This window comes from Stenotrophomonas sp. FR024 (genome assembly GCF_047500745.2).
GTDB classification, from domain to species: domain Bacteria; phylum Pseudomonadota; class Gammaproteobacteria; order Xanthomonadales; family Xanthomonadaceae; genus Stenotrophomonas; species Stenotrophomonas maltophilia_A.
On record NZ_JAXAXM020000009.1, the window covers coordinates 58,052 to 114,328 of the forward strand.

51 protein-coding genes and 1 riboswitch (2 of these 52 only partly in view) are annotated in these 56,277 nt (G+C 66.5%); of the genes, 30 read left to right on the plus strand and 21 right to left on the minus strand.

Features of this window, described 5'->3' with window-relative positions:
- Window positions 1-243, minus strand: the 5' portion of a protein-coding gene (locus ACMZ91_RS11730) for a hypothetical protein (RefSeq protein WP_005407925.1). The gene continues 21 nt to the left of window position 1, outside the view; the window shows 243 of its 264 coding nt (coding positions 1-243); it begins with the start codon at window positions 241-243; the stop codon falls past the left edge of the window.
- 156 nt (window positions 244-399) lie between these two features.
- Here ACMZ91_RS11730 and ACMZ91_RS11735 point away from each other — a divergent pair, with 156 nt between their 5' ends.
- The 3 genes from ACMZ91_RS11735 to ACMZ91_RS11745 are packed head-to-tail and all read left to right on the plus strand — an operon-like array spanning window position 400 to window position 2,842.
- Window positions 400-1,464, plus strand: a complete 1,065-nt coding sequence (locus ACMZ91_RS11735; RefSeq protein ID WP_032128737.1) for a class I SAM-dependent methyltransferase — start codon at window positions 400-402, stop codon at window positions 1,462-1,464.
- Window positions 1,461-2,162, plus strand: a complete 702-nt coding sequence (locus tag ACMZ91_RS11740) for a pseudouridine synthase (protein WP_049463458.1) — start codon at window positions 1,461-1,463, stop codon at window positions 2,160-2,162. The genes ACMZ91_RS11735 and ACMZ91_RS11740 overlap by 4 nt, the downstream gene beginning before the upstream one ends.
- On the plus strand, window positions 2,159-2,842 hold the full coding sequence (locus tag ACMZ91_RS11745) for an HAD family hydrolase (RefSeq protein ID WP_049463457.1): 684 nt from the start codon (window positions 2,159-2,161) through the stop codon (window positions 2,840-2,842). Before ACMZ91_RS11740 ends, ACMZ91_RS11745 begins: the two co-directional genes overlap by 4 nt.
- A gap of 207 nt (window positions 2,843-3,049) precedes the next feature.
- Here the strand turns inward: ACMZ91_RS11745 and fabB are convergent, their stop codons facing one another.
- Together fabB and fabA are read right to left on the minus strand one after the other, a co-directional pair.
- The gene (fabB, locus tag ACMZ91_RS11750; RefSeq protein ID WP_049424825.1) at window positions 3,050-4,258 is read right to left on the minus strand and encodes a beta-ketoacyl-ACP synthase I; all 1,209 of its coding nucleotides are present in this window, start codon (window positions 4,256-4,258) and stop codon (window positions 3,050-3,052) included.
- Window positions 4,258-4,773, minus strand: coding sequence for a 3-hydroxyacyl-[acyl-carrier-protein] dehydratase FabA (gene fabA / locus ACMZ91_RS11755; RefSeq protein ID WP_049463456.1), 516 nt, complete (start codon window positions 4,771-4,773; stop codon window positions 4,258-4,260). The genes fabB and fabA overlap by 1 nt, the downstream gene beginning before the upstream one ends.
- A 191-nt stretch (window positions 4,774-4,964) precedes the next feature.
- On the opposite strand from fabA, the gene dinB reads away from it, so the two are divergent.
- Entirely contained in the window at window positions 4,965-6,059 is a 1,095-nt protein-coding gene (dinB, locus tag ACMZ91_RS11760; RefSeq protein ID WP_049463455.1) for a DNA polymerase IV, read from the plus strand.
- Window positions 6,060-6,350: 291 nt separating this feature from the next.
- On the opposite strand, the gene ACMZ91_RS11765 is transcribed toward dinB, so the two are convergent.
- A complete protein-coding gene (locus tag ACMZ91_RS11765) occupies window positions 6,351-7,262 on the minus strand; it encodes an MBL fold metallo-hydrolase (protein ID WP_049462430.1) in 912 nt (303 codons plus the stop codon).
- Window positions 7,263-7,347: 85 nt separating this feature from the next.
- Window positions 7,348-7,986 carry an NAD(P)-dependent oxidoreductase gene (locus ACMZ91_RS11770; protein ID WP_049462428.1) on the minus strand — a complete coding sequence of 213 codons (639 nt, stop codon included), beginning with the start codon at window positions 7,984-7,986 and terminating at the stop codon, window positions 7,348-7,350.
- Between the two features lie 108 nt (window positions 7,987-8,094).
- Here ACMZ91_RS11770 and ACMZ91_RS11775 point away from each other — a divergent pair, with 108 nt between their 5' ends.
- The 3 genes from ACMZ91_RS11775 (at window position 8,095) to gph (ending at window position 10,545) form a co-directional block, all read left to right on the plus strand.
- On the plus strand, window positions 8,095-9,024 hold the full coding sequence (locus tag ACMZ91_RS11775) for a LysR family transcriptional regulator (protein WP_032128732.1): 930 nt from the start codon (window positions 8,095-8,097) through the stop codon (window positions 9,022-9,024).
- Window positions 9,021-9,812 carry a class I SAM-dependent methyltransferase gene (locus ACMZ91_RS11780; protein WP_032128731.1) on the plus strand — a complete coding sequence of 264 codons (792 nt, stop codon included), beginning with the start codon at window positions 9,021-9,023 and terminating at the stop codon, window positions 9,810-9,812. Before ACMZ91_RS11775 ends, ACMZ91_RS11780 begins: the two co-directional genes overlap by 4 nt.
- Window positions 9,813-9,876: 64 nt before the next feature.
- Window positions 9,877-10,545 (plus strand): phosphoglycolate phosphatase, encoded by a 669-nt coding sequence (gene gph / locus ACMZ91_RS11785; RefSeq protein ID WP_049462426.1) that lies wholly within the window; start codon window positions 9,877-9,879, stop codon window positions 10,543-10,545.
- Between the two features lie 128 nt (window positions 10,546-10,673).
- Here the strand turns inward: gph and btuB are convergent, their stop codons facing one another.
- Window positions 10,674-12,518 (minus strand): TonB-dependent vitamin B12 receptor, encoded by a 1,845-nt coding sequence (gene btuB / locus ACMZ91_RS11790; protein ID WP_049462423.1) that lies wholly within the window; start codon window positions 12,516-12,518, stop codon window positions 10,674-10,676.
- Between the two features lie 115 nt (window positions 12,519-12,633).
- Window positions 12,634-12,856: riboswitch (cobalamin riboswitch) on the minus strand.
- Window positions 12,857-12,998: 142 nt separating this feature from the next.
- Here btuB and ACMZ91_RS11795 point away from each other — a divergent pair.
- Window positions 12,999-13,577: a histidine phosphatase family protein gene (locus ACMZ91_RS11795; protein WP_049462421.1), complete on the plus strand. Its 579-nt coding sequence runs from the start codon at window positions 12,999-13,001 to the stop codon at window positions 13,575-13,577.
- A 91-nt stretch (window positions 13,578-13,668) separates the two neighbouring features.
- Here the strand turns inward: ACMZ91_RS11795 and ACMZ91_RS11800 are convergent, their stop codons facing one another.
- Together ACMZ91_RS11800 and msrC are read right to left on the minus strand one after the other, a co-directional pair.
- Window positions 13,669-14,031 carry a TfoX/Sxy family protein gene (locus ACMZ91_RS11800; protein ID WP_032128727.1) on the minus strand — a complete coding sequence of 121 codons (363 nt, stop codon included), beginning with the start codon at window positions 14,029-14,031 and terminating at the stop codon, window positions 13,669-13,671.
- Window positions 14,028-14,510: a free L-methionine (R)-S-oxide reductase MsrC gene (msrC, locus tag ACMZ91_RS11805; protein ID WP_005407940.1), complete on the minus strand. Its 483-nt coding sequence runs from the start codon at window positions 14,508-14,510 to the stop codon at window positions 14,028-14,030. Before msrC ends, ACMZ91_RS11800 begins: the two co-directional genes overlap by 4 nt.
- Before the next feature lie 68 nt (window positions 14,511-14,578).
- Between msrC and bioD the strand changes: the two genes are divergently transcribed.
- Window positions 14,579-15,262, plus strand: coding sequence for a dethiobiotin synthase (gene bioD, locus ACMZ91_RS11810; RefSeq protein WP_049463380.1), 684 nt, complete (start codon window positions 14,579-14,581; stop codon window positions 15,260-15,262).
- Window positions 15,263-15,337: 75 nt separating this feature from the next.
- Here bioD and ACMZ91_RS11815 read toward each other — a convergent pair whose 3' ends face one another.
- From ACMZ91_RS11815 to msrB, 5 genes are all read right to left on the minus strand, one after another.
- The gene (locus ACMZ91_RS11815) at window positions 15,338-15,535 is read right to left on the minus strand and encodes a hypothetical protein (RefSeq protein ID WP_049461855.1); all 198 of its coding nucleotides are present in this window, start codon (window positions 15,533-15,535) and stop codon (window positions 15,338-15,340) included.
- A 39-nt stretch (window positions 15,536-15,574) separates the two neighbouring features.
- A complete protein-coding gene (locus ACMZ91_RS11820) occupies window positions 15,575-17,023 on the minus strand; it encodes an aminotransferase-like domain-containing protein (RefSeq protein ID WP_071227724.1) in 1,449 nt (482 codons plus the stop codon).
- 204 nt (window positions 17,024-17,227) lie between these two features.
- The gene (gene msrA, locus ACMZ91_RS11825) at window positions 17,228-17,965 is read right to left on the minus strand and encodes a peptide-methionine (S)-S-oxide reductase MsrA (protein ID WP_049424850.1); all 738 of its coding nucleotides are present in this window, start codon (window positions 17,963-17,965) and stop codon (window positions 17,228-17,230) included.
- 14 nt (window positions 17,966-17,979) lie between these two features.
- Window positions 17,980-19,749: a cytochrome c biogenesis protein DipZ gene (locus ACMZ91_RS11830; protein ID WP_049461659.1), complete on the minus strand. Its 1,770-nt coding sequence runs from the start codon at window positions 19,747-19,749 to the stop codon at window positions 17,980-17,982.
- Window positions 19,750-19,751: 2 nt separating this feature from the next.
- Window positions 19,752-20,324, minus strand: a complete 573-nt coding sequence (gene msrB / locus ACMZ91_RS11835) for a peptide-methionine (R)-S-oxide reductase MsrB (RefSeq protein WP_049424854.1) — start codon at window positions 20,322-20,324, stop codon at window positions 19,752-19,754.
- Window positions 20,325-20,468: 144 nt separating this feature from the next.
- Here msrB and ACMZ91_RS11840 point away from each other — a divergent pair, with 144 nt between their 5' ends.
- Window positions 20,469-21,188, plus strand: coding sequence for a response regulator transcription factor (locus ACMZ91_RS11840; protein ID WP_012509950.1), 720 nt, complete (start codon window positions 20,469-20,471; stop codon window positions 21,186-21,188).
- Window positions 21,185-22,654, plus strand: a complete 1,470-nt coding sequence (locus ACMZ91_RS11845) for a sensor histidine kinase (RefSeq protein ID WP_049461658.1) — start codon at window positions 21,185-21,187, stop codon at window positions 22,652-22,654. The genes ACMZ91_RS11840 and ACMZ91_RS11845 overlap by 4 nt, the downstream gene beginning before the upstream one ends.
- Here ACMZ91_RS11845 and ACMZ91_RS11850 read toward each other — a convergent pair.
- Together ACMZ91_RS11850 and ACMZ91_RS11855 are read right to left on the minus strand one after the other, a co-directional pair.
- A complete protein-coding gene (locus tag ACMZ91_RS11850) occupies window positions 22,651-23,997 on the minus strand; it encodes an ATP-binding protein (protein ID WP_049461657.1) in 1,347 nt (448 codons plus the stop codon). The genes ACMZ91_RS11845 and ACMZ91_RS11850 overlap by 4 nt on opposite strands.
- Window positions 23,994-24,683, minus strand: coding sequence for a winged helix-turn-helix domain-containing protein (locus tag ACMZ91_RS11855; protein WP_049461656.1), 690 nt, complete (start codon window positions 24,681-24,683; stop codon window positions 23,994-23,996). Before ACMZ91_RS11855 ends, ACMZ91_RS11850 begins: the two co-directional genes overlap by 4 nt.
- 350 nt (window positions 24,684-25,033) lie before the next feature.
- On the opposite strand from ACMZ91_RS11855, the gene asnB reads away from it, so the two are divergent.
- On the plus strand, window positions 25,034-26,935 hold the full coding sequence (gene asnB, locus ACMZ91_RS11860) for an asparagine synthase (glutamine-hydrolyzing) (RefSeq protein ID WP_049461655.1): 1,902 nt from the start codon (window positions 25,034-25,036) through the stop codon (window positions 26,933-26,935).
- Between the two features lie 373 nt (window positions 26,936-27,308).
- Here asnB and ACMZ91_RS11865 read toward each other — a convergent pair whose 3' ends face one another.
- Both ACMZ91_RS11865 and queD read right to left on the minus strand, forming a co-directional pair.
- Window positions 27,309-27,656, minus strand: coding sequence for a phasin family protein (locus ACMZ91_RS11865; RefSeq protein WP_014035870.1), 348 nt, complete (start codon window positions 27,654-27,656; stop codon window positions 27,309-27,311).
- Window positions 27,657-27,772: 116 nt separating this feature from the next.
- Complete coding sequence (gene queD / locus ACMZ91_RS11870; protein WP_005407953.1) at window positions 27,773-28,135, minus strand: 6-carboxytetrahydropterin synthase QueD; 363 nt, start codon at window positions 28,133-28,135, stop codon at window positions 27,773-27,775.
- Window positions 28,136-28,327: 192 nt separating this feature from the next.
- Between queD and ACMZ91_RS11875 the strand changes: the two genes are divergently transcribed.
- Both ACMZ91_RS11875 and ACMZ91_RS11880 read left to right on the plus strand, forming a co-directional pair.
- Window positions 28,328-30,967, plus strand: coding sequence for a TonB-dependent receptor plug domain-containing protein (locus ACMZ91_RS11875; RefSeq protein WP_049461654.1), 2,640 nt, complete (start codon window positions 28,328-28,330; stop codon window positions 30,965-30,967).
- A gap of 74 nt (window positions 30,968-31,041) precedes the next feature.
- Entirely contained in the window at window positions 31,042-33,636 is a 2,595-nt protein-coding gene (locus tag ACMZ91_RS11880) for a M14 family zinc carboxypeptidase (RefSeq protein WP_414578647.1), read from the plus strand.
- Window positions 33,637-34,176: 540 nt separating this feature from the next.
- Here the strand turns inward: ACMZ91_RS11880 and ACMZ91_RS11885 are convergent.
- Window positions 34,177-35,592 (minus strand): DEAD/DEAH box helicase, encoded by a 1,416-nt coding sequence (locus ACMZ91_RS11885; protein WP_049461652.1) that lies wholly within the window; start codon window positions 35,590-35,592, stop codon window positions 34,177-34,179.
- A gap of 949 nt (window positions 35,593-36,541) precedes the next feature.
- Here ACMZ91_RS11885 and ACMZ91_RS11890 point away from each other — a divergent pair.
- Window positions 36,542-37,531 (plus strand): fumarylacetoacetate hydrolase family protein, encoded by a 990-nt coding sequence (locus tag ACMZ91_RS11890; protein ID WP_032127967.1) that lies wholly within the window; start codon window positions 36,542-36,544, stop codon window positions 37,529-37,531.
- 14 nt (window positions 37,532-37,545) lie between these two features.
- Complete coding sequence (maiA, locus tag ACMZ91_RS11895) at window positions 37,546-38,214, plus strand: maleylacetoacetate isomerase (protein WP_049461325.1); 669 nt, start codon at window positions 37,546-37,548, stop codon at window positions 38,212-38,214.
- 45 nt (window positions 38,215-38,259) lie between these two features.
- Here the strand turns inward: maiA and ACMZ91_RS11900 are convergent, their stop codons facing one another.
- The 3 genes from ACMZ91_RS11900 to ACMZ91_RS11910 form a co-directional block, all read right to left on the minus strand.
- Window positions 38,260-39,720 carry a UdgX family uracil-DNA binding protein gene (locus ACMZ91_RS11900; protein ID WP_071227723.1) on the minus strand — a complete coding sequence of 487 codons (1,461 nt, stop codon included), beginning with the start codon at window positions 39,718-39,720 and terminating at the stop codon, window positions 38,260-38,262.
- Entirely contained in the window at window positions 39,701-40,978 is a 1,278-nt protein-coding gene (locus ACMZ91_RS11905) for a putative DNA modification/repair radical SAM protein (protein ID WP_049461330.1), read from the minus strand. Before ACMZ91_RS11905 ends, ACMZ91_RS11900 begins: the two co-directional genes overlap by 20 nt.
- 130 nt (window positions 40,979-41,108) lie before the next feature.
- On the minus strand, window positions 41,109-42,236 hold the full coding sequence (locus tag ACMZ91_RS11910) for a PilT/PilU family type 4a pilus ATPase (RefSeq protein WP_032127971.1): 1,128 nt from the start codon (window positions 42,234-42,236) through the stop codon (window positions 41,109-41,111).
- A 121-nt stretch (window positions 42,237-42,357) separates the two neighbouring features.
- Between ACMZ91_RS11910 and ACMZ91_RS11915 the strand changes: the two genes are divergently transcribed.
- The 14 genes from ACMZ91_RS11915 to ACMZ91_RS11980 form a co-directional block, all read left to right on the plus strand.
- Window positions 42,358-42,723, plus strand: coding sequence for a DUF4398 domain-containing protein (locus ACMZ91_RS11915; RefSeq protein ID WP_049398394.1), 366 nt, complete (start codon window positions 42,358-42,360; stop codon window positions 42,721-42,723).
- Window positions 42,720-43,604: an OmpA family protein gene (locus ACMZ91_RS11920; protein ID WP_080356499.1), complete on the plus strand. Its 885-nt coding sequence runs from the start codon at window positions 42,720-42,722 to the stop codon at window positions 43,602-43,604. The genes ACMZ91_RS11915 and ACMZ91_RS11920 overlap by 4 nt, the downstream gene beginning before the upstream one ends.
- Before the next feature lie 324 nt (window positions 43,605-43,928).
- Window positions 43,929-44,165 (plus strand): HP1242/YdcH family protein, encoded by a 237-nt coding sequence (locus tag ACMZ91_RS11925; protein WP_004154075.1) that lies wholly within the window; start codon window positions 43,929-43,931, stop codon window positions 44,163-44,165.
- Between the two features lie 299 nt (window positions 44,166-44,464).
- On the plus strand, window positions 44,465-45,835 hold the full coding sequence (locus ACMZ91_RS11930) for a pyridoxal-phosphate dependent enzyme (RefSeq protein WP_049461332.1): 1,371 nt from the start codon (window positions 44,465-44,467) through the stop codon (window positions 45,833-45,835).
- 123 nt (window positions 45,836-45,958) lie between these two features.
- Window positions 45,959-47,146 (plus strand): cystathionine gamma-synthase, encoded by a 1,188-nt coding sequence (locus tag ACMZ91_RS11935; protein ID WP_049461333.1) that lies wholly within the window; start codon window positions 45,959-45,961, stop codon window positions 47,144-47,146.
- 53 nt (window positions 47,147-47,199) lie between these two features.
- Window positions 47,200-48,015 carry an ABC transporter permease gene (locus ACMZ91_RS11940; protein ID WP_049461335.1) on the plus strand — a complete coding sequence of 272 codons (816 nt, stop codon included), beginning with the start codon at window positions 47,200-47,202 and terminating at the stop codon, window positions 48,013-48,015.
- Window positions 48,005-49,432, plus strand: a complete 1,428-nt coding sequence (locus ACMZ91_RS11945) for an ABC transporter ATP-binding protein (protein ID WP_049461337.1) — start codon at window positions 48,005-48,007, stop codon at window positions 49,430-49,432. Before ACMZ91_RS11940 ends, ACMZ91_RS11945 begins: the two co-directional genes overlap by 11 nt.
- Window positions 49,429-51,948, plus strand: coding sequence for a glycosyltransferase (locus tag ACMZ91_RS11950; protein WP_049461339.1), 2,520 nt, complete (start codon window positions 49,429-49,431; stop codon window positions 51,946-51,948). Before ACMZ91_RS11945 ends, ACMZ91_RS11950 begins: the two co-directional genes overlap by 4 nt.
- Entirely contained in the window at window positions 51,945-53,144 is a 1,200-nt protein-coding gene (locus ACMZ91_RS11955) for a glycosyltransferase family 4 protein (protein WP_049461342.1), read from the plus strand. Before ACMZ91_RS11950 ends, ACMZ91_RS11955 begins: the two co-directional genes overlap by 4 nt.
- Before the next feature lie 21 nt (window positions 53,145-53,165).
- Window positions 53,166-54,104 (plus strand): UDP-glucuronic acid decarboxylase family protein, encoded by a 939-nt coding sequence (locus ACMZ91_RS11960; RefSeq protein ID WP_049461344.1) that lies wholly within the window; start codon window positions 53,166-53,168, stop codon window positions 54,102-54,104.
- Between the two features lie 5 nt (window positions 54,105-54,109).
- Window positions 54,110-55,057, plus strand: coding sequence for a glycosyltransferase (locus ACMZ91_RS11965; protein WP_049461346.1), 948 nt, complete (start codon window positions 54,110-54,112; stop codon window positions 55,055-55,057).
- Complete coding sequence (locus ACMZ91_RS11970) at window positions 55,041-55,439, plus strand: GtrA family protein (RefSeq protein WP_049461348.1); 399 nt, start codon at window positions 55,041-55,043, stop codon at window positions 55,437-55,439. The genes ACMZ91_RS11965 and ACMZ91_RS11970 overlap by 17 nt, the downstream gene beginning before the upstream one ends.
- Window positions 55,436-56,035 carry a hypothetical protein gene (locus tag ACMZ91_RS11975; RefSeq protein ID WP_049461350.1) on the plus strand — a complete coding sequence of 200 codons (600 nt, stop codon included), beginning with the start codon at window positions 55,436-55,438 and terminating at the stop codon, window positions 56,033-56,035. Before ACMZ91_RS11970 ends, ACMZ91_RS11975 begins: the two co-directional genes overlap by 4 nt.
- Window positions 56,022-56,277, plus strand: the beginning of a protein-coding gene (locus ACMZ91_RS11980) for a putative glycosyltransferase family protein (protein WP_049461352.1). Its footprint extends 1,778 nt past the window's final position; only the first 256 of its 2,034 coding nucleotides appear in the window; the start codon lies at window positions 56,022-56,024; the stop codon falls past the right edge of the window. Before ACMZ91_RS11975 ends, ACMZ91_RS11980 begins: the two co-directional genes overlap by 14 nt.

Sequence of the window (56,277 nt, forward strand, 5' to 3'; positions counted from 1 at the left end):
CGTCGCCTCGAACCGGCGCGCATAGGCGCGTTCTTCCGCCACCCTCGCCACCTCGTCGTCGGCCAGGTCCGGTGCGCCGTACACCGCATAGGCCACGCTTCCGTCGGCACCATGGCCGACCTGGTGCAGCCGGTAGCGCGAGTGGCCACCGCCGGTGTCCTCGGGGTAATGCACGGGCGGATGGCTGCCTTCCAGGTCCATTTCACTGTTGTCGACCACGCCACCGACGAACAAGGCTCGCATGCAGGTTCTCCTGGGTTTCCGGGGGAGCCTCTACCCTGAACGTTTCAATGTTGCTGGCAGATCAAGGCCCCGTTCGGGTTTCGCAAAGCGGCCGCCGGGGCCGGCCCGGCCAAGCCGGTACAATGGACGGCCCTCACGCTTGAAGTACCCGCGCCGATGGCCTCCAGCGACGACGCCCCCCTGCAGACCCTGTTCCTGCCGTTCTCCCAAGGCGCCCTGCGCTGGCCGGAGGGCCCGGTGGCCTTCCTGCGTGCCCGCGACGGCTGGCCGCTGCGCGAAGTGGCCGGCAACCGCGAAGTGCATTGCGAGCAGAGCTTTGCCCCGTTCGCGCAGCCGCTGCAGCAGGCCGCCGGCTGGACCGTCAGCGGCCAGCTGGATGATGTGGCCGGCAAGGGCCGCTACCCGCTGGTGCTGGTGCTGCCGCCGCGCCAGCGCGAGGAGGCCCGTGCCCTGTTCGCGCGCGCGCTGGCGCTGGTCGCCGACGGCGGCCGCATCGTCGCCTGCCAGTCCAACAACGAAGGTGCACGTTCGGGCGAGGGTGACCTCAAGCAACTGACCGGCCTCGGCGGCAGCCTGACCAAGAACCACTGTCGCGTGTACTGGACCGCCCCGATGCAGGGCCAGCACGACGCCGACCTGGCCAAGCGCTGGTCGGCACTGGATGCGGTGCGGCCGATCGTCGGCGGCCGTTTCCTCAGCCGCCCGGGCGTGTTCGCCTGGGATCGCATCGACCCGGCGTCGGCGCTGTTGGCCGAGCACCTGCCGGCCGACCTGGCCGGGCGTGCCGCCGACCTCGGCGCGGGCTATGGCTACCTGTCGCGCGAGCTGCTGGAACGCTGCCCGAAGATCACCGCGCTGGATCTGTACGAAGCCGAGCAGCGTGCGTTGGCCCTGGCCGAACTGAACCTGGCGCCGCCGCCGCGCGCGCTGCCGCTGCGCTTCCTGTGGCAGGACGTCACCGCGGGTATCGAACCGGGCTACGACGTCATCATCAGCAACCCGCCGTTCCACACGCCGTCGCGCGCCGATCGCCCGGACATCGGCCAGCGCTTCATCGCCGTGGCCGCGCAGGCGCTGCGCCCGGGCGGACGCCTGTACGTGGTGGCCAACCGCCACCTGCCGTACGAGTACACGCTCAACGAGAGCTTTGGCGCGGTGCGCGTGATCGCCGAGCGTGATGGCTTCAAGCTGGTGGAAGCGGTGAAGGGGAAGGGCAAGTGAAGCTGGTCAAGCTCATCGCCAACCTGGGCTATGGCAGCCGCAAGCAGGTGCAGTGGATGTTCCGCGAAGGCCGCGTCACCGACGCCGACGGCGAGGTGCTGTATGCCGACGACCAGGTGCCGCACGAGGCGATCCGGGTCGACGGCGAGCCGCTGGACCCGCCGGTGGGGCTGTCGATCGCGCTGCACAAGCCGGCCGGCTACACCTGTTCGACCAAGGACACCGGCCGCTTGATCTACGACCTGCTGCCGCCGCGCTTCCGTGACCGCGATCCGGTGCTGTCCACCGTGGGCCGCCTCGACCGCGAGACCAGCGGCCTGCTGCTGCTGACCGAGGATGGTGGCCTGCTGCACCGGATCATCTCGCCGAAGTCGAAGCTGCCCAAGGTCTACGAAGTGGAACTGAGCGACGACCTGCGCGGCGACGAAGTGGCGTTGTTCGCCAGCGGTACGCTGATGCTGGAGTCCGAGAAGACCCCCCTGCTGCCGGCTGAACTGGAAGTGCTGGATGCGCGTCGCGCACGCCTGGTACTGCATGAAGGCCGCTACCATCAGGTACGCCGCATGTTCGCCGCCACCGGCAACCACGTGCAGACCCTGCACCGCAGCCGCGTCGGCGGGCTGGACCTGCAGGGACTGGACGAGGGGCAATGGCGGCAGCTCACCTCCACCGATCTGGATACGCTGTTCGCTCCATGACCACCATCGCTGCGCTGCCGTTCCTGCCCGACGCCGTCATCTTTGACATGGACGGCCTGATGATCGACAGCGAGCGGGTCTCGCTGGCCTGCTGGAGCGAGGCCGCCGACGAGTTCGGACTGGGCCTGGACGAGGCGGTGTTCCTGCGCATGGTCGGCCTCGGTGACCGTGACACGCACGCGCTGCTGCGTGCGCAGGGCATCGAGGACAGCGTGATCGAAGCGGTGGCCGCACGCTGCCATGAGCTGTACGAAGCACGCACACAGACCGGCCTGCCGCTGCGTCCGGGCATTCTGGAGCTGCTGGAGCTGCTGAAAGCGCACGCGGTACCGCGCGCGGTGGCAACCACCACGCGGCAGCCGCGGGCCAACCGCAAGCTGGCCGCTGCCGGCCTGCTGCCGTATTTCGATGCCGTGATCACCAGTGGTGATGTGGCGCGGCCGAAGCCGGCGCCGGATATCTACCTGCTGGCCGCGCAGCGGCTGGGCCAGGTGCCCGAGCGCTGCCTGGCGCTGGAAGACTCACCGGCCGGCACGCGTGCAGCGCTGGCTGCCGGCATGACCGTGATCCAGGTGCCGGACCTGGTGCATCCGGATGAAGAGCTGCGCGCACTGGGTCACCGCATCGTCGGCTCGCTGGTGGACGCGCACGCGCTGCTGCTGCCGCTGCTGCCGAGGTAACGGTGGGCGCCGACCGTGGGTCGGCACACCCAATGCCCCGGCAGGTGCCAACCTTGGTTGGCACGCCCAAACGCCCTGGTAGGTGCCGACTTTGGTTGGCACGCCCAAACGCCCCGGTAGGTGCCAACCTTGGTTGGCACGCTTTTCAATGCAGTCGAGCAAGCTCGACTCTACGGGTGCCGACCGTTGGTCGGCACACCTGCCCCATCACACCCGCCCGAACACCAGTGCAGCGTTGGTGCCACCGAAGCCAAAGCTGTTGGACATCACCGTATCCAGCTTCTGCTCGCGGCTCTCGCGCAGGATCGGGAAGCTTTCCACCTTCGGGTCCAGTTCGCCGATGTTGGCCGAACCGGCAACGAAGCCATCGCGCATCATCAGCAGGCAGTAGATCGCCTCATGCACGCTGGCCGCACCCAGCGAATGGCCGGACAGCGCCTTGGTCGAGGACAGCGGTGGCACCGCATCGCCGAACACTTCGCGGATCGCGTTGAGCTCGGTGACGTCGCCCAGCGGCGTGGAAGTGCCGTGGGTGTTGAGATAGTCCAGCGGACGATCGACGTCCTGCAGCGCCATCTTCATGCAGCGCACCGCGCCTTCACCGGACGGCGCGACCATGTCGGCGCCATCGGACGTCACGCCATAGCCGATCAGCTCGGCATGGATGTGCGCACCGCGCGCAACCGCGTGGTCGTAGTCCTCCAGCACCAGCATGCCGCCGCCACCGGCGATGACGAAGCCGTCGCGGTCCTTGTCGTATGGACGCGAGGCGCTGGCCGGGGTCTCGTTGAAGCTGGTCGACAGCGCACCCATCGCATCGAACATCACGCTCATCGACCAGTGCAGGTCTTCACCGCCACCGGCGAACATGATGTCCTGCGCGCCATGGCGGATCATGTCCGCGGCGGCGCCGATGCAGTGCGCCGAGGTCGCGCAGGCGGCCGACAGCGAGTAGCTGACACCCTTGATCTGGTAGGCCGTGGCCAGGCAGGCCGAGACCGTCGAGCACATCGTGCGCGGCACCATGTACGGGCCGACCTTGCGCACACCGCGTTCGCGCAGCAGGTCGACTGCGCCGATCTGCCATTCGCTGGAGCCGCCGCCGGAACCGGCGATCAGGCCGGTGCGCAGGTTGCTGACCTGCTCGGGGCTGAGCCCGGCATCGGCGATCGCATCGCGCATGGACAGGTAGGCGAAGGCCGCCGCATCGCTCATGAAGCGCTTCTGCTTGCGGTCGATCAGCGCCTCCAGGTCGAGGTCGACGCGACCGCCTACCTGGCTGCGCAGGCCCGCTTCGGCGTGGTCGGCCAGGGCGGTGATGCCCGAGCGCCCTTCGCGCAGCGCAGCCGAAACGGTATCCAGATCATTGCCGAGGCAGGACGTGATGCCCATGCCGGTGATGACGACGCGACGCATCAGAAGCTCCCGGTTTCAGTGAACAGGCCGACGCGCAGGTCGCGCGCGCTGTAGATTTCGCGGTCATCCACGTACATGCGGGCGTCCGACTGGGCCATCACCAGCTTGCGGTTGATGACACGGCTGATGTCGATCTCGTAGCGCACCAGTTTGGCCTCCGGCAGTACCTGGCCGGTGAACTTCACCTCGCCGCAGCCCAGTGCGCGGCCCTTGCCGGGGGCGCCCAGCCAGGTCAGGAAGAAGCCGGTCAGCTGCCACATGGCATCCAGGCCGAGGCAGCCGGGCATCACCGGGTCGCCGGTGAAGTGGCAGCCGAAGAACCACAGGTCCGGGCGGATATCCAGTTCGGCGCGTACCATGCCCTTGCCATGCGGTCCGCCGTCCTCGCGGATGTCGGTGATGCGGTCGAACATCAGCATCGGATCGTTGGGCAAACGGCCGGCGGCGGTGCCGAACAGTTCACCGCGTGCGCTGGCCAGCAGCTGTTCGCGGTTGAACGCGTGGAGACGGGTCATGAAGCACAATCCTGGAAGCGGGGAAACAGGGAAACAAGCGCTCGAGGATGCCCGTGGAAACTGCGCCGATCAAACATTTCAACCGTACGCAACCGTAGTGTTTTCAAGGGAATACGCGCATCCTGTTGATGTGCAACGACCATACTTCGGCGTGTGGCCCACCCGGCCCGGCCCCGCCTTTCCCACCTGACATGACCCGACTGCGCAAGATCATCCACGTTGACATGGACGCGTTCTACGCGTCGGTGGAGCAGCGCGACGATCCGTCACTGCGCGGCAAGCCGGTGGTCGTGGCATGGCGGGGTGCCCGCTCGGTGGTGTGTGCGGCGTCCTACGAGGCGCGCGTGTTCGGCGTGCGTTCGGCGATGCCCGCCGTGCGTGCCGAGCGCCTGTGCCCGGACGCGATCTTCGTGCCGCCGGACTTCGCGCGTTACAAGGCGGTGTCACAGCAGGTACGCGCGATCTTCCTGCGCCATACCGACCTGGTCGAGCCGCTGTCGCTGGACGAGGCCTATCTGGACGTGACCGAGCCGAAGAGTGGCATTGAACTGGCCACCGACATCGCCCGCACCATCCGCGCGCAGATCCGCGAGGAAACGAACCTGACTGCTTCAGCCGGGATCGCGCCGAACAAGTTCCTGGCCAAGATCGCCTCGGACTGGCGCAAGCCCGACGGCCAGTTCGTGATTCCACCGCAGCGGGTGGACGCCTTCCTGCTGCCACTGCCGGTGAACCGCGTGCCCGGCGTCGGCAAGGTGATGGAAGGCAAGCTGGCCGCGCGCGGCATCGTCACCTGCGGCGACCTGCGGCAGTGGGCACTGATCGACCTGGAAGAGGCGTTCGGCAGTTTCGGCCGCAGCCTGTACAACCGCGCACGCGGCATCGACGAGCGGCCGGTGGAGCCGGACCAACAGGTGCAGTCGATTTCCTCCGAAGACACCTTCGCCGAAGACCTGCCGTTGGAAGACCTGGGGGAGGCGATCGTGCAGTTGGCAGAGAAAACCTGGAATGCCACGCGCAAGACCGAACGCGTCGGCCACACCGTGGTGCTGAAACTGAAGACCGCGCAGTTCCGCATCCTCACCCGCAGCTTCACCCCGGAGCGCCCGCCGGAATCGATGGAAGAACTGCGCGACATCGCCCTGGCCCTGCGCGCCCGCGTCGACCTGCCGGCGGAGACCCGCTACCGGCTGGTGGGTGTCGGACTCGGTGGCTTCCGCGAAAAGGAGCCGGTGGTGCAGGGGGAACTGTTCGAGCACGGGCCGAACGAGTCCCCACGTAGCTGATCTTCGTGTCGACCAAGGTCGACACCTACCAAGAGCAGGTCATGCCATCCAGACAGGTTGCGGAGACATGCCATCCAGGCAGATCGCAGAGAACTGTCGAAGGCGGGGTGGGTCCGGTTGCGGGGGCGTGAGCGCCATGGATGGCGCGACCGAGCCTCCATGGACGGATTCACGGCGTCCCCCGCAACCGGACCCACCTCGCCATCCCACGGATAGCCAGCTGTTGCTTCGGCTGTTGCCGTTGCATTGAGCAGGTGCAGGGCGCAGCCCTGCAAAAGAAAACTCCCTACCTCATGGCCACTGCATCTCGCCCTTGGCCACCTTCGCACTCAGCTCCAGCGACTCCACGCCCGCCAGCTTCGGGTACCGCGCCTGCATTGCTTTCACCAGCGCCGCACTGTCCTTCGCCTTTGCCGCCTCAACATCGAACGCGCGGATGTAGTCCGAGGTGAAGCGCAGCGCACTGGCATCCAACGCCGCACCCGGCGCGTAATGCCCCGGCACCACCACCTTCGGCTTCAGTGCCTGCAGCCGCTGCAGGGTCTGCAGCCAGTCGGTGTGCGACTTCGGCGTCTGCGTGTCGGCCATCCACACGTGTTCACCGGCCACCACCGGAATGCCACCGACGATCGCGCGCAGCGACGGCACCCACAGCACCGTGCGGTCCGGCGTGGGTCCATCCAGGCCGATCAGCGGCAGGCGCTGGCCTTCCAGTTGCAGGGCATCGCCGTCCAGCACCTGCGGCACCACGATGCGCGCCGGCACGTCGGCGCCCATCTTCGGTCCCCAGTAGGCCAGCTTGCCGGCCTGGGTCTGCTGGATGTGGGCGACGGTCTGCGCAGTGGCGACGACGCGCGCCTGCGGGAACGCGTCCTGCAGCGTGGCCAGGCCGAAGTAGTAGTCCGGATCGCCGTGGCTGATGTAGATGGTGGTCAGCTGCTTGCCGCTGGTGCGGATCAGCTCGACCAGCTTGCGCGCGTCGCTGGCACCAAACTGCGCATTGACCAGGATCGCGTCGTGGCGGCCTTCGATCAGCACCGAGGACACCGAGAACATCGCCTGCGGGCCGGGATGGAAGGTCTGCAGGTGCAGCTGGGATTTCGTGGCCGTGGCCGGCGCCGCGGCGGCCGGCGCGGCGAGCAGTGGCGCACTGGTGAAGCTGGCGGCCAGGGCGAGGGGGAGCAGCAGGGCAGCGGTACGCATGGGGCATTCCTTGTGGCGGACGGCGAGCCGGGCGTGGGCCTGGCTCACAGGTGGGTAGCGCCGGGCCATGCCCGGCGGCCTGGCATCAGTACGCCGCAGTGATGATCTGCTTCGGGTACTGGTGCGCTTCCAGCTCGGCGACGAACGCCGCGCCGTAGTCGGCGTAGCTGATGCGGCTGTGGCCGCTGGCATCAGCCAGGAAGGCCTTGGGCTGTACGCGGTACTGGCCGCGCTCTTCGCCCGGGCCGATTTCGGCGGCCGGCGAGAAGAAGGTCCAGTCCAGGTCATCCACCGCCTGCAGGCGGTTGAACGCCTCACGGTGGGCCAGTGCGTACGGCTTGTAGGCCTCCGGGAAGGTGGGGGTATCGACCAGCTGCACGCCGGGTGCGACTTCGAGGCTGCCGGCGCCACCGACCACCACCAGGCGGGGCACGCCGGCCTTGCGTGCGGCGGCGGCCAGCTGCGCGGCGACCTCGCCGACGCGGCCGATGTCATCGCCCGGGCGCGGGCCGTAGGCACTGGCCAGCACGTCGTGGCCGGTGATGGCGGCAACCAGCGCGTCCTGGTCATCCAGCGAGGCGATCACCGGATGGGCACCGGCCAGCTCGGCCGGGAGGTCCTGCGCGCTGCGTACGATGACAGTGAGTTCGTGGCCGCGGGCCAGCGCGTGGCGGGCGATCTGGCGGCCGATGTTGCCGGTGGAACCAACGAGGGCGATCTTCATGGCAGGACTCCGTGGGGCGGTGTGGGGTGGGAATGGGGCCACTCTAGGCTGCTGCAGTTGATCGAAAAACAGCGTATAACGCGCTTGTTTGTTGCATGGATCGAGCATATGGACCGATTGACCGCCATGACCGTCTTCGTCGAGGTGGCCGAGCGCGGCAGCCTCACCGCCGCCGCCGAGGTGCTGGACATGTCGCGGGCGATGGTCAGCCGCTACCTGGCCGAGGTCGAGGGCTGGCTGGGCGCACGGCTGCTGCACCGGACCACGCGCCGGGTCAGCCTGACCGGTCCTGGAGAGGCGGCACTGGCGCGCTTCCGGCAGATGCTGGCGATCGGTGAAGAACTGCAGGGCGAACTGGCCAGCGATGATCCCGAGCCGCATGGCACGTTGCGGGTGACCGCCAGCGTCTCGTTCGGGCAGAGCCATCTGGCACGGGCGGTGGCTGGCTTCGTCGCGCGCCATCCGGCGGCGCGCATCGAGCTGCTGCTGGTCGACCGCACGGTGAACCTGGTGGAAGAGCGCGTGGATCTGGCGGTGCGCATCGCCCGCCAGATCGACCCGAGCCTGATCGCGCGGCGGCTGGCCACCTGCCGTTCGGTGCTGTGCGCGACGCCGTCCTACCTGCAGGCGCGTGGCACACCGACCGCTCCCGAGCACCTGGCCGCGCACAACTGCCTGACCCACCACTACGTCGGCAAGAGCCTGTGGCAGCTGCACCGCGACGGTCGTTCGCTGTCGGTGGCGGTGGGTGGCAACATCAGCGCCAACGAGGCCTCGCTGCTGCTGGAGGCGGTGCGCGCCGGTGCCGGCATCGCCATGCTGCCGACCTACCAGGTGGCGCCGCTGCTGCGCAGTGGCGAGCTGATCGAACTGCTGCCCGAATTCAGCCTGGACGAACTCGGCATTCATGCCGTGTACGCGTCACGGCGCCAGCAGCCCGCTATCATGCGGCGATTCCTGGATTTCCTGGGCGAGTGTTTCGCCAGCCCGGCCTTCCAGGATCTGGATTGGCGCCCACCGGGCAAGGAGAACACATGAACCATGGACAGGCCTTGATCGACCACAACCGTGCTGCCTGGGACCGCCAGGCCAGCGAAGTGCGCGAATGGTCGCGCCCGGTGGAAAGTTCAACGATTGCCGCCGCGCGCGAAGGCCGCTGGCAGGTGCACCTGACGCCCCGCGCGTTGCCACTGGACTGGATGGGTGATGTGCGCGGCCGTCGCATCCTGTGCCTGGCCTCAGGCGGTGGCCAGCAGGCACCGGTGCTGGCCGCTGCGGGCGCTGACGTCACCGTGTTCGATCTCTCCGACGGGCAGCTGGAACAGGACCGCAGGGTCGCCGCGCGCGATGGCCTGCAGCTGCGCACCGTGCAGGGCGACATGCGCGATCTGCACGTGTTTGCCAACGACAGTTTCGATGTGGTGTTCCACCCGATCTCGAACCTGTACGTGCCTGATGTGCGCCCGGTGTGGACCGAATGCCGCCGCGTGCTGGCACGCGATGGCATGCTGATGGCCAGCTTCTACAACCCGGTGCTGTTCGTCGGCGCGCGCGATCCGCAGCTGGATGCACAGGGCCTGATCCGGCCACAGTACGCCATTCCCTATTCGGACCTGGAAGACCTGGCGCCGGCCGAGCGCGAGGCGAAGCTGGCACGGGGTGACGCGCTGACCTTCGGCCACAGCCTGACCGAACTGATCGGTGGGCAGCTCGATGCCGGCTTCATCATCGATCGCTTCATGGAAGACTGGCAGCCGCAGCCGCGATTCCTGATCGATCGCTATCTGCCCACCTTCCTGGCGACCCGCGCGCGCCGGATCGGCTGAGGCGGATCGGCGCAAAAACCTGCGGCGTACAATGGACGGCCCCACGTCATGCAGGTGCCGTCCCTTGTCGTATCCCTATCCGCTGGTCGTGTTCGACCTTGATGGCACGCTGGTCGACAGCGCAGCTGATATCGCCGAAGCACTGAACCGCACGCTGGAGGACATCGGTGTGGCACGCGTGCCGGAAACCACGGTGCTCGGTTGGATCGGCGACGGTGTGCGCCGCCTGGTCGAACAGGCCGTGCATGCGGCCGGCCGCGAGGTGGACCTGGCCGAAGTGATGCCGGTGTTCATGGTGCACTACCGTGAGTGCCTGCTGCGCAGCCCGCGTCTGTTCGATGGCGTGGCTGAAGCACTGGCGCAACTGCGTGCGCGCAACGTGCCGCTGGCGATCTGCACCAACAAGCCCGAAGCGCTGGTGCCACCGCTGCTGCAGCATCTGGGCATCGGTGATGCGTTCGCGCTGGTGCTGGGGGGCGACTCCCTGCCGCAGCGCAAGCCCAGTGGTGAACCGCTGCGGCATATCGCCGCGCACTTCGGGCTGCCTGTAGAGGCGTGCCTGATGGTCGGTGATTCGTTGACCGACTACCGTGCCGCCGAAGATGCAGGCATGCCGATCGCGCTGGTGCGTTACGGCTATCCGCGCGGCCTGGACCTGGCCACCGCGCATGCGGTGGCGGTGATCGACGACCTGCGTGAACTGCCGGGGTTGCAGGGCTGGTGCAACGGATAACGCCGGTCGCCGGGCGGTAACCGGGCCGACGCAATGGGTAGTGCCGGCCGCTGGCCGGCAACCCGCGATGCGCTGTCGAAGGTCATGATGTTGCCGGCCGGCGGCCGGCACTACCATGACCGTCGCGGTCACTTCGGCTGGTAACGCACGCTCAGCTGGTACTCGCGGCCCGGCTGGTTGAACCACGCCACGGTTTCATACGTGCGGTCGAATACGTTGGCGGCGCGCGCCAGCAGCGACCACGACGGCGTCAGCGCGTACTCGGCGCGCAGGTCCAGCGTGCCGTAGCCACCGACCTTCACCGCGTTGGCCGCATCGTCATAGCGCTTGCCCGCACCCTGCACGGTCAGGCCGGCGCGGAAATCGCCGAAGCGGCGGTCGACGTCCAGGCGCGCGGTCTGCTGCGCACGGCGCGGCAGCCAGTTGTCGAACTGGGTGCTGCCATGGGTGCGGTTGCGCGGGTCGGTGTAGCTCAGCTGCGCGTTGATGTCGAAACCGGCCAACAGCACGCCACCGGTCAGCTCGGCACCGCGGATGCGCGCCTTCTCCACCTGCTGCATCTTCATCGTGGACGCATCGTAGGTGATCAGGTCATCGATGCGGGTCTCGTACACATCCAGGCCCCAATGCCAGCCCTGGCCCTGCTGCGAAACACCGAGATTGGCGCTCTTGGACTTCTCCGGGTTCAACGTCGGCACCCCGCTCCACGGGTCGTACAGGTCGCTGAAGGTCGGCGCCTTGAACGCAGTGCCGTAGCTGGCATTGACGCGCAGGCCGTGCTCCAGTTCCATCGCCCAGCCCACGCTGCCGGTGGCATGGTTGCCGAACTGCTGGTTGTCGTCGTTGCGTGCGCTGGCCTGCAGCTGGTGGCGGCCGAAGCGGCCCTGATACTGCACGAACACGCCGGTGTTGCGACGGCTGTCGACGAGGTAGCCCGCGCTGCTGCCATCCAGGTTGTCTTCGCTCCAGTCCACGCCGGTGCTCAACAGCTGGCCTTCGGCCAAGGTGAAGTCACCCTGCAGCGAGGCGCTGTCGCGGTGGGTCTGCGCGCTGCCGCGTGCGCCGAAGTCGCCGAAGTTGTCCGACTCGTTGTCACTGCGGCCGACGTTGGCTGTGAAAGCCAGGCGTTCAGACGGGGTGTAGCGCACCTTGCCGGCCAGCACCTGCTGGCGGGTCTCCGAGTAGTTGTAGTAGCCGTCGTAGTGGTTCTTGCCGTCGGCGCGCAGTGCGCTGCCTTCCACGGTCCACTGGTCGTTGAAGCTGTAGCCGCCGCGCAGGCTCTTGGACAGGTTGCGGTAGCCGTCGCGGTCGTGCTCGTCGGCAAAGCAGCCCGCGGTGAACACCGAGGCGGAGCCGCGGCAGGCATCGATGCCGTCGGAATGCTGGTAGGCGATGTCGGCGCCGAACCAGCCGCGTTCGGTGCCACCGCCGATGCCGCCGCTGGCTTCGCGCAGGCCGTTGCTGCCACCGCCGAGCTGGAAGTGCGGAGCGAAATCGCCCTGGTTGCGGCGGGTGAAGATCTGGATCACGCCACCAATGGCGTCGGCACCGTACAGGCTGGACTGCGGGCCGCGCACGATTTCCACGCGCTCGATCTGCGCCAGCGGCAGGTCCTGGTACATGGCCAGGCCGAGGTCGGCACTGTTGATGCGCACACCATCCACCAGCACCACGGTGTGGCCCGAGTTGGTGCCGCGCAGGAACAGCGAGCTCTGCTTGCCGAGGCCGCCGGAGTTGGTCAGGTTGATGCCGGCGCGGCCGCGCAGCAGCTCCTGCAGCGAGGTGGCCTGGCTGGATTCGATCTGCGCGCGGTCGATCACCTGGGCCGGCGCGATGCTGTCCTGCAGGGCGATCGGGGTGCGGGTGGCGGTGACCAGGATCTGGTCGAGCGCGGTGGTGTCATCGGCGGCCTGGGCCAGCGCGGGCAGGGCGGCCAGCACGGCCAGGGACAGCATTCGGGACTGCAGCTTCATGGGGGACTCCAGGTGCCACGCACGCCCGCGTGGCGAAGGGGAGGAGCCGCGAAGGCAGGCATGCGCCGACGCCGCAGCGCAGGCTGCGGTCATCCAGCGCCATGCCCACCGCATCGCGACCTGAGGCTTCCTGGCCGGTCTCCGGGCTTGCCGCCGGGTGGCGCGAGGCCACCGTCCAGGCGCCTTCCCATGCCTGCGGCACAGTGGCGTTGTTGCCTGGAACTGACGTGCTTACCGTTGCGGGGGCAGCGCCGGCCTGGCGTGGAATCACGCGTCACCGGCTTCCCGTTTCAACCTGCCGGCCGTGGCCGCAGGTCACCTGGAAGTGCGCGCAGTCTACGGCATCGCAGGCGGCCCGTAGCGTCGAGCGTGCTCGACTGCCTTTGCTGTGCCCTTAGAATGGTCCCTCGATCCCGTGGTGCCGTTGCCGATGTCCGCCCGTTTTCCGCTGTTCCCGCGTTGCCTGTACAGGACGCACGCATGATCCTCGACCTGGTCCGCCATGCCGGCAACGGTCGCGATGAGTTCCTCGATGGCCGCAGCGATCCACCGCAGCTGGCCCGCCTGCCGCAGGAACTGGTCGACGCCTACGCTGCGCAGCCCTGGGAGCGGGTGATCAGTTCGCCGCGGCTGCGCTCGCTGCACACGGCGATGGCCCTGGCCACGCCGCGCGGGCTGGACGTGGAAGCGGACGAGGAATGGGAAGAGCTGGATTTCGGCGATTGGGACGGGCAGTCGCTGTTCGACCTGCCGGAGGACGCATTGGCGGCCTTCCATGCCGACCCGCATGCATTCCCGCCGCCGAACGGCGAAAGCTGGGGCCACTTCGAGCGGCGCATCGCGCGCGCGCTGGATCGCCTGCTTGATGATGACGATCCGGTGCCGACGCTGGTGGTCAGCCACGGCGGCCCGCTGCGCATGGTGCTGTCGCAGGTCTGCGGCCTGCCGATGTCGCTGTGCTGGGCCCTGCGTATTGACCACGGCACACGCCTGCGGGTGTGGCTGGAGCGCGGCGAGGTCGGGCTGGTGGGCGAACTGCAGGAGCTGCAGCAGCCCTGACCGCACTCGCCGGGCATGACCCGGCGCTACCGATCCCGCATCGCAGTGGTGGTGCCGGCCGCTGGCCGGCATCCCCAGGAACGCGGAGGCCTCAATCCTCGTCCGCGCGCTCGGCCACGCTGTCCTCAGCGTCGTCGTCAGCATCGAAGCGCTGCTCATGCACCGGGCCCGAAGCGGGGCCGGCCGCCTTCAGCGGATGCGCAGCGATGCGCGCTTCGTAATCCTGCACCAGTGCCTCACGCTGCGGCTCGCTCAGTTCCTGCCAATGGCAGTCCAGCAGCGCGCCTTCCAGTGAATAGAGCAGGTTCAGGCTGGGCTTGAAGCCGGCGCGCTTGACCTTGACGAAGGCGCCGACCGCGCCGATCGCAACCAGATCCTCGCGGCTGCGCAGGCCGACCTGACGCAGCCACGCCGCACTCTTCGGGCCGATGTTGCGCAGCTTCGGTGCGCTCATCCCAGCGCCTCGACGAACACGCGGGCGATGGCTTCCAGGCCAGCCTGGTCGTCGGCATCGAAGCGGCCGACTTTCGGGCTGTCGATGTCGAACACGCCGATCAGTTCATCGCCGCGCAGCAACGGCACCACCAGTTCCGAGCGCGAGGCCGAATCGCAGGCGATGTGGCCGGGGAAGGCATCGACGTCCTCCACGCGCTGGGTCACGCGCTGGCTGGCGGCGGCACCGCACACGCCCTTGTCCAGCGGGATGCGCACGCAGGCCGGCAGGCCCTGGAATGGCCCGACCACCAGTTCCTTGCCGTCGTACAGGTAGAAGCCCACCCAGTTCAGGTCGGGCAGAGCGTGATAGACCAGCGCGGAGAGGTTGGCCGCGTTGGCGATGCGGTCGGACTCGGCGTAGACCAGGCCGCGGGCCTGTTCCAGCAGCTGGGCGTATTGTTCCGGCTTGCTGCCGGTGAGCGAGGCATTGGCGAACATGCCCGCAGTCTAGCAAGCGCGCCGGGCCGGCGATAATGCAGGCTCTGTTGCCCCGCTGGAGCTTATCGATGCCGTTGCCCGCCACGCTGCCGCCTGCCCTGTTCGTCACCGGCACCGATACCGAGATCGGCAAGACCGCGGCCAGCACCGCGCTGCTGCATGCACTGCGCCGGCGCGGCCTGCGCGCGGTTGGCATGAAGCCGGTGGCCAGCGGCAGCGAAGACCTGGGGCAGGGCCTGCGCAACGAGGACGCGCTGGCGCTGCAGGCGGCCAGTTGGCCGGTGCCGGTCTATGCCGACCTGAATCCGTACGCGCTGCGGCAACCGCTGGCGCCGGAGCTGGCCGCTGCCGAGGATGGCGTGCAGGTGGAACTGGCGCCGATCGTGGCAGCGTTCGCGCGCCTGCGTGCTCAGGCCGATGTCGTGGTGGTGGAGGGCGTTGGCGGTTGGCTGGCGCCGGTCTCGGCCACGCTCGACCAGCTCGACCTGGTGCGTGCATTGCATCTGCCGGTAGTACTTGTGGTCGGCATGCGGCTGGGCTGCGTCAACCACGCACGGCTGACTGCGCAGTCGCTGCAGGCCAGCGGCGTGGAGTGCCTGGGCTGGATCGGCAACCACATCGACCCGGTGATGCAGCGCCAGGATGAGAACATCGCGACGTTGCAGCAGCGCCTGCCGATGCCGTGCTGGGGGCGGCTGCCGTATCTGCCGGGAGAGGATGGCGAAGCGCTGTCGGCGTACCTGCTCGAGTGATCCTGGGTAGTGCCGGCCGCTGGCCGGCAACTGCATCCACCCGGCGATCCCGAGGTTGCCGGCCAGCGGCCGGCACTACCGTGTTGCAGCTGCCAGCTCCTTCGCGATCGCACCGAGCCGCTCCACCGCGCCGATGAAGCGCGCATCCAGCATCTGGCAGCACGACAGCCGCAGGCAGTGGCGATAGCGCGCGCCGCGCGAGTACACGCGGCGCTGGGCGTGCACCTGCTTGAGTGATCCTAGGTAGTGCCGGCCGCTGGCCGGCAACTGCATCCACCTGGCGATCCCGAGGTTGCCGGCCAGCGGCCGGCGTTACCGTGCTGCAGCCGCCAGCTCCCGCGCGATCGCACCCAGCCGCTCCACCGCACCGATGAAGCGCGCATCCAAGGTCTGGCAGCACGACAGCCGCAGGCAGTGGCGGTAACGCGCACCACGCGAATACACCTGGCCGGGCATGAACACGATGTCCTCTACCAGCGCACGTTCGAACAGCTCACGCGTATCCACGCCCGGCAGTTCGAGCCACAGCAGGAAGCCGCCTTGCGGCTCGGTGGCACGGGTGCCGGCCGGGAAGTGTTCGGCCACCAGCTGGCGCAGCCGTCCCACCTGTTCGCGGTACAGCCGGCGCATGCGGTGCAGGTGATGCTCGTAGCTTCCGGCTTCCAGATACGCCGCCACCGCATCGCCGAGCAGTTGAGGCTCGCCACCGGTGGACTGGAATTTCAGCAGCGCGATGCGCTCGGCGAAGCGGCCGCCATCCAGCCAGCCGATACGGTAATCCGGTGCCAGTGTCTTGGAGAACCCACCGACCACCATCACCCAGCCATCGCGATCGAAGGCCTTCAGCAAGGGCGCCGGCGGTTCGCAGAACTGCAGCTCGGCATACACCGCATCTTCGATCAGCGGTAGCTGGCGCGCGTTGACCAGTTCGGCCAGGCGTTGCTTGGCGGGTGTCGGCATGGTACAGCCCAGCGGATTGTGTACGGTCGGCATCACCACCAGTGCGGCCAGCGACGTGTGCTCCAGCATCGCTTCCAGTGCATCGACATCCAGGCCGTGCTGCGGGTGGGTGGGCAGCTCGATGGCCTGCAGGCCGAGGTTGGCCAGCAACGGGTACAGGTTGAAGTAGGACGGCGCCTCGATGCCCACCGCATCACCGGGCTGGGTGACCGCGCGCAGTGCCAGCTGCAGGGCCTCCATCGCGCCGTGGGTCAGCAGCAGCCGCTCGCTATGGGTGTGCAGGCCCATGCGTGGACCGCGACGCACGATCTGCGCCAGCAGCCTGGGGGAGCCGTTCGGGCGCGCGTAGGATTCCACTGTCTGCTGGCCGTGCCGCAGCACCTGCGCGGTATGCCGGGCCAGCTGCGCGCCCGGATAGAACTGGCGCCCGCGCGGACCGGCGAAGGCCAGGTCGATCACTCCGGAGCGACGTTGTGCCTCCAGCACGCGCGCCATCAGCACCTGCTGCAGTGGTGCGGTGGGTGCGGACGGGGTATCACGCAGCGAACGCTCTGGCACCGACAATCGCGGCGCCACCTCGAAGCCGGCCTTTGGCCGCGGAATGACCAGGCCGGCGTCCTCCAGCTGGCGATAGGCCGCGATCACCGTGTTCAGGCTGAGCCTTCGCTGCAGGGCCATCTGCCGCAGTGAAGGCAGGCGGCTGCCGACCGGGAGACGTCCGCCGTGGATGGCTTCGGCCAGTTCATCGGACAGCCGTTGGTAGCGGGGTGGGATCATCGCGCTCTGGTTATCTGTATCCATCGAACTTCCCGCCATCTGGTTCTGTACCCATGATGATGGCGAGCCTAGCATGTCGTTGTCGGACGGGCCTGATCGGGGCACGGCCGATACTTCCCAAGCGCACGGCTGGATGGCCGTGCGTCTTTTTTTGGAGGTGGTACCGGCCGCTGGCCGGCGATCCCCAGATCCGCAGGAGCCGGCCAGCGGTCGGCACTACCCGGGTCGTTACCGCATCGGCACCAGTGCCGCGTCGCGCCGGTACAGCGCCGGGAACTGCTTGCCCAGTGCAGCCAGCTTCGGTGCGTCGTAGTAGCGGATGTAGGCCGCCTGCGGGTAGTTGGTCATGTAGTTCTGGTGGTAGCTCTCGGCCGGGTAGAAGTGCTGGCCGCTGACCAGCTGGGTGACGATCGGTGCGCGGTAGCTGCCGGCCTGGCCGAGCTGGGCGATGTAGGCGCGGCTGGCCGCCTGCTGGCGTGCGTCATCACTGAAGATCGCCGAGCGGTACTGGCTGCCGTGGTCCGGCCCCTGTCGATTGAGCTGGGTCGGATCGTGCACCACCGAGAAGAACACCTGCATCAGCTGGCCATAGCTGACCTGGCGCGGGTCGTAGTCGATCTTCACCGCCTCGGCATGACCGGTCTGGCCACCGCTGACGCGCTCATAGCGCGCATTGGCCGCGCTGCCACCGATGTAGCCGGACACCGCATTGCTCACGCCTTTGACGTGCTGGAACACGCCCTGCACGCCCCAGAAGCAACCGCCGGCGAACACCACGCTGGCATGGGTGGCGTCATCGCGGAACGCGGCGTCGCCGCTGGGCGCCGGTAGTGCCTTGGCCTGCGCGCTGGCTTCCAGCGGTGCCGCGACTGCGCCGTGGTCGACCAGCAGCACGCCAGCGATCAATGCAGTAGCTACCAAGCCGGCGACACCGGCGGCGATACCTTGTTCAAAAGAGAGTTTCATCGTGTGCTCCCGTTTCAACCGAAGGTGAAGGCATAGGCCTGCACGCCCGCATCGAGGAATTCGATCTCGAAGCGATGCGGGCCGACCGCGCCGCGCTGGCGCACCAGCTGGTACAAGCGGTGTTCGTTGACCACGCCGCTGCCATCGGCGCCGACATCGCTGCCGGCATCGGCGATGGGCAGCGGCTTGCCATCCAGCCAGACGCGGAAGCGCACTGGCTTGCCGTCCTCGCTCGGTGCCAGCACCAAGTGCAGGTCGCGCGCATGGAACTGGAATGCAATGCGGCCACCGGCCTGCTGCAGCTGCGCAGCTTCGTCGGTAACGGTCCAGCGCCCCGACAGTCCCCACCGGTTCAACGCCAGGGTGGCCGGCAGGTTGTAGTCGAACGCGGTGTCGCTGCGCTGCCCGCCGGGCGAGGCGAACTGCTCGGCGCGGGCGTGGCCCAGGTAGGTTTCCGGCGAACGCAGGTTGCCCATGTCGGCCTGCACGGCCACGCCCTTCAGGTCGGCGGCAGCGGGATCGGCCGGTGGTGGCAGGTTGGTCTGCCCGGCTTCGGTCAGCAGGCGACGGATCATCTGTTCCGAGCGCGCATACTTGCCCTCGCCGAACTGATGGCCGCGGATGTTGCCCTGCGCGTCGACGAAGTACTGTGCCGGCCAGTAGCGGTTGTTGAAGGCGCGCCAGATCGTGTACTGGTTGTCGAGCGCCACCGGGTACTCGACCTTCAGCTGCTGCACCGCCTTCATCACGTTGCGTGGGTCACGCTCGAACGCGAACTCCGGCGTGTGTACGCCGACCACCACCAGACCGTGGTCGCGGTAGCGGCGCTCCCATTCGTGCACGAACGGCATCGCGCGCAGGCAGTTGATGCAGGAGTACGTCCAGAAATCGACCAGCACCACCTTGCCGCGCAGCTGCTGTGCACTCAGCGGCGGGCTGTTGAGCCAGCCGGTGGCACCATCCAGCGCGGGCAGGGCGCCTTCCACCGGCAGCGGTGCATCGGCACCTGCATTGGCGCCGGCCATCATCATCATCGGCGGTGCCGCCGGCTGCGCGCCGGGCACTGCGTCCAGCAGGCTTTGCTCGATGCGCGCGGTGCTGACCGTGGACAGGCGGGTCAGCAGGCCGGTATCCCAGCCGAGGCCGATCGCCACGACGGCCAGCAGCGCGGCTACACCCAGCACCTTGCGCAGGACATCGCCGAGGCCGAGCCGCGCCTGCAGCGCACGGAACACGCGGCCGCCGACCCACACCGCCAGCGCCAGCGCGGTGATCGCACCCGATGCATAGGCAAGCAGCAGGGTGCTGGTACCGACGCTGGCGCCATGCAGGGCAGCACCGGTCAGCACCAGGCCGAGGATCGGCCCGGCGCACGGTGCCCACAGCAGGCCGGTGGCGATGCCGATCAACAGCGAGGTCCATGCGCCGCCATGCCCAGCAGCATCAGCGGCATCGGCACGCGCGCTCAGGCGTGCACCCACACGCTGGAACGGCGCCAGCAGATGGTCGGCCAGCCGCGGCCAGAGCAGGGCGACCGCGAACAACGCCATCAGCAGCAGGGCGATCCAGCGTCCAACCTGGTTGGCCTGCGCCACCCATTGGCTGCCCACCGCAGCCAGGCTGGCGACCACGGTGAAGGTGAGCGCCATGCCCAGCAGCAACGGCAGCGTGCTGCGCAGGAACGGGCGATCGGCACGCGCGAACACGAACGGCAGCACCGGCAGGATGCAGGGACTGAGCAGGGTCAGCGCGCCCCCCAGATAGGCAAGCAGCAACAGCAGCATCGTCAGGCTCCGGAAGCAGGGGAAGAACCGACCGGCACCCGCCAGCCGTCGGCAGTGCCATCAGTGGCACCGGGAACGAACACCATCGCCGCACCGTTCATGCAGTAGCGCAGCCCGGTCGGGCGTGGCCCATCGTTGAACACATGGCCGAGATGGCCGCCGCAGCGGCGGCAATGCACCTCCACCCGCAGCATCCCGAAGGTGACGTCGCGGTCTTCGCCGATGGCGTTGTGCAGCGGTGCCCAGAAGCTGGGCCAGCCGGTGCCGCTCTCGAACTTGGTGGACGAGGAGAACAGCGGCAGTGCACAGCCGGCGCAGGCGAAGGTGCCCTGCCGATGTTCCTTGTTGAGCGGGCTGCTGTACGGGCGCTCGGTGGCCTGCTGGCGCAGCACCGCGTACTGCGCCGGGGTCAGCTGCTGGCGCCACTGAGCATCGCTGCGCATGACCTCGAACTGTCGCGACGGACGCGCTTCGGCGGCGGCCGGGGCGGCGCGGCTGCAGGCCCCCAGGCCGAGCAGGCCGGCGGCGGTGGCAACACCGCCCAGGCCGAGTAGATGGCGGCGGGAGAGGGACATGGCGGACTCCGGGAAGGGGCGACGGGGCCATGCTGCGCCCGCCCGGGTCAACGAATCCTCACGCAGGATTCAATTTTTCGTGAGGTATCGGCGGCCGTCCCGCGCCACAATGCAGCCAGCTTCCCCACTGGCTCCGAGCTGCCGATGTCGACCAAACGCGTGCTGATCGTCGAAGACGATGCCCACATCGCTGACCTGCTGCGCATGCACCTGGGCGATGAAGGCTATGACGTGGCCCACGCCGCCAGCGGTGACGGTGGCCTGCGCCTGCTGGAACAGGACGGCCCATGGGATGCGCTGGTGCTGGACGTGATGCTGCCCGGTGTCGACGGCCTGCAGGTGTGCCAGCGTGCACGCGCGATGGCGCGCTACGTGCCGATCATTATCATCAGCGCGCGCGGCAGTGAGACCCAGCGCATTGTCGGCCTGGAGCTGGGCGCGGACGACTACCTGGCAAAACCCTTCTCGATGCCGGAACTGGTGGCACGGGTGCGCGCCCTGCTGCGCCGCGCCGAGGCGATGGCACAGAGCGCACGCATCGATGCGGGCGCGATCGAGCTGGGCGGGCTGCAGCTGGATCCGGTCGCGCGCACCGCTTCGGTGGATGGCAATGCGCTGGAACTGACCCCGCGCGAGTTCGACCTGCTGCTGTTCTTCGCCCGCCACCCGGACCAGGTGTTCGCACGCATGGAACTGCTCAACCAGGTCTGGGGTTACCAGCACGATGGTTACGAGCATACGGTCAATACCCACATCAACCGCCTGCGCAGCAAGATCGAGCCGGACCCGGCCAACCCGCGGCGGCTGCTGACGGTGTGGGGCCGCGGCTACAAGCTGGTCGACCCGGCCGGGGCGGCGGCATGATCAAGCCCAATCTGTGGCAGAAGCTGGCGGCGGTGATCGCCGCGCTGATGCTGATGTGCTGCATGGCGTTGCTGGCACTGCAGATGCGCGCCAACACCCGCCATGAGCAGGAAGTGGTGCAGCGGCTGTCGCTGGGCCTGGCCGAACACATCGCCCAACGCAGCGAACTGATGGACACCAGCGGCATGCGCGATGCTGCGGTGCGTGCGCTGTTCGGCCAGCTGATGGCGGTCAATCCCAGCGTCGAGGTCTACCTGCTGGACGACCAAGGCCGCATTCTCGGCCACGACGCGCCCAGCGGCCATCTGGTGCGCAACAAGGTGGACGTGGCACCGCTACGCCGCCTGCTGTCGGGTGCGCCACTGCCGATCCTCGGCGATGACCCGCGCAGCGCCGATGGCCGCAAGGTGTTCAGTGCTGCACCGTTGATCGTGCAGGGCCGCCAGGCCGGTTATGTGTACGTGGTGCTGGTGGGCGAACACCGGCAGATGCTGGCCGACGACCTCGCGGCCGGCAGCCAGTGGAACACCACATGGTGGTCGGTGATGCTGGTCGGAAGCCTCGGCCTGCTGGCCGGGCTGGTGGCGTTCTACTGGGTGACGCGTCCGCTGCGGCGGCTGACCCGGCGCATCCAAGCCTTCGATATCGATGCGCCGACACCGTTGCCGCCGCCCGAACCGCTGCGCCCGGGCGAGCGCGACGAGCTGGTAATTCTCGAACATGCACATGCGCAGATGGCGCAGCGGCTGGGGGAGCAGTGGCAGCAGCTGCGCCAGCAGGACCTGCAGCGGCGCGAGCTGGTTGCCAACATCTCGCACGACCTGCGTACGCCGTTGTCGTCGCTGCATGGCTACCTGGAAACGCTGGCGCTGAAGGACGCCACGCTGTCACCGGACGAGCGCCGCCGCTACCTCGGTATCGCGCTGGCACAGAGCGCCAAGGTTGGCCGGCTGGCGCGCGCGCTGTTCGAGCTGGCGCGGCTGGAGCACGGTGAAGTGCGTCTGGAGTGGGAAGTGTTCGCGCTGCCGGAGCTGCTGCAGGACGTACTGCAGAAGTTCGAGCTGGCCGCGCAGGCGCGCAACCAGCGCCTGCACGCGGAATTTCCGCCCGGCCTGCCGCTGGTACGTGCCGACCTGGGCCTGGTCGAGCGGGTGCTGACCAACCTGCTCGACAATGCATTGCGGCACGCGCCGGAAGGTGGGCGGATCGAAGTGTGCCTGCGTGCGACCGCGGACAGCATCGAGGTGAGCGTGGCCGATGATGGTCCCGGTGTGGCAGCGGCGCTGCGCGCACAGTTGTTCCAGGCGCCGGCCGCACTGGGCGCACGGCGTGGCGAGAACGGTGGCCTCGGCCTGTTGATCGTGCAGCGTATCGTGCAGCTGCATGGCCGCCGCATCGAACTGCGCGACAGTGAGCGTGGCGCGCTGTTCGTGTTCGCGTTGCCGCGCGCGGAGCCGGCGGCCTAGCAGGCCGCCTCGCTCACCACGGCACCGCCGCTTTCCAGAGGCAGGTGCAGGCGGATGCAGGCACCGCCCAGTTCGGAGTCGGTCACTTCAACGTGGCCGCCATGCTTGTCGGCCACCACCTGCACCAGTGCCAGGCCGAGACCGAAACCGGGGCTGCCCGGGTCCAGCCGCACATAGGGTTGCAGCACCTGGCCGCGCAGTTCGGGCGCAATGCCGGGGCCGTCGTCCTCCACCTGCAGGCACAGCCAGCCATCGTTGACCGTGCTGGCGATGCGGATCTGCCGCCGCGCATAGCGCAAGGCATTGCCGAGCAGATTGCGCAGCGCCAGTTCCAGCATATGCCGGTTGACGTTGACCAGGCCTGCTGGCGACAGCGCCTGCTGTACCGGCAGCGGCAGCGGTGCGAACTGGGCCACCACGCCACGGACCAGCGCGGCCAGCTGCAGGCGCTGGCGGGTCAGCTGATGGCAGCGGCCCAGCGCGGCGTACTCGACGCCGGCATCGGTGAGGTGCTGCAGGCGATCGACGTCGGTGCGCAGGCCACCCAGCGCATCGCGTTGTATCTCGTCCAGCGCGGTGTCCTCCAGGTCGGCCAGGCCGAAGCGCATCCGCGCCAACGGCGTGCGGACTTCGTGCGCCACCGCCTGCGCCAGCACGCGCTGGCTTTCCAGCAGCTGCTGCAGCTGCTCGGCCATGTGGTTGAAGGCATTGGCCAGCGGCCGCACCAGCGCGGTGCCGGCGCGCGGCGCACGCGTGTCCAGCTGACCATCGCGCATCTGCCGGGCGGCCTGGGCCAGCTGCGAGACGTCGCGCCACAGGCGGTAGACCATCACGTACATCGGCAGCGCCACGGCCACCATCAGGATCAGCAGCAGGATCGCCACGCCGGACACTTCGCTGTCCTGCCAGCCTTCCTCAGGCAACGCTTCATCCAGTGGCCCCAGCATCACGGCATAGTTGCTGTCGCCGATCCGCTGCAGGCTGCGCATGTGTTCCAGGTCGATCTGCACACGGCCGTTGTTGAACGGCGGTCGCTGGCTGGCCGACAGCGCCTTCTCCGCCTCGGCCAGCGGCACCATTCGCAGGGCATAGGCGAAGTCGGCGTCGAGCCCTCGTGCCAGCGCCGGCCACTGGTCACGTGGTGTTTCCGCGAAGCGTTGCTGCAGCAGCGCATGGGTGCCACGCATCTCGGCCAGCAGGCTGGCTTCGGTGCGGTCTTCCAGCAGCGCATCCCAGGCCCACAGGCCCAGCACGATCAGCAGCAGGTGGGCGACCAGGAAGCCGATGCCGTAGCGCAGGAAGTGGAAGGCGTGGCCGCGCATCGCCGAGTGCGTGCGCTTCATCCCCATGCCGAGCGGCTGAACAGGTAGCCGCGTCCACGGACGGTCTTGATCCGCTCCGGTTGTTCAGGGTTGTCGCCCAGCTTGCGGCGCAGGCGCGAGATGCGCGCATCGATCGAACGGTCCAGGCCGTCAAAGGCGATGCCACGCAGGCCGCGCAGCAGCGCATCGCGGTCCAGGATCTGGCCGGCGTTGCTGGCCAGCAGGAACAGCAGGTCGAACTCGGCCGTGGTCAGCTCCAGCAGGCCGCCCTGCAGGTGCACGTTGCGGGTGGACGGGTCGATGTTCAGCTCGCCGAAGCGCAGGCTGCCGTCGCGCGGTTCGACCCGGCGGTGGCGGCGCAGATGGGCACGCAGGCGGGCGAGCAGCACCCGCGGTTCGATGGGTTTACCGATGTAATCGTCGGCCCCCAGCTCCAGTCCCAGCACCTGGTCAATGTTGTCGGTGCGGGCGGTCAGCACACAGATGATGCCGTCATAGTGGGGCCGGATCTGCCGACACACTTCGAAACCATCCTGGTCGGGCAGGCCGACATCGAGCAGGACCAGGGCCGGCTTCTCGGCCAGGATCCGGGCCACCGCGCGCTCGCCACTGCGCTCATGGGCCACCTGGTAGCCATGCCGCCGCAGATAGTCGCTGACCATCGTACCCAGGCGGGCATCGTCTTCAACCAGTACGATATCCAGCATTTTCAAGGCCTCCGTGGGCGCAAACGTACCGCCACGGCACGAGCGCGGCGATGCTATCCCAGCCTGCGGGCCGCCCGGGTCCCGGGGGCGGGCGCCATTCAGCCGGGGTTGCTGGCGCTCGGGCCGGGCCTCAGGCCTGGCAACAACTTGGCGCCCAGCATAGCTTGTTGCCGTTACAAAACGTTACCTTCGTGATACGTCTGGTGACCATCGCTGACAGCAAAGCGACTGACGCGGGGCAGGTGGGGCGCCGAGCATGGAGTCTCCTCCGCTCCGCGTGCCGTTCCCATGTCGCTCGCCGCCCCCTGCCTGCTGAACCCGTCCCGCCGCTGCCGCTACGGAGGTGCCCGATGAGCGGCGTGGTCGGGGCCTGGTTGCCGCCCGCCGAGGACGAACACCTGCTGCAGCAGCTGGCGCCGATGCTGCGCGCCCTGCAGCAGCGTGGCCGGGGCCGCATCGGTTACTGGACCGACGCCGAGGCCGGTCTGGCGCTGGGTCACTGCCGGGCGCCGACCGACACTCCGCTGCAGCCACTGAGCTCGGACTGTGGCCGTTACGTGCTGTGCCTGGACGGCCGCCTGTACAACCGCGCCGACCTGCAGGCGCAGCTGCGCGAGCTGCCACGCAGCTGCAGTGACGCCCGGCTGCTGCTGCAGGCGATCGTTGAATGGGGCGTAGAGCGGGCGCTGTCGCGTATCGAAGGCGCGTTCGGTTTCAGTGTTTGGGACCGCGAATCGCGTGAGTTGTGGCTGGCGCGTGATCCGGTTGGCGAGCGGCCGCTGTATTACGGCTGGTTCCAGGGCCAGTTCCTGTTCGCCTCGGAAATGAAGGCGCTGCAGGCCTTCGCCGGTTTCGCGCCGAGCATCGACCAGGATGCGCTGAGCCTGCTGCTGCGCCACGACTATGTGCCGGCGCCGCACACCATCTACCGGGGCATCCACAAGCTGGTGGCCGGCGCGGTGCTGCGCGTCGATCTGGATGACCACGCTGCCGGCGGTTCCAGCCAGGCGGCGGAAGGGGGCGCGCGCTACTGGTGCGCACGCGATGCGATGCAGAGTGCGCTGCAGGAACCCCTGCAGCCGGCGCCGAGCCTGGAACAGGCCACCGACCAGCTGGAAGTGGTGTTGCAGAAGGCGATCGCGGCACGCATGCATTCGCCGCTGGCCTGCGGTGCGTTCCTGTCCGGCGGCACCGACTCGTCGCTGGTGACCGCGATGATGCAGGCGCAGTCGACGCTGCCGATCGAGGCCTGGACGGTCGGCTTCGACGATCCCGGCCACGACGAAAGCGATTGGGCCTCGCAGGTCGCTCGCCACCTGGGTGTGCAGCACCATCTGCACCGGATGGATGCGCGCCAGGGCCTGGACCTGCTGCAGCGCCTGCCGCAGGTCTGGTGCGAACCGTTCGCCGATGCCTCGCAGCTGCCGACCCTGCTGGCCAGTGAACTGCTGGGCGCGCGCAAGCCGGTGGCGCTGACCGGCGACGGTGGCGATGAACTGTTCTTCGGTCATCCCAGCTATGGCCGGGCGCTGCGCAATGCACGCCTCTGTGGTGGCTTGCCGGACTGGGTGCGTGATCTGGCGCGGCGCAGTGGCAACCGCATGAACGTCGAGCGTGGCCGCCTCGGCGGCTGGCGTGCGCTGGTGGCCGAGGTTGCCGCCAACGATGTGGAAGGGCATTACCTGCAACGTGTCACCCGCTGGCGGCAGCCGGCGCAGGTGGTGCTGGGCGCACGTGAGCCGATGACGATCTTCCAGCAGCAGGACTCTGCGCTGCCGGCCGAGGCGCGCATCCAGCTGTTGGATTTCCGCATGGATCTGGCCGAGGGCATCCTCGCCAAGGTCGACCGTGCCGGCATGGCGGCGGGCGTGGAGACGCGTGCGCCGCTGCTGGACATGGAGGTGGTGCGTCTGGCCTGGCGCCTGCCGCAGCACCTGAAGTACCACGATGGTGAGCACAAGCGGATCCTCAAGCACCTGCTGGCGCGCTACCTGCCGGAACCGCTGGTGTACCGTCCCAAGCGCGGCTTCGGCCCGCCGATGGCGCGTTGGCTGGCGGGCCCGCTGCGCGATTGGGCGGAGGCGCTGCTGGATCCGCAGCTGCTGCGCAACCAGGGCTGCTTCGATGTGGCACGCGTGCGCGGTATCTGGGAGGCGTTCCTGCGTGGCGAGCGCAAGTGGCACACGCACCTGTGGAACGTGCTGATGTTCCAGGCGTGGCACCAGCATTGGCACGGTGGTCGCGGGCGCTGAGCCGTTTCTGCATTGCGTGCAGCGGATTGAATCAGCGTGGCGCGGGGCGGAGGCCCTTGCGTACGAATGTCCTCCGGCGCCTAGTTGAAAGGCGCCACGAGCGCTGCGCTTTACCTGCCGTAAGCCGAGCCTCGTCGGGGCGGGCAGGGGTCTGGGCAAAGTAAAGGAGGAGGTGACGGCCAACGGCCGGCGCCGGGGGACATTTGCCCAGGCCCCTGCCTGCCCCGGCGGGGCCCCTCAGCTCGCAGGGAATCCAGGCGAAGAAGCGCTCTTCAATCCAAACGCCAGGTAAAAAAAGACCCGGCAGAGGGAGGGATCTGCCGGGTCCGGATTGCGTGGGGGGAGGGACCCACGCAATGAGCGTTGCGTCGCGTCAGTGGTTGTTCGCGTCCGCCGTTGATTCGTTGTAGCCCTGCACCAGTTCGGACCAGGCCTTGCTGGCCTGCAGGCCGAGACCAACCACGTCCTGCTGGGCCTGGCCCAGCCGCTGCAGGTTGTCCTGCCACAGCTGCGCACCCTTGGAGAGCGTCCCGGCCGCATCCTCGCCGCGGGCCAGTTCACCCAGCCAGCCGCCGGTCGCGGTCAGGTTGCGCTCCATCACCTTCAGCTGCACGCCGAACATGCTTTCCGCGTTCTCCAACGCCAACCGGTTCGCACGCGTTGCCGCGGCGGCGAGCTGGCGGGTGGCATCACTGAAGCGATCGCTGAAGGCGGCGGCCATGGGGCATCAGGGAGTGGCTTGATGCAATGCAGCATACGCCCTTGATGCGGCAATGCAACAAAAATAACAAAGGCGCCCGAGGCGCCTTTGAAACACCTTTCAGATCAATGGGTTGATCAGGCAGTGGGGCCACGGTAGCGGCACCCCGACGTGCAGGTTTCGTGCACGGTGATCTCGCTCAGCGCCGGCAGGCTCGGCTTGAGCTCGTTCCAGATCCACACCGCCAGGTTCTCGCTGGTCGGGTTCTCCAGGCCGGGGATGTCATTGAGGTAGTGATGGTCCAGGCGGTCGTAGATCGGCTGGAAGGCCGCCTTCACGTCGCCGAAATCCATGATCCAGCCGGTCTGCGCGCCAGGCTCGCCCTCGACCTTCAGTTCCACCCGGAACGAGTGGCCGTGCAGGCGCGCGCACTTGTGCCCCGGCGGCACGTTGGGGAGGCGGTGCGCCGCCTCGAGCATGAAGACTTTGAAGATTTCCATGACGCGATTGTACGCCGCAGATGGCCGGCCAGCCTGAGCGGATGTTGGACTTTCGTGAAGCAACTCTTTCCATCCGGATGAAGAGATGATAGTTTCTCTTATATCCGTATGAAGAGATGTTATTGGCCGGACCCCGGCCAAGCATGGACTACTGCGGAACTTCGTCGCCCTTACCACCTCCCCCACATCGTCATGCCCAAGCACACCCTGCTCGTGGCGGCCCTGGCCGTCGCTCTGGCCGCGCCTTTGTCCGCCGCCGCCGAAACCTCCGCCGACGCCAGTGGCGAAGCCAGCACCCTGGCTGCCGTGCGCGTCACCGGTTCCAACATCAAGCGCACCGATACCGAGGCCTCCAACCCGGTGCAGGTGATCGGCCGCCAGCAGCTGGAACAGACCGGCAAGGCCACCGTGGCCGATGTGCTGCGCTCGATCTCGGCGAACACCGGCAACGCCAGCAACGAAACCACCAACAACGGCTGGGCCTCCGGCTCGGCCGGCATCGGCCTGCGTGGCCTGTCGCAGAAGAACACGCTGGTGCTGCTCAATGGCCGTCGCCTGGCCAACTACGGCTTCCCGGCCGGTGGCCTGTCCGACACCTTTGTCGATCTCAACGCGCTTCCGCTGGTCGCGGTCGAACGCATCGAAGTGCTCAAGGATGGCGCCTCGGCGGTCTACGGCTCCGACGCCGTGGCCGGTGTGGTCAACATCATCACCCGGCAGAACTTCGAAGGCGCCGAGATCGGCGGCAGCTTCGGCGGCGCCGACCAGGGCGGCCTGCACGAGCAGAACCTGAAGTTCGTCGGCGGCCTCGGTGATCTCGATACCGATGGCTACAACATCCTCTTCAGCCTGCAGGGCTACAACCGCGAGCGCCTGGACCAGGACGAACGCAACCTGACCAAGAGCGGCATCTACACCGACAAGCCCGGTGGCCGCTGGAACGGCTGGTCGGCCAAGGGCGCGCGCTATCTGGTCAACGGTGTGTCGGTGCCGATGCTCGATGCCAGCGGCAACTGCCCGGCCGGTACTACCCGCGTCGCCAGCGCACCGATCGACGGCCTGGCCGGTGATACCTGCGGCTTCAACCAGGCGCCGTTCACCACGCTGATTCCCTCGACCAAGCGCTACCAGGCCTATGCCAACGGTACCTTCCGCCTGAACGACAACGTCGAAGCCTTCGGCGAAGTGCTGTACAGCCAGATCAAGAGCACCGCGTGGTTCGGCAGCAGCCCGTTCTTCACCCTGGAGAGCGGCCGCTTCGCACTGAACGCGGACAGTGGCCTGGCCGAGCCGGTGTCGTCGCTGCTGCCGGCCAACAATCCGTACAACCCGTACGGCCGTGCGATCCCGATCGAATACACCTTCTTCGACCTGGGCGGCACGCTCAAGACCAACCGCTCCACCGCTTACCGCGGCGTGTTCGGCCTGCGTGGCACCACCGCGAAGTGGGACTGGGAAGTGGCCGCGTTCGGCGCGCGCAGCAGCGAGCGTGAGAGTGTCTCTGGCGGTTTCGCCAACCGCTGGGCGCTGGCCGATGCGCTGGCAACGGGCAGCTACAACCTGCTGAACCCGGCCGCCACCCCGCAGTCGGTGCGCGACTCGATCAACATCGCCACGCTGCGTCCGGCCGAGTCCAAGCTGCAGGGCATCGATGCGAAGATTTCCGGCAGCCTGGGCCATACCTGGGCCGGCGAGATCGGCTTCGCCGCCGGTGCCGAGTGGCGCCGCGAGAAGCTCGATTCCAACAACCCGTGGCAGATCGACGCAGGCCTGCAGGTGCGCCCGGCCATCGCCGAAGTGCACGGCAAGCGCCAGGTCAGTGCGGCCTACGCCGAAGTGAACGTGCCGCTGGCATCGACGCTGGAGCTGTCCGCTGCCGCGCGCGCCGATCACTACGATGATTTCGGCGATGCGTTCTCGCCGAAGATCGGCCTGCGCTGGCAGCCGCTCGACTTCCTGCTGGTGCGTGCCTCGGCCTCGAAGGGCTTCCGTGCGCCGTCGCTGTCGGAGAACTCCAACAGCACCAGCATCGCCTACGGCAGCGTGGTCGATCCGCGTGACCCGGACGTGCCGGGCTCGCGTCAGAACCCCACCTTCTTCACCGTCGGCAACAACGAACTGAAGCCCGAGCGCACCAAGAGCGTGAACTTCGGCGTGGTGCTGTCGCCGTGGGCCAACACCAACCTGAGCGTGGACTACTACCGCATCCAGCTGGACAACCTGGTCGGCACCAACAACACCCAGACCCTGGTCAACGACAACGTGGCCGGCGCCGTGCAGCGCGATGAGCGCGGCAAGCTGCAGGCGGTCTACAACCGCTACCAGAACCTGAGCGAGCTGAAGACCTCGGGCATCGACGTCGAGCTGCGCCAGCGCATCCCGACCGCTGCGCTGGGTGACTTCACCGTGTCCTCGGCCTACACCCACGTGCGCGACTACCGTCGCCCGACCGTGGTCGGCGGCCCACTGGTGGACTACGCCGGCAGCAACCTGGGCGCAACCCTGCCCAAGGACAAGGCCACCACCACGCTGGACTGGAAGTACGGCGACTTCAACGCAGCCGTGACCTGGTACTACACCAGCAGCTACCGCCAGGAAGCCAGTACCGCCGCCAAGGCCGTGCAGCAGCGTGTCGGCAGCTACAGCCAGTACGACCTGTACCTGGCTTACACCGGCATCGACAAGCTGACCGTGTACGCCAAGGTGCAGAACCTGGCCGACAAGACGCCGCCGTACGACGCCTCGTTCCCGGGCATCCGCGCGCCGTACGACTTCAGCCAGTACGACCTGCGTGGCCGCTACTTCACGCTGGGCTTCGATTACCGCTTCTGATCCATCCGCCGCGGCCGGTCACCTGAAGGGACCGGCCGCGCGACTGTCTGCCGTTGTGTTCCAGGGGAGTCATCGTGTCCTTGCATTGCCGTGCCGTTCTTCCGTTGCTGCTTGCCGCCGCCACCGCACTGTCCTCGCCGCAGCCGGCGCAGGCACAGAGCGCGTACTTCTTCCCGCAGGTGACCGACGCAGCGGCGTTCGATGCAGCGGTGCCCACGCCGGAGCAGTTCCTCGGCTACCCGATCGGCAGCCGTTACACCCGGCACGACCAGCTGGTGGCGTACTTCCAGGAACTTGCGAAACGCTCGGACAAGATCAGCGTGCGCGAGATCGGCCGCAGCTATGAAGGTCGCCCGCTGCTGATCGCCACCGTCACTGCTGCAGGCAACCACGCGCGGCTGGAACAGATCCGCCAGCAGCACGCGACCCTGGCCGATCCGGCGCAGCCGCGCAGCGCCGCCGGTGACAGCCCGGTGGTGGTGTGGCTGGGCTACAGCGTGCATGGCAACGAGACCTCCAGTGCCGAAGCGGCGATGCTGACGGCGTACTACCTGGTGGCCAACCGCAGCGCCGAAACCCAGCAGTGGCTGCAGCAGGCGGTGGTGCTGTTCGACCCGGCGCAGAACCCGGATGGCCGTGATCGTGCCGCCAACTGGCACAACGCCTGGGCCTCTGATCCGGCCTCGGCCGACCCGGCCGACAAGGAACACGTTGAGCCGTTCCCGCAGGGCCGCACCAACCACTACTTCACCGATCTCAACCGCGACTGGCTGGCCCTGACCCAGCAGGACTCGCGGCCGAAGGTGGAGGTGTTCCACCAGTGGTACCCGAACGTGCAGATTGATTTCCACGAGATGGGCAAGGACAGCACCTATTACTTCGAACCGTCGCCGAAGAGCATGCACAGCCCGCTGATTCCAGCGGCGTCGTATGAATTCAACAAGACCCTGGCCAAGTACCACGCGCAGGCGTTGGATGCGCTGGGCTCGCTGTACTACACCGGCGAGAACTTCGACAACTTCTCGCCGGTGTACGGCTCGACCTATCCTGATTTCCACGGTGCCGTCGGCGTTACCGTCGAGCAGGCCAGCTCGCGCGGCCGCGTGCAGGAATCGGTGAACGGCCTGCTGACCTTCCCGTTCACCATCCGCAACCAGGTGGCTACCGGGCTGGGCACGGTGCGCGGCGCGGTAGCCGAGCGCAGCGGCCTGTTCGACCTGCAGAAGCAGTTCTTCCAGAGCGCGTTGAAGCAGGCCGCACAGCAGCCGGTGAAGAGCTTCGTATTCGGCGATGCGCATGACCCCGCATTGACCCGTCGTTTGCTGGAACTGTTGCTGCTGCATCGCATCGAGGTGCGCGCGCTGGAACGTGACGTCAGTGTCGATGGCCAGCGCTTCGATGCCGGCAGCGCCTACGTGGTGCCGGTGCAGCAGGCGCAGTTCCGCCTGGTGCATTCGATCTTTGCCGAGACGCCGCCGATCAAGGGCGATGTGTTCTACGGCAGCACCAGCTACGCGATTGCACCGGCCTACGGTGTGGCCTTCGCCGGTAGCCGCAGCCGCATCGACGGCGGCGCACGCGTGGCGGCGCTGCCGGCGGAGCAGAGCACCCTGCTGGGCGGCCAGGCAGGATTCGCCTACGCGATCGACTGGCGCGACTACAATGCCGGGCGCGCGCTGGCCGCGCTGCAGGGCAAGGGCGTGAATGCACGCGCGGCATTCCAGCCGTTCACCACCGCGACCACGCAGGGCGAGGTCAACTTCGCCGCCGGCAGCCTGGTGATTCCGGTGGCCGGGCAATCACTGCAGGGCACGGCGTTGCTTGAAGCCGTGACGTCTGCCGCGCGTGCTGCCGGTGTGCAGGTGCACGCGCTGTCCAGCGGCCGCAGCCGTAAGGGCATCGACCTCGGCAGTGATGGCGTCAAAGCGCTGCGCAAACCTGCGGTTGCGCTGGTGATGGGCGAGGGCGTGGCCGCCACCGAGATCGGCTCGGCCTGGTTCCTGTTGGACCAGCAGCTGCGGTTGCCCGCCAGCAAGCTGGATCCGCAGCAGCTGGGCAAAGCACCGCTGGATCGTTACACCACCATCGTGCTGTCCGGTGGAACCTACACAGGCATCGATGCCACGGCGGTGGCTGCACTGAAGCGCTGGGTGCAGGCCGGTGGTTCACTGGTTACCTATGGCAGTGCCTCGAAGTGGGCGATCGAACAGAAGCTCGCCGACGGCGAGAAGCTTGGCAAGGAAGAAGAGACCGCGGACGAGAGCCGCCGTGCGTTCGGCGACCAGCGCGACATCGCCGCGATCGAGCGGGTCAGCGGCAACATCCTCAGTGCCGACGTGGATACCAGCCATCCGCTGGCGTTTGGCGTGCCACGCCGGCAGCTGGCGATCAACAAGGAAAACACGGTGACGCTGCAGCCAAGCGCTAACCCGTTCTCGACGGTGGTACGCATCGACACGCCGCCGCGGGTGAATGGCTATCTGTCCGAGCGCAATCGCACGCGGGTGGCGGGCAGCGCGTGGCTGCTGGTGTCGGCGCAGGGGCAGGGCAACGTGGTGCTGTTCGCCGATGATCCGGCGCATCGCAAGTACTGGCACGGGACGGATCGACTGCTGATCAACGCGATCTTCTTCGGGAATCTGGTGAATCCGAGTAAAGCGCGGGGTTGAGGCTTTGCGCGCCTCGATTGATGCGTGTGGGGGGGAGGCCGGGCGGGCTGCGCAGGACACGCTGTAAATACGTCCATGTAAGCTCGATCGGCGCATCCATGCGCCTCACGGTCCTGCGCAGCCCGCCCGGCCTCCCCTCGACAGTTTCCTGCGGGCGCGGACGCATCGAACCCCAAGGCGGGAGCAAGGGCGAAAGCAAAAGCAGAACCAGGAATTGCGACTTCGGCTTTTGCCTTTGAATTTGAATTTGAATTTGATCTTTCTTCTCCCGGCTACCCGGCGGGAGAAGAAGGTGCAGGCAATGCTTGAAGCGGATGGGCATGGGGGCAGCGCAGAACCGTTGGCGCCATGGATGGCGCCATCGAGCTTACATGGACGTATTTACAGCGTGTTCTGCGCTGCCCCCATGCCCATCCGCCCTCGGTACTGCCACCGCGTGCTTTATCACCCGGTAGCCCGCAACAAAAAAAAGGACGGCGCGTCAGCGCCGTCCCTCGATAGCCCCCGCGCAGCGGGAAGCACCCTCCATGTCAGCTGCGATCAGCCGGCGCGACCGCCGCCGTTGCCACCCTGGCCGCGGCCACGGCCGCCACCATTGCCGCCACCGCCACGACGCTGGCCCTGACCGGCGCCTGCACGCTGCTGGCCATTGCCACCGCCCTCGCGACGGCCACCACCGGCCTTCTTCGGGCCCGCATGCGCATGGCGCGGCGCATCGCCGTGCGGACGGCGTGCGTGGCTCTTGCGCGGTGCGCGCTCGCCGGTATCGTGCTCGGCCTTGCCCGGCGCACTGTTGCCCCAGCGGATCGGCGTCTGCAGCTCGAAGCCCGGCACATCGCGGATGTCCATGTCGCGGCCCAGCAGGCGCACGATCGCGCGCAGCAGCTTCACTTCATCCTGCGCCACCAGCGAGATCGCCTGGCCGGTCGCGCCGTTGCGGCCGGTGCGGCCGATGCGGTGCACGTAATCTTCGGCCACCATCGGCAGGTCGAAGTTGATCACCTTCGGCAGCTCGTTGATGTCGATGCCGCGCGCGGCGATATCGGTGGCCACCAGCACGGTCACGCGGCCGGCCTTGAAGTCGCCCAGCGCACGCAGGCGCTGGCCCTGGCTCTTGTTGCCGTGGATCGCCGCGGTCTTGATGCCCGACTTTTCCAGGAACGTGGCCAGCTTGTCGCTGCCGTGCTTGGTGCGGGCGAACACCAGGGTCTGCTCGCGGCTGTCCTGCGCCAGCAGGTGCAGCAGCAGGTCGCGCTTGCGGCCGGCATCGACCGGGTGCACGCGATGGGTGATGGTTTCGGCGACGGTGTTCTTCGGCGTGACCTGGATCTGTTCCGGGTTGCGCATGAACTCCAGCGCCAGCTGGCGGATGTTGTCCTCGAAGGTGGCCGAGAACAGCAGGGTCTGGCGGTTCTGCTTCGGCAGCTTGGCCAGGATGCGCTTGATCGACGGCAGGAAGCCCATGTCGAGCATGCGGTCGGCTTCGTCCAGCACCAGCAGTTCAATGCCGGACAGGTCGATGCTGCGACGCTCGAGGTGGTCGATCAGGCGGCCCGGGCAGGCCACCAGCAGGTCCACGCCACGGCGCAGGATGTCCAGCTGGTTGCCCATGCCGACGCCGCCGTAGATGCAGGCGCTGGGGATGCGCAGGTACTTGCTGTAGCCGCGCAGGCTGTCATGCACCTGGGTGGCCAGCTCGCGGGTCGGGGCCAGGATCAGCGCGCGCGGCTTGCGCGGGCCGCTGCGCACTTCCTGCGAGGCGGTGCCCAGGTGCTGCAGCAGCGGCAGGCCGAAGGCGGCGGTCTTGCCGGTGCCGGTCTGAGCGCCGGCCAGCAGGTCGCGACCGGCCAGCGCCAGCGGGATCGCCTGCTGCTGGATCGGGGTCGGGTTTTCGTAGCCCTGCTCGGCGAGCGCACGCAGCAGGAAGGGCGCCAGGCCCAGCGATTCAAAAGACATTGAGATTGCTCCAAGTACAAGAAACGCCTGTCCGAACGGACAGACGGGGGCAGATCAAACTGATCGGCTGACTCGGAGCGTTCCCGTGAACCGCGCTGCGAGAATTGGGTGCAGCCGGCACGGAGCGCAGGCTGGAATGCGTGACGAACGGCGTCGGAGTGGGGGCGGGCGAAGAGGGCGGACCCTGGTCGCCGGCGGTCCCGGAGGGAAACGGACGGCCGCTGCAGACCCTGCAAGTCTAAACGATGTTTGAGACTTCACGCAAAAAGGCCTGTTCAGGTAGGGGGCTCTCTGCAGGGCTGCGCCCTGCACCCGCAGAGGCCGAAGCAACGTCAACGTCAACGTCAAAAGCCGGTTTCCTGAGGGATGCGGGGTGGGTCCGGTTGCGGGGGGCGCTGCAAGTCCCCCTCCGGGGCCCGGCCCAGCCGCTGGCGGCTGTGCGTTCGGGCGCTTGCGAAGCAATGCTTCGCAAGCAAAGCGCCCTCACCCATGTAAGCTCGGTCGCCGCATCCATGCGGCTCACGCCCCCGCAACCGGACCCACCCCGCCTTCGAGAGTTTTCCGCGATCTGTCGAATCTCATTCGATCAATTTCGATATCTGACGGATTTCGACGATGAATGATGTGGATGTTCGATCCGTCATCGGGAAATTGTCAGGGGTGGGACGGTGTGGGTGGGCAGGACCGTTGGCGCCATGGATGGCGCCATCGAGCCACCAGGGACGGGTTTACGGCGTGTCCTGCCCACCCACACCGTCCCGCCCAGCTCACAGACAACCCAGAGCCGGCTGTTGCTGTTGACGTTGCCCTGGCTTGAAGCAGGTGCAGGGTGCAACCCTGCCGAACCCCCCACTACGGTAGGGTGGGCCGATGCCGCGCTGCAGCTTGGCGTCGACGCAGATTTGATTACACTTGAAACTTGTTTGCCCACGACTCCGGACACCCACCCATGAAGCTTGGTTCTTTGAAGGAAGGCGGCCGCGACGGCACCCTGATCGTCGTCTCGCGTGACCTGCGCCACGGCGTGCGCGCCACCGGCATTGCCGCCACCCTGCAGCAGGCCCTGGAGGACTGGAGCCACATCGCGCCGCGCCTGAACGCCCTGTACGAATCGCTCAACGCGGGCGACGCCGATGGCGTGTTCGACCTGGACCCGCAGGCGCTGGCCGCGCCGATGCCGCGTGCCTATGAGTTCGTCGATGGCAGCGCCTACCTGCCGCATGTCGAGCGCGTGCGCCGCGCCCGTGGCGCCGAGGTGCCGGAGAGCTTCTACACCGACCCGCTGATGTACCAGGCGACCAGCGCCGGTTTCTACGGTCCGCGCGACGCGGTCAAGGTGGTCAGCGAGGACTATGGCATCGACCTGGAAGCAGAGATCGTGGTGATCACCGACGACGTGCCGATGGCCGCCACCCCGGAACAGGCCGCAGGCCATATCCAGCTGGTCGGCCTGGTCAACGATGTCTCGCTGCGCAACCTGATTCCGGGCGAGCTGGCCAAGGGCTTCGGCTTCCTGCAGTCCAAGCCGCGCTCGGCGCTGTCGCCGGTGTTCGTCACCCCCGACGAGCTGGGCGCCGCGTGGCAGGACAGCAAGGTGCACCTGCCGCTGCTGACCCACATCAACGGCCAGTGGTTCGGCGCGCCGGAAGCCGGCGTGGACATGCAGTTCAACTTCGCCCAGCTGGTCGCGCATGCGGCCAAGACCCGTCCGCTCAGCGCCGGCACCATTGTTGGCTCGGGCACCATCGCCAACGAAGACACCAGCAAGGGTGCCTCGTGCTTCGCCGAGCAGCGCGTGGTGGAGACCCTGCGCGACGGCAAGCCGAGCACGCCGTTCATGTCCTTCGGCGACGTGGTCCGCATCGAGATGCTCGATGCCGCCGGCAACAGCATCTTCGGTGCGATCGAGCAGCGCATCGAACAGGCGACCAGGCCCTGAGCAGAGAGGCGGCGATGGAGATCCCGGTCGACGACGGCATCGTGCTGTACACCTACTGGCGATCCAGCGCCGCCTACCGCGTGCGCATCGGTCTGGAGCTGAAGGGCCTGGCCTGGGAAGCCCGGCCGGTGCACCTGGTACGCGATGGTGGCGAGCAGCACCTTGACGCCTATCGCGCGCTCAATCCGCAGCAGCTGGTGCCAACCCTGCTGCATGACGGGCATGCACTGACCCAGTCGCTGGCGATCCTGGAGTATCTGGACGAGCGCTTCCCGCAGGTGCCGCTGCTGCCGGCCGATGCCGCCGGCCGTGCGCGGGTGCGTGCGCTGGCCCAGCTGGTGGCCTGCGATATCCACCCGATCAACAACCTGCGGGTGATGCAGTACCTGGAGCGCACCCTGCAGCTGCCGGCCGACGCCCGCACGCAGTGGACCCTGCACTGGATCGCCGAGAGTTTCACTGCGATGGAAGCGATGCTGGCCAACAGCAGCGCGACGGGCACCTTCTGCCACGGTGACCGTCCCGGCCTGGCCGATATCTGCCTGCTGCCGCAGCTGTACAACGCGCATCGCTTCGGCCTGGACCTGACGCCGTACCCGACCCTGCGCCGCATCGAAGCGGCGTGCCAGGCAGTGGACGCCTTCGACCGCGCACGCCCGGAAAACCAGCCCGACGCCGCCTGAAAGTAGAGGGGACGGAGGGGATTAAGTCGTTTGTGCACTTACGACTTAATTCCCTCCGTCCCCTTTTTGTTGCAATCGGGCCAGATCATCGCGGAACAGCCGATAGGCATCCTCGCGGCGCGCATCGTCGGTCTGCCGCAATACCCATGCCGGGTGCACCGTGGCATAGCCGCGGGTGCCGTCCTCGAGGGTGTGCCAGCGTCCGCGGTCACGTGACAGGTCGAAATCACGGCCGAATACCGAGGCTGCCGCGGTTGCGCCGAGGCACACGATCACCTGGGGCCGCACGCGCGCGATCTCGCCCATCAGCCAGGGGCGGCAGGCCTGGATGTGCCGGCTTTCCGGTCGTTTGTGCAGCCGTACCTTGCCGCGCCGTTCATGATGGAAGTGCTTCACCGCGTTGGTGAGGTACAGCGTCGCGCGATCGATTCCCAGTTCGGTCAGCGCACGGTCCAGTAGCTGACCGGCAGGACCCATGAACGGCTGTCCGCGCAGATCCTCGGTGTCGCCAGGTTGTTCCCCGATCAGCATCATGCGGGCGTCTGCAGGCCCCTGCCCGAACACGGTCTGCGTGGACTGCTCCCACAGCGGGCACTGGCGGCAGGTGCTGGCCTGTCCGCGCAGATTCTCCAGACTGCTGGCATCCGCTGCTGGCATCGCAACACCTGCACGCAGGGGGATCCTGCGCTGCGGCGCCTGCGCGGGACGGTCATGCATTTCCTGCACGCGGTCGGCCGCATCGCGCACCAGGCGTGGCAGCAGCTGGGCCTCCGGCAGGTGGCGCCAGTACTTTGCCGGCATCTCCTGCATCATCATCCGTGTATTGAGTCGCGCCGGATTGAAGATGTTGGCGTAGTAGGTCTGCCACAGTGATTCGCGCGCATCCTCGGCCGGGGCATCCTCGCGCCGTGCGCCGGGGCCGAAGGCAAGCGCCTGCCCATCCCATGCGACGCTGCGCGAAGGCGTGAGGATCGCCCAGCGCATGCCGGTGAAGCGGCGCGCGAAGAAGGGCGCGACCCGGTCGACAATGTGGTGCTGTGGCTCAAACCAGGCGATGAACGCATCAGGCTGGCCAGGCACCTCGCGGAAGCGCACGAATGCCTTCATCTTGTGCGTGTCACGGCGGACGGCCTGGGCGAGCGCCGTTGCGCGCAGGACATCGGCGTCGGCGGGGTTGCTCAGCACCGAACGCTCGCCATGGACGATGCGCCACAGCAGGCGATACAGCAAGGCCAGTCGCTGGGGGTCGCGATGGCACAGGCAGGTGGCCGCCAGTTCCAGGAAATCGCGGGGCACGTTGGGTGCACTGGCATCAGCCAGCATCGGCGCCCGCTGCACGGCCGGCGCATCCAGCAACGACGTTTCGCTCCCTTCCAGCCAGTCCAGCTGAGGCGGGGCCACGCCTCGCAGCAACGCTTCGCGCGCAGCGTCGCGCCAGGCCTGCAGCGACCACTGCGGGTCCACCCGCAGCGACCAGCGCTGCGCGTCAGGCGGCGGGCGGTGCATCAAACAGCGATCCCTGACGAGGCGGTGGGGCCAACTGCGCGCGCAGCGCCGCCGGATCGTCCAGCGATTTGCGTGGATGGTGGTCAGCCAGCTGCACAAACGGAAGCAGTTTGCTCATCGGTGCCTTCAGGCGTGCTACATCGGCAACCCGCAGGCGACCGTGGCGGCGTGCCATCAGCACCCGTTTCACGTTGCGCACGCCCAGCCCGGGTACGCGAAGCAGCATTTCCTTCGGCGCGCGGTTGAGATCCACGGGAAAGCGCTCGGGGTGACGGATCGCCCAAGCCATTTTCGGGTCGATGTCCAGGTCGAGCATGCCGTCCTGGGTGGTATCGGTAATCTCATCCACGCCGTAACCGTAGAAGCGCAGCAACCAGTCGGCCTGGTAGAGGCGATGTTCGCGCTGCAGCGGAGGCGGTTGCAGTGGCAGCTGCCGGCTGGCGTCCGGAATCGGGCTGAACGCGGAGTAGTACACCCGGCGCATCCGATAGTTGCCGTACAGCGCATCGGCGCTGGCCAGGATCTGTTGGTCGTTGGCCCCGTCCGCGCCGACGATCATCTGCGTGCTCTGCCCGGCGGGTGCGAAACGGGGAGGGTGTGGACTGCGGCTGGCCCTCGGCGCCACCGCTGCGGGGGCTTTGCGCGCCTCCTTGGCTTCCTCGATGCGCCAGCGTAGTTCGCCCATCGCGCCGCGTATCGAATGCACCGTCTTCTCCGGCGCCAAGGCGCTCAGGCCGGCTTCGGTCGGCAGTTCCACGTTGATGGACAGGCGGTCGGCATAGCGCCCGGCACTGGCCAGCAGTTCCGGCGAGGCCTCGGGAATGGTCTTGAGGTGGATGTAGCCGGCGTAGCGGTGTTCTTCGCGCAGCTGCCGGGCCACTTCCACCATCTGTTCCATGGTGTAGTCCGCATTGCGGATGATGCCGCTGGACAGGAACAGCCCCTCGATGTAGTTGCGCTTGTAGAAGTCCAGGGTGAGTGCGACCACCTCGTCCACGCTGAAACGTGCACGGGCTACGTTGCTGGAGACCCGGTTCACGCAGTAGGCGCAGTCGTAGACGCAGAAGTTGGTCAGCAGGATCTTCAGCAATGAAACGCAGCGGCCATCGGGTGTATAGCTGTGGCAGATGCCCATACCCTCGGTGCTGCCGATGCCGCCACTGGCGCGCGAATCGCGCTTGCCCGAGCCGCTGGAGGCGCAGGAGGCGTCGTATTTGGCGGCATCGGCCAGGATGGCCAGCTTGCGGATGGTTTCCATTGAGGAAACCTACGGATGAGGGGTCTCATTGGATGAGACCGCCCCTGAATTCTTCAGAAAAAGGGGACGGTGGGGATTAAGTCGTAAATGCACTTACGACTTAATCCCCACCGTCCCCTTTTTCGTGCGGTCAGAACCCGTGAGTGATGCTTGGCTGCCCGGCCGAGAAATCCGCATACGGGTCGTGCTCGCCGCTGCTGCCTTCGGACAGGCGGAACTTCAGGGCCAGGCCATCGCGCGAGTCGGCCGCGCGCAGCGCTTCCTCCTGCTCGATGATGCCGGCCTTGGCCAGACGGAACAGGCACTGGTCGAAACTCTCCATGCCTTCCTCCAGCGAGCCTTCCATCGCCGCCTTGATCTCGTGCACCTGGCCGCGACGCAGCAGGTCACGGATCATCGGCGTGTTGATCAGCACCTCGGTGGCCGGCAGGCGACGGCCCTCCTTGTTCTTCACCAGGCGCTGGCTGATCACCGCACGCAGGTTCAGCGCCAGGTTCATCAGCACGTTCTTGTGCGCGCTTTCCGGGAAGAAGTTGAGGATGCGCTCGATGGTCTGGTCGGCGTTGTTGGAGTGCAGGGTGGCCAGGCACAGGTGGCCGGTTTCGGCGAAGGCGATCGCTGCCTCCATCGTTTCCGCATCCAGGATCTCGCCGATCAGGATCACGTCCGGCGCTTCACGCATCGCGTTCTTCAGCGCGTTGTGGAAGGCATGGGTGTCCAGCCCGACCTCGCGCTGGTTGACGATCGACATCTTGTGCTTGTGCAGGTACTCGATCGGGTCCTCGATGGTGAGGATGTGACCAGTGGTGGTGCTGTTGCGGTGGTCGATCATCGACGCCAGCGAGGTGGACTTGCCGGAACCGGTGGACCCCACCACCAGCACCAGCCCGCGCGGGGTCATGATGACGTCCTTCAGTACCTGCGGCAGGTTCAGCTCCTCGATGCTCGGGATGCGGCTGCGGATGGCGCGGATGACCATGCCCACTTCGCCCCGCTGCTTGAACACGTTGACGCGGAAGCGCCCGGCATCGGGCAGGGCGATGGCCATGTTGAGCTCCAGCTCGCGCTCGAACTGCGGCACCTGGCCTTCGTCCATCAGCGAGTAGGCGATCTTCTTGACCATGCCCGGCGGCAGGCCGGTGTTGCCCAGCGGATAAAGCTTCCCCTCGATCTTGATGTAGACCGGTGCTCCGGTGGTCAGGAACATGTCCGAAGCGTTCTTTTCGGTCATCAGCTTCAGGAAGTAGCCGATATCCATTGCGAATTTTCCCCAACGAAACGGCCGACGCCCGTTGCAAGCACGGTGTCGGCTTGACGACAATGGCCGTGAACCGACAACCGGTACGGCCTCCCCAATGAAACGACTTAGCTTCGCACGAATGCGCCATGGCCTGTATGTGATGGCGTTTGCATTCGCACTGTCTGCCCCCGCCTGGGCGCAGGACGGCGCACTGGAACTGGCCCAGGCCCGGCAGGCGGTCGACAAGGCCACCCAGGCCGACGCCGACCAGTACGCCCCGGACCTGATCGGGCTGGCCCGGCAGGGGCTGGAACAGGCCCAGCGTGCTGCCGGCGACCGCCGTGAGCGCAAGAACGCCCCGGCGATCGCCCTGCGCGCCGCTGCCGATGCCGACCTGGCCCGCGCCCGCAGCGAGGAAGCCACCGTCACCGCGCAGCTGCAACTGCGCCGCAACGAGGTCAACCAGCTGCAACGCCAGCTGTCGACCGGGGAGGACCGCCGGTGAAGCCGATGACTGCCGCAACCCTGGCTGCCCTGCTGACGCTGCCGACCCTGGCCCTGGCCGCCGACAACCCGATGGTGGCGCAGCTGAGCCAGCGTCTGATGGCCATCCAGGCCAATCCCGACACGGCTGAGCTGGGCGCCTTCGAGCGCATGCAGGCCCAGCAGGCCATCGCCACCCTGGACAAGGCCAAGCGCCGCGACCAGGAGCTGGCCACCTACCTGGCCGAGCGCCGGGTGGAGATTGCCGAGACTGCCGTGCGTGCCGCATTGGCCGCGCGTGAGGTCGATCGCCTCGAGCGCACCCGCAGTGATCTGCTGATCGAGGCCAGCCGCCGCGATGCCGCCCGTGCCCGCCAGGAGGCCGAGCAGCTGCGCATGCAGGCGCAGATGCAGGCCGAGGAGGCTGAGCGCCTGCGCCAGGCCGCCGAGGCCGAGACCCTGGCCCGCCAGGATGCCGAGAATGCCCTGACCAGCGTGGCCGGCAAGCAGCAGCAGCGCCTCAGCGCCGCCCAGCAGAACGCCGCCAAGCTGGCCCGCGAGGAAGCCGAGCTGGTATCCGGGCAGAAGCTGCCGGGTTCGAAGTTCGATGGCCGTGGCGAAGTCTTCACCTTCAATGGTGACGCATTTGCCGCTGGCGCCGCCAGCCTGTCCGGTGGGGCCCGCAACCAGACCAAGGCACTGGCCGAGTACCTGAACATCGGCAAGAAGGGCCGCCTGCGCATCGAGGCCTATGACAGCGCCAACGGGGTCGGTCAGAAGCGTGCCGAGGCCCTGCGCGATGCCCTGGTCGCGGCGGGTGTCGCGAGCAACCGGATCCAGCTCAGCGGCAAGAAGGCGGCGTCCACCCGGGCACGCTCGGCCGAGGTCATCATCGCCCCGTAATTGCTTGATATTGTTTGTTTTTCGTTGCAATGAGCATTCAGCCTGAACCCCGCCCCGGCGGGGTTCGGTCTTTTTGCCGCAGGGGTCTTGTACCCCGCCTTGAGCAGGCGTAGGGTCAATCGTCCGGGACGCAATGCCGCGGACCGGACGATGGGAGGGCCGGGCCGATGCAAACAGGGCGCGAACCGCAGCAGATCGACGTGCGCAGGCCAGTGCCGCAGGTCGTTGCAGGCGTCCAGGTGGCCATCGACCGGCGCTCCTCCATGAACAACGCCCCGTGCCTTGCGGCCGGGGCGTTCGTGTATCTGTCGAAGGAGGTCCATCATGTTTGAAGATCAGCCCCAGAGCGAGATCGACGCCCGTCGCGCGCGTGATCCGGAGTTCAGGGCACTCCATGACCAGCACCGCAAGTTGAACAAGAAGTGCATGGACGCGGAGTTGGGTGTACTCCCGATCGATGATGTCACCCTGGGTCGCATGAAGCGCGAGAAGCTGCTGGCCAAGCAACGACTTCTGCGAATGTACGAAACACCGCTCCCAATGACGTCCCCCACGCTTTGACGCACCCCGTCACGCCCGGAACGGCGTGACCCGGCCATCGATGGCCCCGCCGGGCGCTCCTGCCCCGGCATCGCGGCACCGCCGATGAGGCGGCCGCGCCAAGGCACCACAGGCCGTGGTGCCTTGGCCTGCAGGCACAGCTCATCGATGCGGGCGGTACCGGTCTCCTCGTCGATCCGGGGCTGTCCGCATCTCTTTTTACGGTGGACGGGCTGCGGCCCTGCCGACCTGACTTTCATCGCCATCCGTCGGATAATCATCGGTCCGGCCCTGTGCGGCGCGAACCGAAAGTCCTCCGAATGCCCATCCATTCTTCCGTCCTCGAACTCATCGGCCAGACCCCGATCGTCAAGGCCCAGCGCCTGGACACCGGCGTCTGCGAGCTCTACCTGAAGCTGGAGAGCGCCAACCCGGGCGGATCGATCAAGGATCGCATCGGCCTGTCGATGATCGAGGCGGCGGAAAAGCGCGGCGACCTGAAGCCCGGTGCCACCCTGGTCGAGGGCACGGCTGGCAACACCGGCCTGGGCCTGGCGCTGGTGGCCCAGCAGAAGGGCTATAAGCTCATTCTGGTCGTTCCCGACAAGATGAGCCGGGAAAAGATCTTCAATCTGAAGGCGATGGGCGCCGAAGTGCGCCTGACCCGCTCTGACGTGGCCAAGGGCCATCCGGAGTACTACCAGGACCTGGCCAAGACCATCGCCGAGCAGACCCCGGGCGCCTACTTCATCAACCAGTTCGGCAACCCGGACAATCCGGCCGCGCATGAATTCGGTACCGGCCCGGAAATCCTCGAGCAGATGGGCGGCGACCTTGACGCCATCGTGTTCGGCTGCGGCAGCTCCGGCACCATGACCGGCCTGTCGCGTGCCTTCGCCAAGCTGTCGCCGAAGACCGAACTGGTGCTGGCCGATCCGGTCGGTTCGATCCTGGCCGAGTACATCAACGACGGCAATCTGAACGACAAATCGGGCAGCTGGCTGGTGGAAGGCATCGGCGAGGACTTCCTGCCGTCGATCTCCGATTTCAGCCGCGTCAAGAAGGCTTATGCCATCAGCGATGCCGAGAGCTTCCACACCGCACGCGAACTGCTGGGCAAGGAAGGCATCCTGGGTGGTTCGTCCACCGGCACCCTGCTGGCCGCCGGCCTGAAGTACTGCAAGGAGCAGACCACGCCGAAGAAGGTGCTGGTGCTGGTGCCGGATACCGGCAACAAGTACCTGTCGAAGATGTACAACGACTACTGGATGCTGGACAACGGTTTCCTGCAGCGCCCGCAGCACGGCGACCTGCGCGACCTGATCCTGCGCCCTTACGGCCAGCGCGACACCGTGGTGATCGGTCCGAACGACCTGCTGACCACTGCCTACCAGCGCATGAAGCTGTACGACGTGTCGCAGCTGCCGGTGATGGACGGCGAGCAGCTGGTCGGCATCGTCGACGAAAGCGACGTGCTGCTGCACGTGTATGGCGATGAGGCACGCTTCCGCGACACCGTCGCCACCGCGATGGTCAGCAAGCTGGACCGGCTGGACGTGAAGTCGCCGATCGAGGCGCTGCTGCCGGTGTTCGACCGCGGCCAGGTGGCGATCGTGATGGACGGCGACGCCTTCCTGGGCCTGATCACCCGTATCGACCTGCTGAACTATCTGCGCCGTCGCGTGCAGTAAGCCGCTGATCGCCGACGTTCACCGCTGAATCCTGGTTTATCCGCGTCAAAGGTCGTTAAGGCCGCGCTGGTAGACTTCCGCACCTTCGATGGCGCCGTGCGTCGGCGCCCCTCAGGAAAGAACATGTCCAACGCAACTTCCCAGGATCGCGCCCTGGCCCTGGCTACCCTGGCCATCCACGGTGGCCAGTCGCCCGACCCCAGCACCGGCGCGGTGATGCCGCCGATCTACGCCACCTCGACCTACGCCCAGTCCAGCCCGGGCGAGCATCAGGGCTTCGAGTACTCGCGTACCCACAACCCGACCCGCTTCGCCTATGAGCGTTGCGTGGCGTCGCTGGAAGGCGGCACCCGTGGCTTCGCCTTCGCTTCGGGCATGGCGGCCAGCTCGACCGTGATCGAGCTGCTGGACGCCGGCAGCCATGTGGTGGCAATGGACGATATCTACGGCGGCAGCTTCCGTCTGTTCGAGCGCGTGCGTCGCCGCACCGCCGGGCTGGATTTCAGCTTCGTCGACCTGACCGATCTGGCCGCGTTCGAGGCCTCCATCACGCCGAAGACGAAGATGGTGTGGATCGAGACCCCGACCAACCCGATGCTGAAGATCGTCGACATCGCCGCGGTCGCTGCCATCGTCAAGCGCCATGGCCTGATCGTCGTCGTCGACAACACCTTCGCCTCGCCGATGCTGCAGCGCCCGCTGGAGCTGGGCGCTGACTTGGTCCTGCATTCGGCCACCAAGTATCTCAATGGCCACTCGGACATGGTCGGCGGCATGGTCGTGGTCGGCGACAACGCCGAACTGGCCGAGCAGATGGCCTTCCTGCAGAACTCGGTGGGTGGCGTGCAGGGCCCGTTCGACAGCTTCCTGGCCCTGCGTGGCCTGAAGACCCTGCCGCTGCGCATGAAGGCGCACTGCGCCAATGCGCTGGCCCTGGCACAGTGGCTGGAGAAGCACCCGGCCGTGGAAAAAGTGATCTACCCGGGCCTGGCCTCGCACCCGCAGCATGAGCTGGCCGGCAAGCAGATGGCCGGTTACGGCGGCATCGTTTCGATCGTGCTCAAGGGCGGTTTCGAGGCGGCCAAGCGCTTCTGCGAGAAGACCGAACTGTTCACTCTGGCCGAGTCGCTGGGCGGCGTGGAAAGCCTGGTCAACCACCCGGCGGTGATGACGCATGCCTCGATTCCGGTCGCGCGGCGGGAGCAGCTGGGCATCAGCGACGCGCTGGTAAGGCTGAGCGTGGGTGTGGAGGAGTTGGGGGATCTGCAGGTGGATCTGGAACGGGCGTTGGGCGGGAACGCGGCGACCTGAGCCTGCCTACGCCACCCCATGGGAATCAGACTGCCAACTGGAATACACGCGTCATGAATGCGATAACACCTGCTGCCATGCTCCGGTCACTCTGGAGCAATCGCGGCATCATCTGGCTGCTCGGGAAACGCGACGTCCAGAACAAGTACAAGGGATCGTTCGGCGGCTTGTTATGGACACTGATCAATCCGCTGTTGATGCTGCTCATCTACACCTTCGTCTTTGCAGTGATCTTCAAGGCCCGCTGGCATGGCCAGGTAGGGGACAGTCGGGCCCAGTTCGCGCTCGTGATGTTCGTCGGCGTCATCATCCATGGCTTCTTCGCCGAGATGGTGAATCGTGCGCCGGGCATGATCTTCGAGAACACGAATTACGTTACGAAGGTCGTCTTCCCGCTTGAAGCGCTGCCGGTGATCAGCCTCGGCTCCGCGCTGTTCCATACGCTGGCAAGCGCCTTGGTGCTGCTGGTGGGCCTGTTGATCTGCAATGGCGGCCTCCATTGGCATGCGCTGTTGTTCCCCGTGGTGTTGGCGCCATTGCTGGTGATGGCTGTGGGGATAACTTGGATACTCGCCGCGCTGGGCGTGTTCATCCGAGACCTGAAGCAGACCACCACGTTCGTCACCACTGCAATGCTCTTCCTGTCGCCGGTGTTCTATCCGCAATCGGCGTGGCCAGAGAAATACCAGAAACTCTTCCTGCTCAACCCGCTTACCTTCATCATGGAGCAATCGCGCCAAGTGCTGGTGTGGGGCAAGCTCCCTGATTTCGTCGGCCTGGCGGCATACCTGTCGATCGCGCTGCTCGTTGCTTTCGCAGGGTTCGCCGTGTTCCAGAAGATGCGCAAGGGGTTTGCCGATGTCATGTGAAAATCCGGGCCAGCCCGAACTCGCCATCGAAGTGACCGGGTTGGGCAAGTATTACGAGATCTACGCCGATCCCAAGGACCGGCTCAAGCAGTTCGTCCTGCCGGTGCTTGATCGGGCGCTGGGTGGCGAACCGAAGCAGTACCACCGTGAGTTCTGGGCACTGAGGGACGTTTCCTTCAAGGTCCGTCGCGGCGAGACCGTTGGAATCATCGGACGCAATGGCTCCGGAAAGTCGACGCTCCTGCAGCTTGTCTGCGGCACGCTGACGCCGTCCAGCGGACAGGTGAGCACCACGGGCCGCATCGCCGCGTTGCTGGAGCTGGGTTCGGGCTTCAATCCGGAGTTCACCGGTCGCGAGAACATCATGTTGAGCGGAGCGCTGTTCGGGCTGACGGCCCAGCAGATGGAGGAACGCTACGACGACATCGTGGCCTTCTCCGGCATCCCGGATTTCATCGACCAACCGGTTAAAACTTACTCCAGCGGCATGGTCGTGCGGCTTGCGTTTTCCGTGATCGCCCACGTCGACGCCGATATCCTGGTCGTGGATGAGGCGCTCTCGGTGGGAGATGCCTACTTCACGCAGAAGTGCATGCGTTTCCTGCGCTCTTTCATGAAGCGAGGGACGCTGCTCTTCTGCAGCCACGACATGGGGGCCATCATCAACCTGTGCGAGCGCGCAATCTGGCTCGACAAGGGTGTCATGCGCATGAACGGCGCGCCCAAGGAACTGTCGCAGGAGTACCTGGCGTCGCTGTTCGAACCGGAGGATGGCAGCATGGCAGAGACTGCTCTGGTCGAAGGCGGTGGAGGCGAAGTCGAAGTCGAAGACACGTCCGCGGATGGCCAGCCTTCCCCGTTGGAGTTGACCGCGGAACCCGCCTATGTGGATATGAGACAGACGCTCATCGATGCGTCGATGCTCCGGAACGACATCGAGGTCTTCCAGTTCGACGAGAACCGTGCTTCGTTCGGGACGGGCGCTGCGCGCATCACCGCGGTGCATCTACTGGATGCGCAGGGCCAGAAGGTGAACTGGGCGATAGGCGGGCAGGACGTCAAGCTTCGGATCATCGCGCGCGCCAACGAACAGATCAGCCGGCCCATCGTGGGGTTCGTCGTGAAGGACAAGCTGGGGCAGATAATCTTTGCCGACAACACATACCTGGCGCACCGCGACCGTGCCATCGTGGTTCCGCGCAACGGCGAGGTCGTGGCGACGTTTGATTTCAGATTTCCGGTACTTCCAGCGGGCGAATACAGCATTTCCCCAGCCATCGCCGAGGGCACCCAGGCCGACCATGTCCAGCACGAGTGGGTGCACGATGCGCTGATCCTCCACGTGCAGTCCAGCGCCGTCTGCCTGGGGCTATTTGGTGTGCCAATGCGAACTATTGAACTGGAGGCAACGTCGTGAGCCATGATCGTTCCCAGGTGCCTGACGGCGAGATGAGCTTCACCGGCGAACGGTTTCTGCCGGGCGTTAGCGGCGAAATCGAGATGGAGCACTACCACCGCTACCAGCTCGCATCGCGCATTGTCGCCGGCAAGGATGTTCTGGATATCGCCTGCGGCGAAGGATATGGATCTGCCCTCCTGTCGATCGGTGCGGCGCGTGTCACCGGCGTGGACATCGATGCCGTGGCGGTGGCGCATGCGGCAGCGACCTATCCGCGCGAGGGGTTGGAGTTCAAGCTCGGCTCGTGCGCCGCCATCCCGGTGCCCGATGCGAGCGTGGATGTGGTGGTCAGCTTCGAGACCATCGAGCACCACAACCAGCACCAGGAGATGATGGCGGAGATCGTGAGAGTGCTGCGTCCTGGTGGCGTGCTCATGATGTCCAGCCCGGATCGCTACGAGTACTCCGATCGTCCTGGTTTCCGCAATGAGTTCCACGTCAAGGAGCTCTACAGGCAGGAACTGGAGGCGCTGGTGGGGGATTACTTCCCCAACTACCGACTGCTCGGGCAGCGCACCACGATGGCCTCCATGATCGGCCGCGTTGCCGATGGCGGTGGCGCGGCCGAGCCGGTAGCGCCAGGAATCCATTACTGGACCGAGAGCGAAGGGCTGGAGAGCGTCCGCTCGGGCAGCATGCCGCGCGAGCCGGTCTATTTCATCGTACTGGCGTCCGCCGGAGCCTTGCCCAGCTTGCCGGACTCCGTGTTTGAAGTTCCCGGCTATTTTGAATCGCGCGTGCAGCAGGTCGCGGACGATTACCGGCGGGAGATATCACGTATTGGCCAAGAGCGCGACGGTATGCTGCGCGACAAGGATGTGGCGTGGGAAGCGCGGGTCGAGCAGGTGGCTGCCGATTACCGGTCCGAGATAAGCCGCATAGCGGCCGAGCGTGACCAAGCGCTGGCCGACAAGGACGCTGCCTGGGAGGCAGAGCTCAGGAAAGTCGCTCGGGAGTATGAGGATGCCCGTGGTGCTGGTACCGCAGGCGGCGACAGCGCGGGGCCGACGGCCCGCATGGAAGCCGCGCCGGCGACGGTGCCGGCAGGGCATGGTGCTGGGTCGCTGGCGATCGATTCCGACGATGGTGCTGGCGCGGGAGGCGCGGGCGATTGGACCGGCATGTTGCCCTTGGTCAGTCTGATCGTAGTCAACTACAACGGCATGCGTTATCTCCAGCCCTTGTTGGCGAGCCTTGGCGCCTTGAACTATCCGCGCTATGAGGTCGTCATGGTGGACAATGCCTCGTCTGACGGCTCGGTGGACTTCGTCCGCTCCGCCTTCCCGTGGGTAAGGATCGTGGAGTCGGGAGGCAACCTTGGATTCGCAGGAGGCAACAACCTTGGGATGCAAGTGGCTCGTGGCGACCTGATCGGCCTGATCAACAACGACACCGTCGTTGATCCCGATTGGTTGTCGGCGCTTGTCCGGGCACTGATGGACGAGCCGGATGTCACGGCGGCGGGTTCAAAGATCCTGTTCTTCCGGCGATACGTCGAGCTGACGATAGAAAGCCTGCCGTTCCAGCCCAGTGCGGGGGGCCAGTCCAGCGATACGCGCGAGCTTGGGATGCTTGTTGACGAAGCCAGTGGTTTTGTCGAAAGTGGCTACAAGAAGCCTTTGTACGGGGAGGGCTTCTGGGGCAGGGAACAGCACGGAGACCGGAGCGTGCGCTGGACGAGCGGGCGGGGCACGATCCGCCTGCCGCTACCGCCGGATCCGGTTGATGGACGGTATGTTCTTGAGTTGGATGTCTCCGGGACGAATGCCGCAGCGGGCCGTGAATTCACGGTGAGCCTCGCGGGTACGGTGCTGGGCACGGGTGTTCTTGCAGCGGATTATGCAAAGCATGTGTTTACTTGCCCGGCCGCCCTGCTCGATGGCGCTGCCTGTGACGTCATCAATAACGCTGGCACGCTGCTCGATGGCAATGGCGAGGCGGGTGACCGTGGAATCTACGAGGACGACCGTGGTCAGTATGATGAGCCGGAGGACATGCAGGCCCTTTGTGGCGCCGCCATGCTCATGCGCCGCTCTGCTCTGGTACAGGCGGGGCTCTTTGATTCGAACTTTTTCATGTACTACGAGGACACCGACCTGAGCTGGCGCCTGCGCAAGGGCGGGGGGCGCCTGCGTTACGTGCCGGCCAGCGTCGTACGCCATGTGCATACGGGATCCAGCGTCGAATGGTCGCCAGTCTTTGTTTTCCACGTCTCCAGGAATCATGTGCTGATCAAGATCAAACATGCCCCGGCCGCCGTCGCGGGCCGGGCCTACGGAAGGGAAGTACTGAGATGCCTGCGCTCTGCAGTCGCGGCAGCGCGTCGCGGCTTCACTGACAAGCGCCTGAACGCGGAGTTCGGGCTGCGTCTGCGCATCCAGCGTGACCTGTTCAAGCTGCTTCCAGTCGTACTGCGGCAACGTTGGGGCGGCCTGCCGTCCTGCAAGGATCGCATCGGGGCCGTCCCCGCATGAAAGTAGGCATCTATAATCGTTACTGGGCCACGATGGGCGGCGGTGAAAAACACGTCGGCACGATCGCGGAGATCCTGCTGGCCGAAGGCCACCAGGTGGACCTGATCCGCGTCGGCCCCGTCGACGAAGCAGAGTTCAGTAGCAGGATGAACCTCAACTTGGCGGGGGCACACTGGGTCGAGTGGCCCGGCTCCTCCTGCAGCGAGCTCGCGCCACGCTCGGCCGGGTACGATGTATTCATCAATTCCACTTACTGCTCTTCGATGGTCCCGCAGGCCAGAAAATCGCTGTACCTGGCATTCTTTCCCCATGAACTCATCGAGGCCGCGCCGCTTCCCAGGCTTTTTCAGCGTGCGGCGGGAAGATTTGATCGTACCGGACACCCTTGGCTTTCGCGTATGTCGAGTTTGGCGCAGCGCACGCTGCGTCGTGGCGTGGCGTCCAGTCGGCGCCCGTTCATCGACAGTTACGAAGATCCGATGGCGAACTCTGAATTCACGGCAGCGTGGATTCGCAAGCGCTGGGCGCGTGATGCCGTGGTGCTTCCTCCGCCAATCGACGTGGAGCGCTTCGGCTCGGTGGACCTGTCGAACAAGAAGAAGGTCATTCTGAGTGTCGGCCGCTTCTTCTCCGGCGGCCACAACAAAAAGCATATCGAGATGATCACTGCTTTCCGGCAAATGCACGACAAGGGCCTCGTGCCGGAGGGTTGGGAGTACCATCTCGCCGGCAGCGTCCATGCGGAAAGCGAGGAGCATCGCCGCTACTTCCAGAAGGTCAACGCACTGGCGGAGGGCTATCCGATCCGTATTCTCGGAAACCTTGGATCACGGGAGCTGCTGCAGGAGTATGCGGAGGCATCTATCTTCTGGCATGGTGCGGGCTGGGGGGAGCGTGGTGACCAGGAGCCCGAGAAACTGGAACACTTCGGAATGACCGCCTGCGAAGCGATGGCCGCCGGCGTCGTACCCATCGTGCAGCCGTTGGGCGGGCCACGCGAGGTCGTCACCGACGGCGTCGATGGCTATTACTTCAGTGACGCCAGGGAACTCCAGGAGCGCACCCTTTCCTTGATGAAGCTCTATGGGACGCCCGAACTGGCGCAGTGGGCCGCCCGCGCACGTGCCAGCGTCCAGAAGTATTCGCAGGCGAATTTCCGGGCCGTCTTCATCAAATTCTTCAACACGATCGCTTGATCACAGATTTAGGGCAGGCATATGGCACGAGTACTGGTTACAGGTGGTGCGGGATTCCTTGGGTCGCACTTGTGCGATCGATTGGTCGAACGGGGCGACGAAGTCCTGTGCGTCGATAATTTCTACACGGGCTCCAAGCGGAACGTCGAGTCCCTGCTCTCGAACTCGCGCTTCGAGATGATGCGTCACGACGTGACCTTCCCGTTGTATGTCGAGGTGGACCGGATCTACAACCTGGCATGCCCGGCAAGCCCCGTGCACTACCAGCACGATCCGGTGCAGACGACGAAGACCAGCGTCCACGGCGCGATCAACATGTTGGGGCTTGCCAAGCGGACGCGTGCACGCATCCTGCAGGCCAGCACCAGCGAGGTCTACGGTGATCCGGAGATCCATCCGCAGGTGGAGGATTACTGGGGCAAGGTGAATCCGATCGGCATACGCAGCTGCTACGACGAAGGAAAGCGCTGTGCCGAAACTCTGTTCTTCGACTACTGGCGCCAGCACCAGCTGGAAATCAAGGTGATGCGTATCTTCAACACCTACGGCCCCCGCATGCATCCAGAAGATGGCCGGGTGGTCAGCAACTTCATCGTGCAGGCACTGCGCGGGGATGACATCACGATCTATGGCGATGGGCAGCAGACGCGCAGCTTCTGCTATGTCGACGATCTCATCAGCGGCATGATCAGCCTGATGGACAGCCCCGCAGAGCTGACCGGGCCGGTCAACATCGGCAATCCGGGCGAGTACAGCATGCTGGAACTGGCCGAAACGGTCATCCGGCTGGTGGGCGGCCACTCCAAGCTCGTGTTCAAGCCCCTGCCCTCGGACGATCCCCGCCAGCGCCAGCCGGACATCTCGATGGCACGGGCGGCGCTTGGCTGGGAGCCTCGCGTGAGCCTGGAGGACGGCCTGAAGGAGACCATCGCCTACTTCCGCAAGCGCTTGCAGGAATGACGGATATGAAAAGCTCGTCGCTGGTCGTCGTGATGCCTGTTTACGAAGATGTCGAGGCTTCGTCCATGTTGTTCAGGGCTTTGGCACGGGACCAGGGCAATGATGTCTACATCGTCGCAGTCGACGATGGCTCCGTGCGGCAGCCGGTGGACGCCGCCGCGATCGCCGCTGCGGGTCTCGATGGCGTGGTCCTGAAGCTGCGGCGTAATGTCGGGCATCAGAAAGCCATCGCGATCGGGATCGGCTACGTATCCGAACACTTCGTCGATAGGCAGCGCGTGGTCGTCATGGACTCGGACGGCGAAGATACGCCGCGCAGCATCAGCGAGCTCCTGGAGGCGTTGGAGTCCCCCGACGTCGATATCGTCGTGGCCTCGCGCAAGAGCCGGGTGGAAACCTTGAAGTTCCGTGCGTTCTACGTCGTGTACAAGTGGTTGTTCGCGATGCTCAGCGGCCGGCGCATCAGCTTCGGCAACTTCATGGCGGCCAAGCTGCATGCGATCAAGCGCCTGGCGGTGATGCAGGAGCTTTGGGTGCACGTTGCGGCCTGCGTGCTGACATCCAAGTTGCGGGTGGCATCGGTAGCTGTCGACCGTGGCCCGCGCTACGCCGGCAAGAGCAAGATGAACTTCGTTGGGCTGGCACTGCACGGTTTTCGCGCGCTGATGGTGTTTGCCGAGGATGTGCTGGTACGCGTGGGCATCGCCTGCACCGCGATCGCCGGATTGTCAGTGCTTGGCACTGTCCTTGCACTCGGGCTCAAGGCGGTCGGATTCGCTACACCGGGTTGGTTCTCGCTGGTGACCGGCATCCTGTTGCTGGTGTTCCTGCAGACCGGTGCGCTGACGCTGATCATCCTGATGCTCTCCGGAACGCTGCGCAATGGCGGCATTCTTGAAGTCGGTGGCTACAGGGCGTTCATCGCCGAGATCCTGCATGCGCGCACTGAGTGAGCGCATGCTGGCCAGCGAGGTCGTCCGCTATGGGATCAACGGTTTGCTGGCGACCGCGCTGCACTTCATGGTCCTCTACTGCGCGCTGGAAGTATGGGGCTTTCGATCAGCGGGACTTGCCAATGGCGCCGCAGCCTGCGTGGGCATTGCCGCGTCGTTCCTGGGCAGCCGTTACTTCGTCTTCCGCGCCTCCTCGGGCAGTTTCGTCGGCCAGGGTGTCCGGTTCGTAGCGCTTTACGCCGTCATCGCGCTCCTCCATGCACTCGTGCTCTACCTGTGGTCCGATCGAGCGGGCTGGGATTACCGTCTGGGCTTCCTCGTGGCGACTTGCGTGCAGGTGGCCTGTAGTTTTCTTGCAAACAAGTTGGTGGTCTTCAAATGAACAAGCTGGTCAAAGCGTTGCTCCTGACGTTGGCGTACGTCGTTACACTGATTGTCGTCTACATCGTGCACATGCGCTGGTTCAAGGTCGATGTCGTCCTGTACGCCAGTATTTTCGACGGCTTCCTGGCGGCTCTCATCGTCGGCGTGGCGGCACGAGGGGTGGGCGCGCTTTCCGGGTTCTCGGTGCTGGAGAAAGTCCAGCTGATCACGATCTGGCTGTTGGGCGGCTACCTGTTCGCCATATCCGTCCCGACTGTGATTGATCGATCATTGTCCTTCTATATTCTGGAGAAGATCCAACAACGCGGAGGCGGTATCCGTGAGGATGGTTTCGCACGCGTGTTCACTGATGAGTACCTCCCGGAGCACCATTTGGTGGAGGTGCGGCTGACGGAGCAGGAACAGTCGGGCACCATCGCCATCCACGATGGTTGCGTGCGGCTCACGCCCCGTGGCCAGGCTTTGGCAACCGCCAGCCGTTTCTATCGACAGAACTTCCTTCCACGCCAACGTCTGCTGATGGGCCAGTACACGGATGCACTGACCGATCCGTTCCGCTCCAGCAAGCAGGTGACCGACTATGAGTGCCAGTAAGAGCGCAGGCCGCTGGCGCAACGACCTGTTCGCTGCCTCGGTCTTCCTGCTCGTCGGGGTCGTGTTCTACCAACTCAAGGCGAACGCATATTTCACGGCGGTCCCCGGCGATCTTATCGACGCCCGTTTCAACTCGGTGGTCCTTGAGCATGTCTACCTTTGGTTGACCGGCGCCACGCCCGATGTGTGGAGCCCGGGCTTCTTCTACCCGGTGGCCAACGTACTGGCCCTGAGCGACAACC

Bases quoted from the DNA above. Each gene is read 5' to 3' on its own strand.
- ACMZ91_RS11915 (WP_049398394.1), top strand. From the start codon at position 42,358: ATGCGCCATGGCCTGTATGTGATGGCGTTTGCATTCGCACTGTCTGCC.
- ACMZ91_RS11865 (WP_014035870.1), bottom strand. From the start codon at position 27,656: ATGGCCGCCGCCTTCAGCGATCGCTTCAGTGATGCCACCCGCCAGCTC.
- ACMZ91_RS11875 (WP_049461654.1), top strand. From the start codon at position 28,328: ATGCCCAAGCACACCCTGCTCGTGGCGGCCCTGGCCGTCGCTCTGGCC.
- fabB (WP_049424825.1), bottom strand. From the start codon at position 4,258: ATGCGTCGCGTCGTCATCACCGGCATGGGCATCACGTCCTGCCTCGGC.
- ACMZ91_RS11975 (WP_049461350.1), top strand. From the start codon at position 55,436: ATGAACAAGCTGGTCAAAGCGTTGCTCCTGACGTTGGCGTACGTCGTT.
- ACMZ91_RS11955 (WP_049461342.1), top strand. From the start codon at position 51,945: ATGAAAGTAGGCATCTATAATCGTTACTGGGCCACGATGGGCGGCGGT.
- ACMZ91_RS11965 (WP_049461346.1), top strand. From the start codon at position 54,110: ATGAAAAGCTCGTCGCTGGTCGTCGTGATGCCTGTTTACGAAGATGTC.
- ACMZ91_RS11765 (WP_049462430.1), bottom strand. From the start codon at position 7,262: ATGCGTACCGCTGCCCTGCTGCTCCCCCTCGCCCTGGCCGCCAGCTTC.
- ACMZ91_RS11940 (WP_049461335.1), top strand. From the start codon at position 47,200: ATGAATGCGATAACACCTGCTGCCATGCTCCGGTCACTCTGGAGCAAT.
- ACMZ91_RS11910 (WP_032127971.1), bottom strand. From the start codon at position 42,236: ATGGATATCGGCTACTTCCTGAAGCTGATGACCGAAAAGAACGCTTCG.
- maiA (WP_049461325.1), top strand. From the start codon at position 37,546: ATGGAGATCCCGGTCGACGACGGCATCGTGCTGTACACCTACTGGCGA.
- ACMZ91_RS11960 (WP_049461344.1), top strand. From the start codon at position 53,166: ATGGCACGAGTACTGGTTACAGGTGGTGCGGGATTCCTTGGGTCGCAC.
- ACMZ91_RS11830 (WP_049461659.1), bottom strand. From the start codon at position 19,749: ATGCTGCTGTTGCTGCTTGCCTATCTGGGGGGCGCGCTGACCCTGCTC.
- ACMZ91_RS11780 (WP_032128731.1), top strand. From the start codon at position 9,021: ATGAACCATGGACAGGCCTTGATCGACCACAACCGTGCTGCCTGGGAC.
- ACMZ91_RS11775 (WP_032128732.1), top strand. From the start codon at position 8,095: ATGGACCGATTGACCGCCATGACCGTCTTCGTCGAGGTGGCCGAGCGC.
- ACMZ91_RS11840 (WP_012509950.1), top strand. From the start codon at position 20,469: ATGTCGACCAAACGCGTGCTGATCGTCGAAGACGATGCCCACATCGCT.
- ACMZ91_RS11970 (WP_049461348.1), top strand. From the start codon at position 55,041: ATGCGCGCACTGAGTGAGCGCATGCTGGCCAGCGAGGTCGTCCGCTAT.
- ACMZ91_RS11930 (WP_049461332.1), top strand. From the start codon at position 44,465: ATGCCCATCCATTCTTCCGTCCTCGAACTCATCGGCCAGACCCCGATC.
- ACMZ91_RS11900 (WP_071227723.1), bottom strand. From the start codon at position 39,720: ATGCACCGCCCGCCGCCTGACGCGCAGCGCTGGTCGCTGCGGGTGGAC.
- ACMZ91_RS11815 (WP_049461855.1), bottom strand. From the start codon at position 15,535: ATGCAGTTGCCGGCCAGCGGCCGGCACTACCTAGGATCACTCAAGCAG.
- bioD (WP_049463380.1), top strand. From the start codon at position 14,579: ATGCCGTTGCCCGCCACGCTGCCGCCTGCCCTGTTCGTCACCGGCACC.
- ACMZ91_RS11945 (WP_049461337.1), top strand. From the start codon at position 48,005: ATGTCATGTGAAAATCCGGGCCAGCCCGAACTCGCCATCGAAGTGACC.
- ACMZ91_RS11885 (WP_049461652.1), bottom strand. From the start codon at position 35,592: ATGTCTTTTGAATCGCTGGGCCTGGCGCCCTTCCTGCTGCGTGCGCTC.
- dinB (WP_049463455.1), top strand. From the start codon at position 4,965: ATGACCCGACTGCGCAAGATCATCCACGTTGACATGGACGCGTTCTAC.
- msrA (WP_049424850.1), bottom strand. From the start codon at position 17,965: ATGAAACTCTCTTTTGAACAAGGTATCGCCGCCGGTGTCGCCGGCTTG.
- ACMZ91_RS11770 (WP_049462428.1), bottom strand. From the start codon at position 7,986: ATGAAGATCGCCCTCGTTGGTTCCACCGGCAACATCGGCCGCCAGATC.
- ACMZ91_RS11820 (WP_071227724.1), bottom strand. From the start codon at position 17,023: ATGGATACAGATAACCAGAGCGCGATGATCCCACCCCGCTACCAACGG.
- ACMZ91_RS11800 (WP_032128727.1), bottom strand. From the start codon at position 14,031: ATGAGCGCACCGAAGCTGCGCAACATCGGCCCGAAGAGTGCGGCGTGG.
- ACMZ91_RS11935 (WP_049461333.1), top strand. From the start codon at position 45,959: ATGTCCAACGCAACTTCCCAGGATCGCGCCCTGGCCCTGGCTACCCTG.
- msrC (WP_005407940.1), bottom strand. From the start codon at position 14,510: ATGTTCGCCAATGCCTCGCTCACCGGCAGCAAGCCGGAACAATACGCC.
- ACMZ91_RS11905 (WP_049461330.1), bottom strand. From the start codon at position 40,978: ATGGAAACCATCCGCAAGCTGGCCATCCTGGCCGATGCCGCCAAATAC.
- btuB (WP_049462423.1), bottom strand. From the start codon at position 12,518: ATGAAGCTGCAGTCCCGAATGCTGTCCCTGGCCGTGCTGGCCGCCCTG.
- queD (WP_005407953.1), bottom strand. From the start codon at position 28,135: ATGGAAATCTTCAAAGTCTTCATGCTCGAGGCGGCGCACCGCCTCCCC.
- msrB (WP_049424854.1), bottom strand. From the start codon at position 20,324: ATGTCCCTCTCCCGCCGCCATCTACTCGGCCTGGGCGGTGTTGCCACC.
- ACMZ91_RS11845 (WP_049461658.1), top strand. From the start codon at position 21,185: ATGATCAAGCCCAATCTGTGGCAGAAGCTGGCGGCGGTGATCGCCGCG.
- fabA (WP_049463456.1), bottom strand. From the start codon at position 4,773: ATGACCCGTCTCCACGCGTTCAACCGCGAACAGCTGCTGGCCAGCGCA.
- ACMZ91_RS11745 (WP_049463457.1), top strand. From the start codon at position 2,159: ATGACCACCATCGCTGCGCTGCCGTTCCTGCCCGACGCCGTCATCTTT.
- ACMZ91_RS11735 (WP_032128737.1), top strand. From the start codon at position 400: ATGGCCTCCAGCGACGACGCCCCCCTGCAGACCCTGTTCCTGCCGTTC.
- ACMZ91_RS11855 (WP_049461656.1), bottom strand. From the start codon at position 24,683: ATGCTGGATATCGTACTGGTTGAAGACGATGCCCGCCTGGGTACGATG.
- asnB (WP_049461655.1), top strand. From the start codon at position 25,034: ATGAGCGGCGTGGTCGGGGCCTGGTTGCCGCCCGCCGAGGACGAACAC.
- ACMZ91_RS11850 (WP_049461657.1), bottom strand. From the start codon at position 23,997: ATGAAGCGCACGCACTCGGCGATGCGCGGCCACGCCTTCCACTTCCTG.
- ACMZ91_RS11890 (WP_032127967.1), top strand. From the start codon at position 36,542: ATGAAGCTTGGTTCTTTGAAGGAAGGCGGCCGCGACGGCACCCTGATC.
- ACMZ91_RS11925 (WP_004154075.1), top strand. From the start codon at position 43,929: ATGTTTGAAGATCAGCCCCAGAGCGAGATCGACGCCCGTCGCGCGCGT.
- ACMZ91_RS11795 (WP_049462421.1), top strand. From the start codon at position 12,999: ATGATCCTCGACCTGGTCCGCCATGCCGGCAACGGTCGCGATGAGTTC.